General features: G+C 59.6%; 45 protein-coding genes and 7 pseudogenes (1 of these 52 running past the window's edge). 29 read left to right on the top strand and 23 right to left on the bottom strand.

What is annotated here, in order from left to right:
- Window positions 1-517 (bottom strand): annotated as a pseudogene (locus F8N96_RS35965) (molybdopterin-dependent oxidoreductase); it reaches 1,297 nt to the left of the window's first position.
- 416 nt (window positions 518-933) lie between these two features.
- Between F8N96_RS35965 and moaA the strand changes: the two are divergent.
- The 4 genes and pseudogenes from moaA (at window position 934) to F8N96_RS32750 (ending at window position 4,718) form a co-directional block, all read left to right on the top strand.
- Window positions 934-1,932 (top strand): GTP 3',8-cyclase MoaA, encoded by a 999-nt coding sequence (moaA, locus tag F8N96_RS32765; RefSeq protein WP_150801303.1) that lies wholly within the window; start codon window positions 934-936, stop codon window positions 1,930-1,932.
- Window positions 1,933-2,021: 89 nt separating this feature from the next.
- Window positions 2,022-2,578 (top strand): annotated as a pseudogene (locus F8N96_RS35960) (LysR family transcriptional regulator).
- A gap of 162 nt (window positions 2,579-2,740) precedes the next feature.
- Window positions 2,741-3,508: pseudogene (locus F8N96_RS32755) on the top strand (Hsp70 family protein); the annotation flags it as partial.
- Between the two features lie 7 nt (window positions 3,509-3,515).
- Window positions 3,516-4,718, top strand: a complete 1,203-nt coding sequence (locus F8N96_RS32750; protein WP_150801302.1) for a hypothetical protein — start codon at window positions 3,516-3,518, stop codon at window positions 4,716-4,718.
- Between the two features lie 51 nt (window positions 4,719-4,769).
- Here F8N96_RS32750 and F8N96_RS32745 read toward each other — a convergent pair whose 3' ends face one another.
- The 7 genes from F8N96_RS32745 to F8N96_RS32715 all read right to left on the bottom strand — a co-directional run bounded on the left by F8N96_RS32745 (window position 4,770) and on the right by F8N96_RS32715 (window position 13,966).
- Complete coding sequence (locus F8N96_RS32745) at window positions 4,770-5,339, bottom strand: hypothetical protein (protein WP_150801301.1); 570 nt, start codon at window positions 5,337-5,339, stop codon at window positions 4,770-4,772.
- A 282-nt stretch (window positions 5,340-5,621) separates the two neighbouring features.
- A complete protein-coding gene (locus F8N96_RS32740; protein ID WP_150801300.1) occupies window positions 5,622-6,965 on the bottom strand; it encodes an OprD family outer membrane porin in 1,344 nt (447 codons plus the stop codon).
- Window positions 6,966-7,159: 194 nt separating this feature from the next.
- Window positions 7,160-9,004 (bottom strand): dipeptide ABC transporter ATP-binding protein, encoded by a 1,845-nt coding sequence (locus tag F8N96_RS32735; RefSeq protein ID WP_150801299.1) that lies wholly within the window; start codon window positions 9,002-9,004, stop codon window positions 7,160-7,162.
- 11 nt (window positions 9,005-9,015) lie between these two features.
- Complete coding sequence (argH, locus tag F8N96_RS32730; protein ID WP_150801298.1) at window positions 9,016-10,527, bottom strand: argininosuccinate lyase; 1,512 nt, start codon at window positions 10,525-10,527, stop codon at window positions 9,016-9,018.
- A gap of 6 nt (window positions 10,528-10,533) precedes the next feature.
- Entirely contained in the window at window positions 10,534-12,114 is a 1,581-nt protein-coding gene (locus F8N96_RS32725; RefSeq protein WP_150801297.1) for an ABC transporter substrate-binding protein, read from the bottom strand.
- 60 nt (window positions 12,115-12,174) lie between these two features.
- Complete coding sequence (locus tag F8N96_RS32720; protein ID WP_150801296.1) at window positions 12,175-13,038, bottom strand: ABC transporter permease; 864 nt, start codon at window positions 13,036-13,038, stop codon at window positions 12,175-12,177.
- Window positions 13,039-13,045: 7 nt separating this feature from the next.
- A complete protein-coding gene (locus tag F8N96_RS32715; RefSeq protein ID WP_150801295.1) occupies window positions 13,046-13,966 on the bottom strand; it encodes an ABC transporter permease in 921 nt (306 codons plus the stop codon).
- Window positions 13,967-14,158: 192 nt separating this feature from the next.
- Between F8N96_RS32715 and F8N96_RS32710 the strand changes: the two genes are divergently transcribed.
- Entirely contained in the window at window positions 14,159-15,082 is a 924-nt protein-coding gene (locus tag F8N96_RS32710) for a LysR substrate-binding domain-containing protein (RefSeq protein ID WP_150801294.1), read from the top strand.
- Between the two features lie 143 nt (window positions 15,083-15,225).
- Here F8N96_RS32710 and F8N96_RS32705 read toward each other — a convergent pair whose 3' ends face one another.
- From F8N96_RS32705 to F8N96_RS32695, 3 genes and pseudogenes are all read right to left on the bottom strand, one after another.
- On the bottom strand, window positions 15,226-15,969 hold the full coding sequence (locus F8N96_RS32705; RefSeq protein ID WP_224794161.1) for a hypothetical protein: 744 nt from the start codon (window positions 15,967-15,969) through the stop codon (window positions 15,226-15,228).
- 2 nt (window positions 15,970-15,971) lie between these two features.
- Window positions 15,972-16,172, bottom strand: a pseudogene (locus tag F8N96_RS32700) (transposase); the annotation flags it as partial.
- Window positions 16,151-16,282 (bottom strand): annotated as a pseudogene (locus F8N96_RS32695) (metallophosphoesterase family protein); the annotation flags it as partial. The pseudogenes F8N96_RS32695 and F8N96_RS32700, both read right to left, overlap by 22 nt.
- Window positions 16,283-16,384: 102 nt before the next feature.
- Here F8N96_RS32695 and F8N96_RS32690 point away from each other — a divergent pair.
- Complete coding sequence (locus F8N96_RS32690) at window positions 16,385-16,741, top strand: hypothetical protein (RefSeq protein WP_150801293.1); 357 nt, start codon at window positions 16,385-16,387, stop codon at window positions 16,739-16,741.
- Window positions 16,742-16,832: 91 nt separating this feature from the next.
- Here F8N96_RS32690 and F8N96_RS32685 read toward each other — a convergent pair whose 3' ends face one another.
- A complete protein-coding gene (locus F8N96_RS32685; protein WP_150801292.1) occupies window positions 16,833-17,864 on the bottom strand; it encodes a TRAP transporter substrate-binding protein in 1,032 nt (343 codons plus the stop codon).
- 100 nt (window positions 17,865-17,964) lie between these two features.
- Between F8N96_RS32685 and F8N96_RS32680 the strand changes: the two genes are divergently transcribed.
- The 4 genes from F8N96_RS32680 to F8N96_RS32665 all read left to right on the top strand — a co-directional run bounded on the left by F8N96_RS32680 (window position 17,965) and on the right by F8N96_RS32665 (window position 21,348).
- On the top strand, window positions 17,965-18,663 hold the full coding sequence (locus tag F8N96_RS32680; protein ID WP_150801291.1) for a GntR family transcriptional regulator: 699 nt from the start codon (window positions 17,965-17,967) through the stop codon (window positions 18,661-18,663).
- Window positions 18,664-18,690: 27 nt separating this feature from the next.
- Window positions 18,691-19,479 (top strand): phytanoyl-CoA dioxygenase family protein, encoded by a 789-nt coding sequence (locus tag F8N96_RS32675; protein ID WP_150801290.1) that lies wholly within the window; start codon window positions 18,691-18,693, stop codon window positions 19,477-19,479.
- 61 nt (window positions 19,480-19,540) lie between these two features.
- Entirely contained in the window at window positions 19,541-20,338 is a 798-nt protein-coding gene (locus F8N96_RS32670) for an SDR family NAD(P)-dependent oxidoreductase (RefSeq protein WP_150801289.1), read from the top strand.
- A gap of 71 nt (window positions 20,339-20,409) precedes the next feature.
- Entirely contained in the window at window positions 20,410-21,348 is a 939-nt protein-coding gene (locus tag F8N96_RS32665; RefSeq protein ID WP_150801288.1) for an AEC family transporter, read from the top strand.
- A 63-nt stretch (window positions 21,349-21,411) separates the two neighbouring features.
- Here F8N96_RS32665 and F8N96_RS32660 read toward each other — a convergent pair whose 3' ends face one another.
- A complete protein-coding gene (locus tag F8N96_RS32660) occupies window positions 21,412-22,194 on the bottom strand; it encodes an SDR family NAD(P)-dependent oxidoreductase (RefSeq protein WP_150801287.1) in 783 nt (260 codons plus the stop codon).
- 90 nt (window positions 22,195-22,284) lie between these two features.
- The gene (locus F8N96_RS32655; protein ID WP_150801286.1) at window positions 22,285-23,355 is read right to left on the bottom strand and encodes a sigma-54-dependent Fis family transcriptional regulator; all 1,071 of its coding nucleotides are present in this window, start codon (window positions 23,353-23,355) and stop codon (window positions 22,285-22,287) included.
- Between the two features lie 152 nt (window positions 23,356-23,507).
- Here F8N96_RS32655 and F8N96_RS32650 point away from each other — a divergent pair, with 152 nt between their 5' ends.
- The 9 genes from F8N96_RS32650 (at window position 23,508) to F8N96_RS32610 (ending at window position 33,871) form a co-directional block, all read left to right on the top strand.
- Entirely contained in the window at window positions 23,508-24,416 is a 909-nt protein-coding gene (locus F8N96_RS32650; protein ID WP_150801285.1) for a LysR family transcriptional regulator, read from the top strand.
- A gap of 246 nt (window positions 24,417-24,662) precedes the next feature.
- Window positions 24,663-25,832, top strand: a complete 1,170-nt coding sequence (locus F8N96_RS32645; RefSeq protein WP_150801284.1) for an acetyl-CoA acetyltransferase — start codon at window positions 24,663-24,665, stop codon at window positions 25,830-25,832.
- Window positions 25,829-27,406 (top strand): acyl-CoA synthetase, encoded by a 1,578-nt coding sequence (locus F8N96_RS32640; RefSeq protein WP_150801283.1) that lies wholly within the window; start codon window positions 25,829-25,831, stop codon window positions 27,404-27,406. Before F8N96_RS32645 ends, F8N96_RS32640 begins: the two co-directional genes overlap by 4 nt.
- Window positions 27,406-27,957 (top strand): hypothetical protein, encoded by a 552-nt coding sequence (locus F8N96_RS32635; protein ID WP_150801282.1) that lies wholly within the window; start codon window positions 27,406-27,408, stop codon window positions 27,955-27,957. Before F8N96_RS32640 ends, F8N96_RS32635 begins: the two co-directional genes overlap by 1 nt.
- Window positions 27,954-28,349 carry a PPC domain-containing DNA-binding protein gene (locus F8N96_RS32630; protein ID WP_150801281.1) on the top strand — a complete coding sequence of 132 codons (396 nt, stop codon included), beginning with the start codon at window positions 27,954-27,956 and terminating at the stop codon, window positions 28,347-28,349. The genes F8N96_RS32635 and F8N96_RS32630 overlap by 4 nt, the downstream gene beginning before the upstream one ends.
- Before the next feature lie 117 nt (window positions 28,350-28,466).
- Complete coding sequence (locus F8N96_RS32625) at window positions 28,467-29,795, top strand: OprD family porin (protein WP_150801280.1); 1,329 nt, start codon at window positions 28,467-28,469, stop codon at window positions 29,793-29,795.
- Between the two features lie 356 nt (window positions 29,796-30,151).
- Window positions 30,152-31,183, top strand: a complete 1,032-nt coding sequence (locus tag F8N96_RS32620) for a TRAP transporter substrate-binding protein (RefSeq protein WP_150801279.1) — start codon at window positions 30,152-30,154, stop codon at window positions 31,181-31,183.
- Complete coding sequence (locus tag F8N96_RS32615; RefSeq protein ID WP_150801278.1) at window positions 31,180-33,063, top strand: TRAP transporter large permease subunit; 1,884 nt, start codon at window positions 31,180-31,182, stop codon at window positions 33,061-33,063. The genes F8N96_RS32620 and F8N96_RS32615 overlap by 4 nt, the downstream gene beginning before the upstream one ends.
- A 13-nt stretch (window positions 33,064-33,076) precedes the next feature.
- Window positions 33,077-33,871, top strand: a complete 795-nt coding sequence (locus F8N96_RS32610; RefSeq protein ID WP_150801277.1) for an SDR family NAD(P)-dependent oxidoreductase — start codon at window positions 33,077-33,079, stop codon at window positions 33,869-33,871.
- Window positions 33,872-33,943: 72 nt separating this feature from the next.
- On the opposite strand, the pseudogene F8N96_RS32605 reads toward F8N96_RS32610, so the two are convergent.
- The 5 genes and pseudogenes from F8N96_RS32605 to F8N96_RS32585 all read right to left on the bottom strand — a co-directional run.
- Window positions 33,944-34,042, bottom strand: a pseudogene (locus F8N96_RS32605) (metallophosphoesterase); the annotation flags it as partial.
- On the bottom strand, window positions 34,009-35,274 hold the full coding sequence (locus tag F8N96_RS32600; RefSeq protein ID WP_150801276.1) for an OprD family porin: 1,266 nt from the start codon (window positions 35,272-35,274) through the stop codon (window positions 34,009-34,011). The pseudogene F8N96_RS32605 and the gene F8N96_RS32600, both read right to left, overlap by 34 nt.
- Window positions 35,275-35,368: 94 nt before the next feature.
- Window positions 35,369-36,673: a CitMHS family transporter gene (locus F8N96_RS32595; RefSeq protein ID WP_150801275.1), complete on the bottom strand. Its 1,305-nt coding sequence runs from the start codon at window positions 36,671-36,673 to the stop codon at window positions 35,369-35,371.
- Between the two features lie 112 nt (window positions 36,674-36,785).
- Complete coding sequence (locus F8N96_RS32590; protein ID WP_150801274.1) at window positions 36,786-38,120, bottom strand: dicarboxylate/amino acid:cation symporter; 1,335 nt, start codon at window positions 38,118-38,120, stop codon at window positions 36,786-36,788.
- A gap of 46 nt (window positions 38,121-38,166) precedes the next feature.
- A complete protein-coding gene (locus F8N96_RS32585; RefSeq protein ID WP_150801273.1) occupies window positions 38,167-39,249 on the bottom strand; it encodes a 4-oxalomesaconate tautomerase in 1,083 nt (360 codons plus the stop codon).
- A gap of 167 nt (window positions 39,250-39,416) precedes the next feature.
- Between F8N96_RS32585 and F8N96_RS32580 the strand changes: the two genes are divergently transcribed.
- A complete protein-coding gene (locus F8N96_RS32580; protein ID WP_128871177.1) occupies window positions 39,417-40,307 on the top strand; it encodes a LysR family transcriptional regulator in 891 nt (296 codons plus the stop codon).
- 108 nt (window positions 40,308-40,415) lie between these two features.
- Here F8N96_RS32580 and yiaY read toward each other — a convergent pair whose 3' ends face one another.
- Window positions 40,416-41,564 (bottom strand): L-threonine dehydrogenase, encoded by a 1,149-nt coding sequence (yiaY, locus tag F8N96_RS32575; RefSeq protein WP_150801272.1) that lies wholly within the window; start codon window positions 41,562-41,564, stop codon window positions 40,416-40,418.
- 671 nt (window positions 41,565-42,235) lie between these two features.
- On the opposite strand from yiaY, the gene F8N96_RS32570 reads away from it, so the two are divergent.
- The 5 genes from F8N96_RS32570 to F8N96_RS35825 are packed head-to-tail and all read left to right on the top strand — an operon-like array spanning window position 42,236 to window position 50,896.
- A complete protein-coding gene (locus F8N96_RS32570) occupies window positions 42,236-44,770 on the top strand; it encodes a hypothetical protein (protein ID WP_224789573.1) in 2,535 nt (844 codons plus the stop codon).
- Between the two features lie 17 nt (window positions 44,771-44,787).
- On the top strand, window positions 44,788-45,681 hold the full coding sequence (locus tag F8N96_RS32565) for a hypothetical protein (RefSeq protein WP_150801271.1): 894 nt from the start codon (window positions 44,788-44,790) through the stop codon (window positions 45,679-45,681).
- Window positions 45,682-45,694: 13 nt separating this feature from the next.
- Window positions 45,695-47,848 carry a hypothetical protein gene (locus F8N96_RS32560; RefSeq protein ID WP_150801270.1) on the top strand — a complete coding sequence of 718 codons (2,154 nt, stop codon included), beginning with the start codon at window positions 45,695-45,697 and terminating at the stop codon, window positions 47,846-47,848.
- Entirely contained in the window at window positions 47,845-49,368 is a 1,524-nt protein-coding gene (locus F8N96_RS32555) for a c-type cytochrome (protein ID WP_150801269.1), read from the top strand. The genes F8N96_RS32560 and F8N96_RS32555 overlap by 4 nt, the downstream gene beginning before the upstream one ends.
- Before the next feature lie 19 nt (window positions 49,369-49,387).
- Window positions 49,388-50,896 (top strand): c-type cytochrome, encoded by a 1,509-nt coding sequence (locus tag F8N96_RS35825; protein WP_150801268.1) that lies wholly within the window; start codon window positions 49,388-49,390, stop codon window positions 50,894-50,896.
- A gap of 132 nt (window positions 50,897-51,028) precedes the next feature.
- Here the strand turns inward: F8N96_RS35825 and F8N96_RS32545 are convergent, their stop codons facing one another.
- A complete protein-coding gene (locus F8N96_RS32545) occupies window positions 51,029-52,042 on the bottom strand; it encodes a GlxA family transcriptional regulator (RefSeq protein ID WP_191635401.1) in 1,014 nt (337 codons plus the stop codon).
- A gap of 198 nt (window positions 52,043-52,240) precedes the next feature.
- Here F8N96_RS32545 and F8N96_RS32540 point away from each other — a divergent pair, with 198 nt between their 5' ends.
- From F8N96_RS32540 to F8N96_RS32525, 3 genes and pseudogenes are all read left to right on the top strand, one after another.
- Window positions 52,241-52,813, top strand: coding sequence for a chorismate mutase (locus tag F8N96_RS32540; RefSeq protein ID WP_150801266.1), 573 nt, complete (start codon window positions 52,241-52,243; stop codon window positions 52,811-52,813).
- 123 nt (window positions 52,814-52,936) lie between these two features.
- Window positions 52,937-53,140: pseudogene (locus F8N96_RS32535) on the top strand (hypothetical protein); the annotation flags it as partial.
- A gap of 627 nt (window positions 53,141-53,767) precedes the next feature.
- Window positions 53,768-54,190 (top strand): nuclear transport factor 2 family protein, encoded by a 423-nt coding sequence (locus F8N96_RS32525; RefSeq protein WP_150801265.1) that lies wholly within the window; start codon window positions 53,768-53,770, stop codon window positions 54,188-54,190.
- A gap of 110 nt (window positions 54,191-54,300) precedes the next feature.
- Here the strand turns inward: F8N96_RS32525 and F8N96_RS32520 are convergent, their stop codons facing one another.
- Window positions 54,301-54,690: a c-type cytochrome gene (locus F8N96_RS32520; protein WP_150801264.1), complete on the bottom strand. Its 390-nt coding sequence runs from the start codon at window positions 54,688-54,690 to the stop codon at window positions 54,301-54,303.
- A gap of 241 nt (window positions 54,691-54,931) precedes the next feature.
- Window positions 54,932-56,263 carry a PLP-dependent aminotransferase family protein gene (locus tag F8N96_RS32515; protein ID WP_150801263.1) on the bottom strand — a complete coding sequence of 444 codons (1,332 nt, stop codon included), beginning with the start codon at window positions 56,261-56,263 and terminating at the stop codon, window positions 54,932-54,934.
- 86 nt (window positions 56,264-56,349) lie between these two features.
- Between F8N96_RS32515 and F8N96_RS32510 the strand changes: the two genes are divergently transcribed.
- Window positions 56,350-57,246, top strand: a complete 897-nt coding sequence (locus F8N96_RS32510; protein WP_150801262.1) for a DMT family transporter — start codon at window positions 56,350-56,352, stop codon at window positions 57,244-57,246.
- Window positions 57,247-57,671 lie beyond the last annotated feature (425 nt).

The following is a 57,671-nucleotide window of genomic DNA, read 5'->3' as shown; positions in this document are numbered from 1 at the left end:
CGTAGGCCCGCACGAACAGCTGATAAAGGTAAGCCGCTTCGTTGCTGGCCCGGCCCGACGTGTAAAACTCGGCCTGATCAGGCGAAGTCAACCCGTTCAGATGCTTGGCGATCAAGGCAAAGGCATCGTCCCAGCTGGTTTCGACATAACGATCAACCGAGGCGTCATAACGCATCGGGTGGGTCAGGCGCCCTTGGTATTCGAGCCAATAGTCACTTTGCGCCGCCAGCGACGACACCGTGTATTTGTTGAAGAACGCAGGGTTGACCAAACGCCCGGTGGCTTCCCAGTTGACCGCTTTGGCACCGTTCTCGCAGAACTTGACCATGCCACTTTCCGGCGACTCGCCCCAGGCACAGCCCGGGCAGTCGAAGCCACCATTCTGGTTGGTCTTGAGCATCGTTCGAATGTTCTTCAACGCGTTTTCACTGCCCAGCCAGTTCCTGGTCACCGCAATCAGCGCGCCCCAGCCAGCGGCTGCCCCTTTATAGGGTTTATAACGTTCAACTTCGCTCATGGTTCTTCTCCAAGACTTCGCACGCAGGCGGCGGCCTGACTTAAAGTCATTGTTAATGGCTGTTTTCATGCACTGATAAAACGCGACTTCATTAATGTCAGCGACAACTCAATTAGTGCCGACCCGATTCAGGTCTCAAATGGGTGGATTACGAATCAAGCCTATTGTGCGCCTGACATATCTGTCCAATCACAAATAGTGACTACCCCATCGAAACAATCTATCAAGGAATAAATCGTTAGAAATCAGATAAATATAGATATAGGACACCCACTAAACAAACCGGTTTATTCCTGATAGACCCCATCGATCAGCCGGTTGTTAATACTGATTGGACGATAACTGAAAACAACTTTAGCCTAGGCTCAATAAGGCCCTTATATAACAGGCGCCCTCGACCGCTGCTGGAGGTTGTGATGACCGATCGAATACTGATGGACAGTTTTTCTCGCCGGGTCGACTACCTCAGAATGTCAGTCACCGATCGCTGCGATTTCCGTTGTGTCTATTGCATGGCCGAGGACATGGAGTTCCTGCCGCGACAACGGATTTTGACCCTGGAAGAGCTCTATCAATTGGCTGAAAGCTTTGTGGCGCTGGGCACTCGAAAAATCCGCCTGACCGGTGGCGAACCGTTGATTCGCCCCGGCGTAACAGACCTGTGCAATCGCATTGCGGCGCTGCCGGGTTTACGCGAGTTGTGCATGACCACCAATGGCTCACAGCTCGGCAAACTGGCGGCACCGCTGTTCGACGCGGGGCTCAAGCGCCTGAACATCAGCCTCGACAGCCTCGACGCCGATCGCTTCCGTGAACTGACGCGCACTGGTGATCTGGCGCAAGTCATCGCCGGTATCGACGCCGCGAATGCGGCAGGTTTTCAACACACCAAACTCAACTGCGTGGTCATGAAAGGACGCAACGATCACGAGATCAACGATCTTGTGGCCTTCGCCATCGATCGTGGGCTCGACATTTCTTTCATCGAAGAGATGCCACTGGGCGTTATCAGCGAGCACAGCCGCGCCGAAGCCTTCTATTCCAGTGCACAAGTGCGCGAGCGGATTGCCGAACGCTACACCCTCATCGACTCTGCGGAATCGACCCAAGGCCCTTCCCGTTACTGGCGCCTGGCCGAGGCGCCGCATATACGCCTGGGGTTCATCTCGCCCCACAGTCACAACTTCTGCGCGACGTGCAATCGCGTTCGGCTGACCGTGGAAGGCCGGCTCCTGCTGTGCCTGGGCAATGAGCATTGCGTCGACTTGAAGGAAGTGCTTCGCCGCTACCCGGGCGAGCCGCAGCGCCTGGAGAAGGCGATTATCGAGGCGATGAAAATCAAGCCGTACCGGCACAATTTCGAGCTCAATGACAACGTGCAAATTGTCCGTTTCATGAACATGACGGGCGGATAGCCCGTGTCCCGCAGGCTTGCACCGACTTGAGGTGGGGGACGAAATTGCACGGCCTGTGGCGCGCATCCAACTGCTCGGCAGGTGCCATCGTGGACATCAAGCAACTCAAATTCCTGATCGCGCTGGAGCAGACTCGACACTTCGGGCAAGCTGCCGCGCGCTGCCACATTACTCAGCCGACGCTGTCCATGCGCTTGCGCAATCTTGAGGATGAACTGGGACTGGAACTCGTCACCCGAGGCCAGCGCTTTGAAGGGTTCACGCAAGCGCCCATTTCGAAGGCACCGAACTGAGTTGGGAAGATGCCGCCGAGCTACCCTTGGGGATGATCAGTAATGGCATGCACTATCGCAAATCCATCGACCTGAGTTTCCGCAGCCGCGGGCTCGATCCGCAGCCGATTCTCGAAAGCGATTCGACCTACCAATTGTTCCAGGCGATTCACGAAGGTTTTTGCTGCTCGATCATGCCGCTGGACAGTGGCCTGGAAAACCCCATCGAGAATCTGACCTTTATCAACCTGCCGGATGCCAGCGTGCTCGCCCCGCTGGGTCTGGTCATGCGCAAAACCGAACCGCGCTCGGCCATCGCCGAAAAATGTTTTGCCGAAGCCCGAAAACTATTTGCCGTGAAGAACTCGATCTAGAGTGTCGAAGGTTTGGTCATGCACCGCGGTCCGGTTCGTTCATCAAACGTGCGGGCATTGAACCTTCATTGCAAACCGTGATCGCACAATGACCCCGATCTGTCTCTGCGGTTCAAGGAAGAACAGGTTCATGAAGTCAAGCCAGGGAAAAGGAACGCATAGATGATTGTCGGAATCGACCTGGGTACCACCAACAGCCTGGTGGCTGTCTGGCATAACGACGTTAGCGTTCTGGTGCCTAACGCACTGGGTCAGGTGCTGACCCCTTCGGTGGTGGGGCTGGACGATGAAGGCCGGATTCTGGTCGGCCAGGCTGCCCGCGAGCGCTTGCACACCCATTCCACCCTGACCGCCGCCTTGTTCAAGCGTCATATGGGCAGTGCGCACACCGTGCAATTGGGTACGAAGTCGTTGCGCCCTGAAGAACTGTCGGCGCTGGTGCTCAGGAGCCTCAAGGAAGACGTCGAGCGTACCTACGGCGAACCGGTGACCGAGGCGGTCATCAGCGTCCCGGCGTATTTCAGTGATGCGCAGCGCAAGGCAACCCGTATCGCTGGCGAACTGGCCGGGCTGAAAGTCGACAAGCTCATCAACGAACCGACCGCTGCCGCACTGGCCTACGGCTTGCCTCAGCACGGCAAGGAAACCTCGTTCCTGGTCTTCGACCTGGGCGGCGGCACCTTCGACGTGTCAGTCCTGGAACTGTTCGAGGGGGTCATGGAGGTACGGGCCAGCGCTGGCGACAACTATCTGGGCGGCGAGGATTTCGACCAGGTGCTGGCCGAGCGCTTTATCCAGACCCAGCGCGACCAGCCAGGATTTGCGCCGGCACAATCCATTGCCCACGCGCTGCGCCGCGAAGCCGAGCGAGTCCGCCAGGCACTGGGGCAGGAAACGGCGAGCGAGTTTGTGTTGCGGGTGAACGGGCAAACGCTGCGTGAACGATCCCGAAGCGCATCGGCACCTTCTGACATGGGGCATTGAACAGCGCCAGTGGTTGACGCCCTGGCAGCGGATCCCCGCCAGTGAATTTGAGCAGCATTGTCTTGCCCGCGCCCTTACGGCAGCGCTTTACCGCAAGCTCGACCAGCAGTTGGCAACCGGTCAGGAACAGCAGTTCTTCGACTGCCTGGAACACCACAGCCAACAAGCCTGGCTGGGTGATTTCGCACGCCGCCAGGCGCTGCAGGTGCATCTCCTGAATCTGTTCCTGAATACCGAGGACTGGTCACCGCCCCTGTTTCAACGGGTGTGTCGATTGTTCGCCTGGGACGTTGAATCGGCGGTGGTGCCCATTGCCCAAGAGCAGTGGCAAGCGCTGCACCGACGCTGCGAGCAGCAAGCCTGGCTTGGCGAGCTGCGTTACTTGATGCAGCAACGCCTGCCACACCCCAGTGCGCGCGCCAACGCCGCCACGCTGTTCCTGCTGGCGACCCAACCGGGGCAGCAGGCGGAGCTGGCCGCAGGTATCGTCGAGGCGGACTGGCAGGCCTGCGAACAACTGGCAGCGACCTTTGCCACGCGTTTCCCCGACCTGCTGGGGATGTTCCCCAACCATGATCCCTGGTTCTGGAAGGCACTCATCGGGCACAAGGACCCGCCCCATGGCGTGAAACGTGCGGCCTGCGTCTTGACCCTGACCCTTGCACTGAACAGCCTGCCCGGTTCCGGACTCATGGTGACGCTGTTCATGCTGCCACTCTATGCACTGGGTGGCGTGTTGGCGGCACAAGTCGGCAAATGGCTGCTCAGCCATTGGACCTCCTTGACGCAATCCCTGCAGGACCTCGACCAGCGCGCCAGCGAATGGTGTGTACGCCACAAACTGACCGCGGATCGTCGTTACCTGGTGATCCGTAATGGCGGCCCGTTACTGGCGCTTGCCGTTGTCATCTGGCACTGGCTTGGGGTACTGGGGTTGGCGACTTATCTGATCAACGGGGCGATCGGCCTGCTGCAGCCCGCCAGTGCAGTCCCGGCGGACCGCCAGTACCGCTGGCGAAAGCCATTGCAGGCGATCTATCGGATTGCCGGGCTCAGTTGGCTGCAATGGGTGTTCTGCGTGTCGATGGTGGTTGTGATTGGCTACGTGCAACTACATATGCCCGGCACCCTGCTCACTCAAGGTCGATTGCGTTAAATATCGTGCGGTCGATTCATCAAATCTGGAGACATGGAATGTTCGAAAACATCAATGTAATTGGCGAACAAAGGGTGCTGTCGACAGACGCCGAAGTCGATCAAGCCCAACATGCGCTGGGTAGTCGATTCCCCGGATTTCCCTGCCGACTCGGACGAACACCTGCCACCACAGGTGCACAATGAAGGCTGGGTGGAGACTCTGGAAACGGCCATGATCGAGGATGTTATTTCCAACACGAACCAACAACGGGTCCAGCCTTTCCCTTTCGATACCCTCAAGTGCTGACATCAAGTCAGCCGTGGGCTGAGCCATACTGGGATTGGTTATTTCCGGAATTTGTTTCTGAACAAGCTCTCGACATTCGGCGATGGAAGAAAACATCGCCTCATGATCCAATTGTTGATGAGTCCTAGTAAATACGGCCCGTCGGTAGCACCCCTTCAAAACCACTTTAACGGCAATGACAGATTGCTTCTCCACTTCGCCGGGGGTTGTCCAGATGACGGTAAGGAACAGGGCAGTAGCCCCAGCGATTACTAAAGATACTAATATTTTGGGGATTAGAGGCAACTCCGCCGCCCAAGGGACAATTTTTTGTAATTGATCTACTAGATCCACAATAGATAGTCTCCTTGGTATTTCGTATGACGATGCCAAGTGCTCTGATTTCAGGAGAGTACCCGCAATAGTAGTACATATGATTTCTTTTTCAATATTAGAGTGACCAAGGGGCACTCTGAACTGTACTTCGACACCTGCCCCCCCGCATCCGGCGGGTCATGCAACATTTTTTGAACCATAACGTTGAAATAGAGTTAGGCCATCCGTGGCCCCGCACGGTGGTCCTTTCGGCAATTCCGTTGTGACCGATCACATCAGCCCAGCCGGAACAGCTAACGGTTACCAAAGCGAATAGCTGTAGTTGACGTACAAACGGGTCTGGTCCTGATCCTGGGCCGTCGTCGTGGGCAGCTCGGTGCGATAGTTTGCGCGACGCAGAGAAACGCCCAAGCCTTTGAGTGAACCGCTCTGGATGGCGTAGTCCAACCGATAGTCGCTCTCCCATTCGCTATATCGTCCGGTCGTTGCATTGCCGATGCCACGGATATCCTGACCTTTGGCGTAGGTCCATTGAGCTTTAAGCCCAGGCACACCAAGACCGGCAAAGTCATACCTATAGAGACCAAAAGTGGAGTTTTCACCCGCACGGGTAAAGTTGTTGATCATGATATCCGTGTAAAGGTAGACGCTGGCGCCTCCTTCGCCTTCCGGGCGCCCGCGACCATCCACCAGGCTGCCGTTGGTGACATAGGGCATGCCCCCGCTATCACTGACGCGCTGATGACCGAGGGTCAGTGAATGGCCCCCCAGCGAATAAGTAAAAGCCGCCGACCACGTGTTGTTATTGACCTCACCCAGTCCGCCAGCGTTATAACCATTTTTGTACTGGTAGTTGGTGTTACTACCGTTTTCCCCATCTGAATGGCTGTTGAAGTAGCGCAGATCAGTTTTCAAGGATTGTTCCGGTGAGATCTGGAAGTCATGGAGCAATCCCAGAAAAGTCTGGCCGTAGTAATCTTCCAGTTGCGCATAATAATACTGAAGCGTCAGGTCCTTCGTGGCTTTCCAGTCAGCCCCCACGAAACGGAATGCGTCGGCCCCCTTGCGCCCACCTGCAGAAATGCCGGCCCAATTACTTGAGGCTCGACCAATGGCGCGGTTCAGTTGACCTGCCGTGTAAGTGACGCTTTCAAACTCTTTGGAAGTCAGTACTGCACCTTGGAAGGATTGTGGAAGCAGGCGCGAATCGTTTGCTACCAGGATTGGCAGGTTTGGCGCTAACGCATTGCCCGCCTTCAATTCGGTTTTGGATAGCTTGATTTTGGCATTGGCACCCAGGCGGCTCCAGTTATCAACCGGTGTGCCATCTGTATCAATGGGGGTGATGGTATTGCTGGTCGATGCGCTGTGAGGAGAAATCCCACCGCCCAGGTTCACACCCAGCAACCCTTGAGCGTCAAGCCCGAACCCAATCAAACCTTGTGTGTAACCAGAGGTAAAATCAAACTTAAGGCCTGTTGCCGACTGCCGTTGATCCACCCCGTTTGGCCCGCGTTGATCTCCTTCAAAATATAATGTGCGTGAACTGACCGAGGCTTTGCTGCCGTCTAAAAAACTGGAGGAATAGGCCTGCTGGTAGAGTGCGGCCAAGGCCAGGCCGAGCGCCAATTTGCTCTTGTTCATCTATGCTCTTCCAATGTTGAAGTTAAGCAGCCGTGCAAGTCCGCGGAACTCGCTGACGCCCGCCCAACTTAAGTAACAGGGACACTTCGCACAGGGCGCAGTGAGATTTTTGTTTTTATAGTGTTGCCCATGAGCGGCTCAGGACAGTTGAGCAAGCTCTTTCGATAGATGATTGCCGATCTTATTATGCTTGATTACATAATGGCCGACGTCGCAACAAAATGGCCAGGCGCCACTTCCAGATAACTCATCTGCGGCGCTTGATAGTCGATATCATAAATTCGGCTAGGCACGGTTTCCTCCATCAGACTGAATGGCTTTCTGGGCACGTCCAGATCAGCCGAGGGAACGGCGCTCAATAACTTTTGCGTGTAGCTATGGTGAGGATTTTCGAATACCGACCGACGCGGACCGATTTCAACGATGCGACCATGGTACATCACACCCACCCGGTGGCTGACTCGCTCGACCACTGCCAGGTCATGGGAGATAAAAAGGAATGAGATGCCCATATCCCGCTGCAAATCCTGCAGCAGATTGATCACTTGCGCCTGAATGGAAACATCCAGCGCAGAGACCGCTTCATCCGCAATGATAAGTTTTGGGGAGAGTGTCAGCGCACGTGCTATACAGATTCGTTGCCGCTGTCCTCCTGAAAACTCGTGTGGATACCGTTGTGCATGTTCAGAAGAAAGCCCCACTCGCTCCAACAGGTTACGAACTTGCTTGCGCGCTTCGGCTCCCCGGGCGATGTCATGCACATACAGCGGTTCTAACAGGCTGTCTTCAATAGTGAGGCGCGGGTTCAGAGACGCATAGGGGTCTTGAAAGACCATTTGGATGTCTCGGCGCAAGCGCTTCAAGCCGCTCTTGTTCAACGCTCCCAGGTTCTTGCCGCCAAAGACGATATCCCCTCCCTGGATTGGCATGAGGCCGGCAATCGCACGAGCGCTGGTTGATTTACCACAACCTGACTCACCGACCAGAGCCAGTGTTTCACCTGGGTAGATGTCAAAGTCGATGGCTTCGACGGCATGCACACGACGCCTGACTTTGCCGAAGATACCGCCCTTGAGGTCGTACCGGATGGATAACGACTTGACGCTGAGAATAGGCGGATTGTCGTAGTCGGGAGCAACGCTGCGGGCGAGTCCGGATTGCGCAGAAGTCTCATCGGCCTTATCGTCGATAAGCGGAAATTTTGCTGGCAAATACGTGCCGCGCATCGAGCCGATTTTAGGCACCGCGGCAAGCAGTGCCCGGGTATAGGGTTGTTGAGGCGTCTGTAGAACAGCCTTCGCAGTACCCTGCTCGACGGTCTCGCCTTTTTTCATCACCATCACCTGGTCTGCCACCTCGGCCACGACCCCCATATCGTGGGTGATGAAAATAACGCCCATGGCCAGGCTGCTTTGCAACTCTTTGATGATGCGCAGGATCTGCGCCTGGACCGTTACGTCCAGCGCGGTGGTTGGCTCGTCGGCGATGAGCAATGTAGGCTCACAGACCAGCGACATGGCAATCATGATGCGTTGGCGCATCCCACCGGAAAGCTCGTGGGGGTATCTGTTCATGATCTGCTTCGCATCGGGAATGCGCACCAGGTCCAGCATGCGCAACGCCTGGGCTTGCGCGGCGGCACGATTGCACCGCTTATGCAGGATAATGGCCTCGGTGAGTTGAGAGCTGATCTTGAACACCGGATTCAGCGAGGTCATGGGTTCCTGGAAGATCATCGACATTGACGACCCTCTGAGATTACGCATGACAGATTCGGGTGCTGCTACCAGATCGACAATGTCGTTGCTTCTGGTTTGCAGCTGCATCGACCCGGAGACAATTCTTCCGCCGGCCCGCTTGATCAGGCCCATCATGGCCATCGAGGTCACGGATTTTCCAGAGCCGGACTCGCCAACGATCGCCAGCGTCTGACCGCGCATGACCTCGAAGGAAACATCCCGCACCACGGTCGATTCGCTCGCTCTGGCGCCGAACGCCACACTCAGGTTTTGAACGCGGGCTACCAAATTCTTGTTCATGGGAGGCTCCCTCAGTCGACGATCTTGGAGACGGCGGCGTCGAGGTCAGTCCGGGACTTGGCGACCTTCAGCCTGTTTTGGGTCACCCACTCGCAGTCCTGCTGCAGTTCATTGCGGGCAATCGACAACAACCGCTGGACTTCGTCCGGGCCTACCCCACCCGCAGAGATACGGGTTTCAACAAACCGACGCGGGTTCAACGCGTCGCGGACCTGCGCATCCGTATACCCGAGCGGTGAACCTATGGTTTCCATCGCGGCTTGATCCAGCGCCGCACCGGTCACCATTCCCGGCGATACGCCGGCGAGCATGCAGTTACGAACCAGGCGCGCCACGGCGTGATGGACCTGGCGGAAAGAGATGCCACGATCCCGAACGACAACGTCGGCGAGGTTGCTGGCTGTACACCAGCTCCCCGACAGCAGGGCCGCCATCCGATCTTCATGCACCACCAGCGTTTCGATGATGCCGGTAAAGAGGTCCAGCATCCCCTCTGTGATCTCGAGAGCCTCATGAATCAACGGCAGGTCGCGCATGGCCTGATCGCCGGTCCCTTCGGACCTGAACGTCGCCAGGGCCGTGCTGAGCCAGGTAACGGAGCCCCCCGCGGCCTTTTTAATGGTCTCCAGGCCACTGGGGTTTTTCTTCTGCGGGAAGATGCTGCTGGTACCGCAATAGCCATCGTGGCTTTCCACGGTCGCGAACTCGACACTCGACCAGATGTGCAGGTCGGTAGCGAGATCGTTCAAGTCAGCCATAACGAATGACAACGCACCGATAGTCTCCGCTGCATACCACGCTTCCCGGCCCAGCTTGGAGTTTTCCACCAGACTGTCGAACCCCAGCAAGTGCGCCGTACGACCGCGGTCCAGAGGCCAGGACGTACCCGCCAGGCCTACTGCTCCAAGAGGATTACGATTGACCCTGCCGTAGGCATGCGTCAGGCGGCTGAAGCTATCGTGCAGCCTTGAGGTAAAGCTCAGCAGGTAGTGGCCAAAGACCCAGGGCTGAGCATGCTGCATATGGGTATAGCCCGGCATGATGGTGCCCGAATGCTGCGCGGCCTTCTGGATCAGCGCTACCTGGAATTCATTGATGCGATCCAGGACGGCCAGGATGCGCTTGCGGTCGTACAGGCGACGCACCGTTGCACCCTGATCGATACGACTACGGCCGGTGTGCATTTGTCCTGCTGAATCTTCACCGATTCTAGAGAACAGGTACGATTCGACTTGCAGCAGAAAGCTGCCTTTCTTCACATCAAATGGAAAGTCTGAAGGAGACATATCCCGTATCCGTCGCAGTTCCGCCAAGATGGCTTGGCCGACTGACTCAGATAGAATCTGCTGCTCGACCAGCATCACCGTATGCGCTAAATCAACTTCCACGAATTCATGAAACTGGCGCTTCTCGGTTTCAAGCGCCGGAATATCATGATATCTGACCATGCGCTCAGCAGCCGGTGCACTCAGGCGGGCATCGGTCAATAGGGTTTCGTTGGCATGTGCATGTGCATTCGACATTTTAAATCACCGCTCAATAAGTTCTACATTCTTGAAATCGATGGTCCCTTCGTAATCAACATCCAGGCCATTCAAATCTTTGCGCACGCCGATAATTTGCTCTTGGTCAAACAGCGGCAGATTGTCTGGATCCTGTTCCCACAGAATCTGTTGTATCTGACCGTAATAAGACATGCGTTGTTTTTGATCCAGTTCACGAGAAGCAAGCTGCAGAAGTTTGTCCACATCGGGGTTGCTATACCCCGTCAGATTCTGCGGATCACCCGTCGACAATTTGCGTCGCAGGCGAATATCGGCATCCGAGATGCCCGTACCCAGCAACCACATGTTTGCATCATTGGTACCTTTACCCGTGCCCTTCCCCGGGTCGGGGCGATACAAACTTTTTTGATAGGTGGCCCACTCCCATACCTTGAATTCGGTTTTCAATCCAACGGCATTGAGATAGCCCTGAACAACCTCGGCAACTTGGCGATCCTTGGTATAACGACCCGCCGGGGTCCACATGACGACGGTTCCCGGGTAGCCACCGGGATAGACTTCGTCGATGATTTTCTTCGCGGCATCAGGGTCGTACTTCACCGGAGTAAACGCACGTCGCGCTTGCGTTCCTTCTGGAAACGGACCCGTAGGAACTTTGCCGTAACCCAGCAGTACCTTGTTGACCAAGGCTTGGCGATCAATGGCCATGCTGACCGCCCGGCGTATACGCGCATCATCGAATGGCGGCCTGGTCAGGTTCATTTCGAAGAACACCTGGAATGTACTGGGCACCCGGAGCAATGTTGACTTGTTAAGTTCCTTCAACTCGATAGCGGCTTCCGGCGACAAGTTAGCGGCGACATCGGCATTTTTGGTCCGTAGCTCAATGACTCGAGAAGAATCCTCCCTGACCGGACGGAACACTATTTTTGATGGCTTGCCACTGACGCCATGAAACAATTTGTTTTTTTCAATAATGGCCTGGTCATTGGGTATCCAGCTATCAAAAATGTATGGCCCCGTGCCGACTGGATGATGCCCATAGGCCCGCCCGTATTTTGCAACGGCTGCCGGGCTATTGATGGACGAGGATTCTTTCGCCAGCAGTTCCAGCATGGTGGGGGAAGGATTTTTTGTCGTGACCCGTACCTGATACGGCGATAAAACATCCACCGATAAGATATCCGCATAATAGGAACGATGCGGAGAACCCAGCTTGGGGTCACGAATCCTGTCTAGATTAAACTTCACCGCCTCGGCATTGAAATCCGTACCGTCATGGAACTTTATTCCCTGCCTCAGCACAAACGTCCATTGTTTGCCATCTTCCGATCTGGACCATGACTCTGCCAGATCAGCTACAAAGTTAGAGCGGTCGCGACCGTCCCAGGCGATCAATCTGTTGAACAGGTGATCGATCACATTGTAGGACGGTACGCTACGCGAAATGGCTGGATCCAACGTATCAATATCAGATCCCTGAACGAAGGTCAGTTGTTCCATCTCTTTAGCGCTGGCGACAGACAACAAATCTGCCGACAACCCGATGATGCCTGGAACAGCAAAACAACGTATGAGCACTGCCAGGATGTTTACGCGCCTCATAATCTTCTCGCTCGATAACTCTCGTGGAAACTCATGGCGGCTATGCCACACCAATCTCAATTAAGCGTTGCGCGATTTCGGATCGATGTAGTCCCGCAGTGCATCGCCAACAATGTTGAAGCTCAATATGGTCAAGACGAGGGCGCATCCAGGCGCGATCAAGACATAGGGGTGTGTGGTCAACAAAGGCCGCGACTCGGAGATCATCGAACCCCACTCCGGTGTCGGTGGAGGTGGACCAAGACCCAGGAAGCTAAGCCCGGAACCAATGAGTATTGCTTCGGCCAGCGATACGGTGGCCTGAATGATGACCAACGAACCAATGTTGGGCAGGATATGCACCAGCAGCAGCCGTAGATCGCCGACACCGATGGATTTCGAGGCCAGTACAAACTCCCTGTTTCTCAAGGCCATGACAGGCCCGGCAAAGAAACGGACATAGATAGGAATGCTCGAAATGGCAATGGCCAGCGTCAGACTGAATATGCTGTTGCCCGCAACGGTAATGACCAGGATAGCGACCAGTGTCCTGGGGAATGCGATCATGGAGTCCATGACTCGCATCACCAGACTGGCGATAGCACCGTTGTAATACCCGCACGCCGCACCCACCGAGACGCCGACAAGCATCGCAATGCCGACACTGGAGACCGCGACAGTGAGCGTAATGCGCGCCCCCCACAAGACGCGTCCTAACAAGTCTCGGCCCAGTTGGTCAGTCCCGAGCAAGGATTCAGTTCCAGGCCCGATAAGCGACTTGGACAAGTTGATTTTGGTCACCGAATCCCAGTCAAACAGGAAGGGGGCGCAGAGTGCAGCCGCGACCATGACCAAGATAACCACAAAGGCACTAAGCGCGAACCAGCGTTTATTGGATATAAGGAAGCTGATAAAGCCCAGCCGACGTTTTTTCGGCAGTAGCATGTCAGCCTCAGTTGTAACTGATGCGAGGGTCGAGGATGCCATATACGAGGTCCACCATTAAATTGATAATAACGACTAAGGCCGCAAACACAAGGACGGTGCCTTGGACTACATAAATGTCTCGAGCCATAATTGCATCAATCAGGAAGCGCCCCATACCAGGCCAGGCAAATACGGTTTCGACAATAACGGCGCCGCCCAGCAGTCGACCAAAGTCCATCCCAAAGACTGTAACCAGCGGGATCGAGGCGTTGGAAAGCGCATGTTTAAGGACGACTTTATAACCGGGTACACCTTTCGCGTACGCCGTACGGATGTAATCTTCTTTCAGCACGTCCATCATTGTGGATCGAGCCAGCCTCGAAAAGGTTGCAACGTAAGGCAGGCCAAGTGTCAAGGCAGGCAATATCAAGTGCTGCAACCCGCCTCTACCGGTGGGCGGGAGCCACCCCAGGTTCGCCGAAAATATCGACATCAATATGAGCCCGAGCAGGAAGCCGGGCATTGATATACCGAGTACTGCAACCGTTGTCAGCGAACTGTCAAGAAACCCCCTGGGTCTTAGCGCGGCGACAATACCGAGTGGAACGCCAATGATAACAGCGAGCAACATTCCCGCTGCAGTGAGTTCAATTGTGGCTGGAAGCGTTCGAGCAATGCCTTCGAGCACTGGCGTAAATGTCTGGAACGATTCTCCAAAATCACCCGTGGCAATTTTCTTTATATAAATTATATATTGGGTTACGAGGGGTTGATCCAACCCGTAGTTTTGCCGTATTTGCGCAACATCCTCTTCAGTTGCATCAGGTCCAGCCGCTAATTGAGCCGGATCGCCCGGAATGAAATGCATGACCAGGAATACCACAATGGATACTCCCAATAGCATCGGTAGCAGGAGTAATAACCTGCGGATGGTATAATTCAGCACGAGCTGTCCTCTTTTTATTTTACATCAGCGGTACCCGGCATTTATTGCGGGGCCAGGCTGTTTGCTAAAACTACGCGAGTAAAATCATCGCTCGGCGTCCTCCCCATATCAAACCGGTAACGTGTTGGACGCACATAACAAAATGTTATACCTTCAGCGGCTGGTACCCCCAACGACCGGCCGAGCGCTACGATGAAGCTGAATCCCCGCCAACTGGAAGCCTTTCGAACAGTCATGCTCACGGGTAGCATGACCGTCGCCGCTGAAGCGCTACAGATAACCCAACCTGCGGTCAGCAGGCTCATACGCGACCTCGAAACCGTACTGTCTCTTCGGCTGTTTCGCCGCGAGGGTAATCGCCTCATTCCTGGCGCTGAAGCTCAGTTCTTATATGCAGAAGTCGATAAGTTCTATCAGGGCATCGAGCGGATCGAGCGCATTGCAGAGGACCTGGTAACGCTCCGTACAGGCACATTGCGGATAGGTTCGATGAGCACACTGGGTCTCAGTGTCGTGGCTGAAGGTGTATGTCGCTTCGCGCGAAAACACCCCGAGGTCAGAACGTCTCTGGACGTGCGCAACTCTCTGGGCATCCTGGAGCTGACATCGGCGAACCAGATAGATATCGGTTTTGTCCAGATCCCCTCGGGAGATTATCCCGGGATTCAAGCGATACCCCTGCCCCCGATAAGTGCAGTGTGCGTGATGCAGGTTGACGATGTACTGGCCTCTAAAGAGGTCGTTTCACTGGACGACTTACATGAACGTCGATTGATTTCACTGAATACGAATAACCCGCTGCAGCGGCGAATTACGTCTGCAATGGAGGCTCGCGGTGTTGTAGGTATTTCTTCCGTGGAAACCACTGCAGCCCACTCCGCCTGCGGCATGGTGTCCGGCGGGCTCGGAGTCGCAGTATGCGATCCCTTTACGGCTTCCTACTCGAAATACCCGGGGATTACGTTTAGAAAAATTGATCAAGACATTCCATTCGAAGTGTCCATGGTATTTCCCAGTCATCAGCAACGCTCCAAATTGGCGTCGGACTTCATGCGGGTAATGGAAGGTATCTTCAAATCGGAATTCATTTCCATGATTCCCCGTGAGGCGTATTAAGCCAAACCCTTCACGTGATCATCACGGCAGCGAGTCTTTCTTTCTAATTGGAAAAGTGTTCAGCGTGGCGGCTCACCGAGAGGGTGTCACTGCTCGACTCCCTAACATTCCTAAGGCGAATGTTAGAATTTTCGTTGCCGGTCTTACGCAGGTGACGGTGTGACCACGGCGGACGGGGCATCCCGCGTGGGTACCTCGGAACTGTCCCGCGGGATGACCTGAACCGGCTCCTCCAGGTCATAGGCCGCCATGTCCAGATAGCGTTTTACCCAAGCCCTCTCATAGGCCGGACTGTGAATGCCGTCCAAAATCAGCCCGGAAATGACCAGCAAGACGATACCCATCATCACAAATACCCAGCCCTTACCCAACGTAAAAAATGGCGTGGCTTTAATGACCTCGGTGCAAAGGGCGACCATAAAAGCGACGAGCGAGGCAAAGCCCAGGTTTTGCGACAATGCCGGCCTCGCCGGTTTACCGGTCAGGTCTGCATAGGCCGATAACTCCCGGAGCTTCGAGGCCGTGTAGCCCTCATCACGCAGCGCCTCCAGAAAGAAGGCATAGCAAAGGATGTTTTCCTTCCCTAACGAGGACTGACGGTCGATGGCATGTTCGGCGAACTGCCGCGGATAAACCATTTGAAGCGCTTTGAGGCGGGTGAGATAGAGCGCGAGCGCCCAGGGAAAGAGGACGATGTAGGCGTAGGGAATCAGCGCCGGGTTCTTTATGCCCAGGCCCGCGAACACAACAAGCGGTATTGTTGAAGCCGCAGCCGCCCACATGGGCCATAACCTCCGGGCATTTTCGCGCTTGAACAATAGTTTATTAGGTTGTTTGCGACTGCGTTTGTAGAGGACCTTGAGGTCAGCCCATTCCATGAGTTTCATGACTAATCCGTATATTCAAGGGAAAATCGTTCAGCGGGCGTTTCGTAGTTTAGTGTTTTTCGAGGGCGGCTATTTAGCTGCCTGGCTACTTCATTGAGCGTGGCTTGCGAGTGATCAGCAAGGTCAGTCCCTTTCGGGAAGTACTGTCTTAACAGCCCATTGGTGTTCTCATTCGATCCCCGCTGCCAAGGACGATGAGGATCTCGAGTTTTCCGATGTCGCCGGCGTGGATGATCCGTTCACAACCTTCCAGGGCAGCGACGGCTTCGGCGCGGAGCAAGCCATGGGTATCGGAGATCACGCCAACTTTCATTTTGGGCTCCAAAGCATGCTCAAGCCAATCGGATCTCATGCATGATCCTCGGTTTCGGGCACACTTGCAGGGTCATTCAGGGATTCGCTAAAAGGAATTACGATGCGATTGTCCAGCTGCAAGCTAGTCATGCTGAGTTTGGCGCTCTCGATTCAAGGCGTTGCAGGGGTCCAGGCTGCGACGGAACATGAGACCAGTACTCCCCAGAGGATTTCCGTGCTCGCGGGCAAACTGACTTACACATTGCCGCAAGGTTATGTCGAGCGCGAGTTGCCTGAGCTTGATGAGAAAGCCAGAGCTAAAGGCATGACGGGCACGTTGTATGTCAACGCCGCACAAAAACGCATGGTGGTGGTGACTGAGACCCCGGTGCCGGAAGGATCGATTGAGGGGGATAACGATGAGGAGTTTCTACTCGGATTGGCTAACGGCACACTGAACCAGGCAGGGCCAGGCTGAGCAGGCGGTAAACGCCTGCCAGCGGCTTGAAGCTGCACCCATCTCCCGAGCACATCCACTCCCTACAGCAGGCATTTCCCCCGATCGTCGATCAAACCAAAGATCCGCTTATCTTCTCCAACAACGCCCACGGCTTCTCGCCGAACGTCTCGCGCCACTGCGAGTAGTAACCCGCCTCACGCAGTTTCTGACGGAAAGCCTCGGGGGCAACGCTGCTCAAGATCAGTTTTTTGCTACCCAGCACCTCGATGACGTCCAGCTGCATCGTTCGCAGATCGGCGCGCATGTTCACCCCTGCCTCGTTGATGTGTTTCGTCACAAGTGCCTGCACCGGCGCGGGCAGTCCGGCAAACTTCGATTGATTGCCAAGAATCCAGAAGCCGTCCCACATGTGGTTGGTCATCGAACAATATTTTTGCACTTCATACAGCTTGGCGGACGCGATCAGCGTCAGAGGGTTTTCCTGACCTTCAACAATACGGGTCTGCAAAGCGGAATAAACCTCGGAAAAGTTGATGCTCGCCGGTGCGGCCTCGAAGCTGCGGAACATCGACATGATGATCGGACTTGGCGGGACTCGCAGTTTCATTCCCAACAGATCAGCGGGTGTCGCAATGGGCCTGCTGCTGGTGGTCGTGACCCGGAATCCGTTATCCCAGATTTTTTCGAACGCAAATAACACCTCGCTCCTGGCAATCTCGGTGCGGATATGCGCACCCAATTCGCCATCCATCGCCGCCCACACCTGATCGTAATCCTTGAACGCGAACCCCACTGCGCTGATCTGCGCGGCAGGTATCAGGGTGCCCAGAATGACCGGCGGGCCTGCATAGAAATCGATGGCCCCGGAACGTGCCTGGGCGAGCATGTCGGTGTCGCCGCCCAATTGGCTGCTGGGAAAGACTTGCAGCGCAACACTGCCCTGGGACTCCTCGGCGATACGCTTGGCGGCCTCGCGGGCGCGGACATTCATGGGGTGGTTCAGGGGCAGGTTGTTGGCGAACTTCAGTCGAAACTCTGCAGCACGACTGTTTGCGCTGTACAGGCCTGATCCTGTGGCCAGCAAGGCCGCTGAGGCGAGGGACAGGGTTTGGACAAATCGACGACGTGAGATGCCGGTCATGATGACTCTCCACTTGATTTTTTTATGGATGAAAGAGTGCGTTGACAGCATATCGATTGATTTGTAGTCTGTATACAGAACACGAAAACAGGACAGCATCATGCAAAAGCTCAACACTCCGGCGCATTTGATCGAACAAGTTTACGACGCCATCCTGGACGCCATTTGCGAGGGGAAGCTGCAGCCTAATGAGCGCGTGACGCAAGAAGGACTGGCTGCACAACTGGGCGTTTCACGCCAGCCGATCCTGCAGGCTTTCCAGATCCTCAAGCGCGAAGGTTTTATCGAAGATCACGGCCGCAAAGGGGTGATCGTCACGCCACTCGACCCACAGAAGCTGGTGCAGCTGTATCAAGTGCGCGCCGCCCTGGACGCACTCGCGGCACGCAATGCCGCACGGCTTATACGCCTAAACGGCGCGAAAAAACTGCAACCCGTCGCCGACAAGCTGGTCAGTCAGGGCCGAGCGGCTGCCGCCTCCAATGACACCAGCGCGCTGGTGCGTCTGGACATGGCATTCCACCAATTCATCTATGAAATATCCGGCAACCCAGTAATCACCCAGACCACCGCCCTGCACTGGCACCACATCCGCCGGACCATGAGCTCGATTCTGCAGAACGACGTACGCACGTTCGAAGGCGTATGGGATGAACACGAAGCGATCCTTGGCGCCATCTTCGATGGCAATGAAGAACTGGCGGCACGGCTTGCCCAACAGCACGCCGAAACTGCTGCCGAACACCTGGCGCGGATTCTGGAGGGCTCGGAACACGCGACAAAACTGAAGCAGGCCTGACCTGCGGACCCACCCCTGGAGACATTCATGAAGCTGACACAAGAACAAATCAAGGCTTATGACGAAGAAGGCTACATCCTGCTGCCAAGCCTGTTTTCACAACAGGAAGCCGCATTGATGAAATCCCGTCTTCCAGCGCTGTACCAGATGAACCGCGACGAAGTGGTCAAGGAAAAAAACGGTGTGGTGCGCACCGTGTTCGCCGCTCATACCTTCGATGAAGTATTCGCCCGAGTGGCCAGCCATCCACGCCTGATCGATCCGGCGCGGCAATTGCTGAACAGCGAGGTGTACATGCATCAGTTCAAGATCAACGCCAAGGCTGCGTTCAACGGCGATATCTGGCAATGGCACCAGGATTTTGGCACCTGGCACCAGGATGACGGCATGCCAGAAGCTCGGGCGATGAACGTGGCGATATTTCTCGATGACGTCAACGAGTTCAACGGCCCACTGATGTTCATTCCTCGCTCGCACAAAGAAGGCCGCCTGGACGCCAGTCACGACCTGACCACCACAAGTTATCCATTGTGGACGCTGGACAATGCCAAAGTCAGCGAGCTGGTCGAGCAAGGGGGGATTGTCGCGCCCAAGGGCGTCGCCGGTACGGTGCTGATTTTCCAGAGCACGCTGGTGCATGCGTCGTCGCCTAACCTGTCGCCATGGGACCGCAACACGCTGTACGTCACCACCAACTCGGTGGAGAACGCCATCCGCAAATTCCAGCGCCCGGACTACATCGCTCATCGCGACTTTACGCCGATCCAGACCCTCGACGACGCCTGCCTCGACGAGTTCCAACAAGCCGTAGCTTGAGCCTCACTGCCCGCCGAACCGCGTTTGGCGGGTAGACATCGCCATAAAAAGGACAACAACGATGAACGATTCCATGCGCGACAAAGTTGTAATCGTCACGGGCGCCGGCGCAATCGCCGAGGGTTGGAGCAATGGTCGGGCGGCGGCGGTGTTGTATGCACGCGAAGGTGCCAGGCTACTGGCGGTGGACCGGGATCCACACTCGGCCGAGGCCACTTGCGCCATCATTCGCGAAGAAGGCGGCACCTGCGAAGTGTTCACGGGCGACGTCTCCAACTCAGCCGACATGCGCCGCATGGTCGAGGCTGCGCAGGATCATTTCGGTCGTCTGGACGTGCTGCACAACAACGTCGGTATCGCCGAAACCGGCGGTCCGGTGGAGGCCAGCGAAGAAAGCTGGAACCGTTTGCTGGCCGTTAACCAGACCAGCCTGTTTCTGACTTGCAAGTACGCCCTGCCAGTGATGGAGGCACAGAAACGCGGCGCCATCGTCAACATCGCCTCGATTGCCGCAACCCATTGGCTGGGTTTCCCCTATGTCGGCTATTCAGCGACCAAGGCGGCGATGATTGCCTTTACCCAGAACATTGCGGTTCAGTACGCCCCGCTGGGTATCCGCGCCAACTGCGTGTCGCCCGGTTTCATGAACACGCCGATGGTCAGCGCGTCGCTGACCAAGACCTACGGCGGTGAGGTTCAAGCCATGCTCGACACCCGCCACGCGCAATGCCCCATGGGTTTTATGGGCGATGCCTGGGATGTGGCTCACGCGGCGCTGTTTTTGGCTTCCGATGCCGCGCGCTACATCACCGGCACCAATCTGGTGGTCGATGGCGGTCTGACCTTGCGCTGCGCCTGAATCCGCACGCGTCAGTTTTTTCTCTTTGCAATCTGCCGTGGTTCGCCGCGGCGGTAAGGACACGTGCGGCGATGCTCGCCATCTTTAATGTTGCCTTTCCAGTATTCAGTCTGATCTTTGTCGGCTTCTTCTGCCGCCGACGCGGCATCCTCGGGCCCAATGCGTCCACCGAGCTCAACCGCTTCGTCATTTATCTGGGGTTGCCGGCGCTGCTGTTTGAATCAATGTCCAGACTGGGCTCGGTGCAGGCGCTCGACCTGCATTTCGTTGCCGCTTTCGCCCTGGGCATGGCCGTGGTGTTCTTGATGACTTTGTGGCTGCGACTGCGCAAGCAGACGCACTTCATCGACGCCACGATCGATGCGTTGGGCGCCGCCTATCCCAATTCCGGGTTCCTGGGCATTCCGCTGTGTCTGCTGACTTTCGGTGAGGCGGGTATCGCGCCAGCCGTGATCGGTACGTTGATGACCGCCTGCCTGCTGTTTGCCCTGGCGATTGTGATGATCGAGATGTTTCGCCAGAGCGAAAAACATTTGGGTCGAACGTTGGCCAAGGTGGGTGGCTCGCTGCTGCGCAATCCGATCATGGTAGCACCGGTATTGGGTTGCCTGGTGGCGTGGAGCGGTGTGGTGCTGCCCACCGGCGTGCAGCAGTTGTTCCAGTTTCTCGGCGCAGCAGCGGGCCCCTGCGCACTGGTTTCCATTGGTTTATTCCTGGCCGCCACCCACTCACACAAGGTCAACGGCAAAACCCTGGGCATGCTGGTCACCATGAAGTTGTTGGTACAGCCGGCGGTGACCGGTGCCTTGGTGTTCTGGGTGTTCGAGTTGCCGCCAATGTGGGCCTGGTCAGCGCTGTTGCTGAGCGCATTACCGGTGGGCAACGGGCCCTTCATGCTGGCGGAATTATTTGGCCGGGAGGCGAACACCATGTCGCGCACGATCCTGATGTCGACGTTATGTTCGTTGCTGACGGTGTCGGTGATTCTGGCCTGGATTCCTCGTCAATAAAGGACCTCGCTACAGGGTTTCGATGATCCTGCAGCGAGCGCCCCTACCCTCCCCGGCGACCGCCTAATCGCGCATGTACCCACCGTCCACATCCATGATTTCCCCGGTCACGAAACTCGCCGCGTCCGATGCCAGGAAACAGACTGCGGCGGCGATATCTCGCGGTGTCCCGGCGCGTCCCAACGGCATGTCAACCAACACTCGAGCCCGCGCTTCGGCATTCAGGGTGCTGGTCATGTCGGTGTCGGTCAACGCCGGGGAAACCGCGTTGGCGGTAATGTTGAATGGCCCGGCCTCGCGTGCCAGCCCCTTGGTCAATGCAATCACGCCGCCTTTGGCAGCGGCATAACAACTGTTGCCCAACAGGCCGCCACCGCGTTTGCCAGCGACCGAAGCAATGTTGATGATCCGTCCCGAGCGGCGGGCCATCATGCCCGGTAATACGGCCTTCGCGCAGTAGAAAACGCTATTGAGGTCGATCGCCATGACGCGCTTCCATTCGGCCGCACTCACCTCCAGTAGTGGCAAGGTCGAAACGATACCGGCATTGTTGACCAGAATATCGATGCTCCCCAAAGCCTGTCCAACCTGGCTGACCATGGCATCCACCTGTTGTTCGTCGGCAACGTCCACCCCCAAGCCAATGGCATGAATGCCCAACTCGCCTAGCTGTGCGGCTGCGCGCTCTGCGGCGGCATGGTCGAGGTCGCAGATCGCGATCCGTGCTCCGCATTGACCCAGGGCGACGGCGATGGCATAGCCGATCCCGCGCGCGGCTCCGGTAACCAGTGCGTTACGGCCCTCGAGAGAAAAACTGATCGGCGCAAAATTGGCTGAGGCATTCATTATTATTATCCCTTGATCTGGACGCAGGTCGGCCTTCCCGAGAAACGGGAAACGGCCGGTTGTTCAATGAAAAATCAGGCGGTGAAACCGTCAGGAAGGGGCGTAGCTGCCCAGCGCCAACTGGTTCTTGAGCGGCGCAATGTTCAGCCGCCGCAGTACGCGATACAGCGATGGCCGACAGATGCCCAGCGCACGAGCAGCAGCAGTCATATTCCAGCGGCAATTGATGAGCACGCCGAGTACGTCCTCGCGCTCCCCCACGGGTGCCGCGGTGGGTCTGCTCTGGCGAATCGGCGTCACGTTCTGCACGTTTGCACGGACCGGTTGCGAAGGCTGACCGCCCGCTTGTGAAAGGAAATCAGCGGGCAGATCACACCGCTGGATGCGCGCGCCTTCCTTCACTGCACAGGCGTATCGGATGACCGCCCGCATCTGCCGCAGGTTGCCTGGCCACGAATGGCCGAGCAACAGGGGCCAGACGTCGGCAGCGATCACCTGGCGTGGATCGCAACCGGGTAATTCGGTGGCGACCATGCTGCTCACAAGTTCGGCACGGTCAGTGCGTTCACGTAGCGGCGGCAACTGCACCACGCCGGTGGCAATGCGATAGAACAGATCTTCGCGAAAGCTGCCGTTTTCCACCAGATGCGTGAGGGATTGGTGAGTGGCACAGATCAGCGCGAAATTCACCGGCACGCTGCGCTCGGCACCCAGCGGGGTGACCTCGCGCTCGGCGATCACGCGTAACAGGCGGGTCTGCTGCTCGAATGGCATGTCGCCAATTTCATCGAGAAACAAGGTGCCGCCGTCGGCCTGCGCCACTTTGCCCTTCTTGCCCCCCGGCAGGGCACCGGAAAAGGCACCGCGGGAGTAGCCGAACAGTTCGCTTTCGATCAGGGTTTCGGGGATGGACGCACAATTGAGGGCGACCAGTTGCGCGGCGTGGCGCTGACTGTGCTCGTGCAGCGCACGGGCCAGCACCTCTTTACCGGTACCCGTCTCACCCTGGATGAGTACAGCGATCCCGCGCTCCATCAGGCGCAATGCGCGGCGAAAAGCCTGGCGCACTTGCGGGTCAGTGTCGTGGGCAATATCGCATTCAGGGTAAGCGGCGGTTGTGTGGGCTCGGGTAAACGAAGGGTGTTCGTGTACGGAAGGCATCAGCGTCACCTTTTATTATTGTATAGCTCGTGACTATGTCGACTCGCCGCACTTGTGATGCAGCCGTCGATATGGCGTTGAATGACAATAACCACGCACACTTATATTTTCCAATCCATAATAAATCATCTATTGATACCTTTGAGAGCATCATGATCGAGCTCCGCCATTTGCAATATTTCCGCACACTGGCAGAAACGCTGCACTTTGGTCGCGCCGCTGAACGTCTGCATATCTCGCAGCCACCGCTGTCGCGACAGATCGCTTTGCTGGAAGACGAACTGGGGGTCAAGCTGTTTGATCGTTCACGCCGACGCGTAGAGCTGACCGAGGCCGGCCAGCGCTTTTACCTGGATACCGCCACGGTGTTTGCCGCGTTCGAGCAGGCCAAGCGCAACGCCTTGGCCGCAGCGCGGGGTGCGGCGGGTGAACTGTCGGTGGGTTTCATGATGTCGACCGCCTACAGCGTTACTCCGGCGATTACCCGGCGCTACGCCGCGCAGTTTCCGCAGGTGAGCCTGAAGCTGACCGAGACCTTGCCGCTGGACCTGGCTCAGGACATCAGCAGCGGCAACAAGGACGTGGCGATCATGTACCGTCCGCAGGACTGCTCCGGGCTCGAAACCGTGACCCTCTTTCGCGAAGAAATGACCCTGGTGCTGCCGCCGGGTCATCGACTGCTCGAACAGCCAATGATCGACCCACGCGAGTTGACCGGGGAAACCTTCATCATCGTGCCACGGCGGATCGCTCCGGCGCTGCACGACATGATTTTCAACTACTGCCTGCAGCACGGTGTCACCCCGCACATCGGACTGGAAATCAACATGCAGCAAACCATCGTCAACCTGGTGGGCGAAGGCTTGGGGATTGCGATCGTGCCGCGCTCGATGTGCAACATGCGCCTGGCCACCACCACGTTCAAACCGTTGCGCGATGCGCCGGTTATCGAGGTGGTGGCGGTGTGGAAGGCCGACAATCACAACCCCTGCATCGCAACGTTCATCGAGAGTGCGCAACAGGCCAGTGCGCAAGCGTCTCGCGAGTCAGAAGTTGGTTGAATGGGGGTCGAGGTGCAACGCCTTGCACCCGCTACTCGAATCGCCTGCCAAACCAGCTCCCCAGAAGCCCTGTCCGAGGCGACAGGTGTCTCCCATAGTGTCTCCCTCCAATGCCCAGGCGACATCTGCCTGGGCAGCGCGTGTTTCCCGCAAATGCCCATCCCACAGGGCCTGCGCCCGCCTCGCCAGCCCTTGGCACCGCTCTTGCTATCGCCCTTGCAACACCATTCACGCAAGGAACACCTTATGCGATCGCCCGTTATCACTGGCTGGTATCACTCCCCATTCGGCAAGTTCGACCAACTTGATCCCGAGCTGATGATGGCCGAGGCCGCCCTTGGCGCACTGGCGCACGCCGACATCGCGGCGGAGCAGATCGACTCCGTCCACGTGGGTCACTTCAACGCCGGCTTTCTGTATCAGGACTTTCCTTCGGCCCTGCTGGCCAACCACATCCCGCAATTGCGCTTCACCCCCTCGGTTCGCGTAGAAAATGCCTGTTCCACCGGCTCCGCGGCGATCCACTCGGCGCTGCAAGCAGTACTCAGCGGCCAAAGCAAACACGCGCTGGTGGTGGGCTTCGAGAAGATGAATACCTTGCCCACTGCCGAGGTCGGGAAGATCCTGCTCAAGTGCTGCTATGCCAAGGAAGAAGCCGACATCGAGGGGGGGTTTGCCGGTGTGTTTGGCAATATTGCGCAAAGTTATTTCGACCATTACGGCGACCAGTCCGATGCGCTGGCGATGATTGCCGCGAAGAACCACGCCAACGGCGCCTTGAACCCGTACGCCCACATGCGACGGGATTTCGGTTATGACTTCTGCCGTCATCCATCAGAAAAAAACCCCTTCGTGGCCGGGCCGCTGAAACGCACCGACTGCTCGCTGGTCACCGATGGATCGGCGGCCCTGGTGATCAGTCGCGACGACCTGGTGGGCGATCGCCGCCATGCCGTGCGTTTCCGCGCCGCCGTGCAAGTCAACGACTACATGCCCCTGTCCCGGCGCGATCCAACGTACTTCGAAGGTGCCGCCCGCGCCTGGCAACAGGCCCTGCAGACCGCCGGGCTGAGCCTGGCCGATCTGTCGCTGGTCGAGACCCACGACTGCTTCACCATCGCCGAATTACTGGAATACGAAGCCATGGGCCTGGCCGAACGTGGCCAAGGTGCACGGGTCATCGCCGAAGGTATCAGCCGCAAGGACGGCCGCCTGCCGATCAACCCGTCGGGCGGCCTCAAGTCCAAGGGCCACCCCATCGGTGCCACCGGCGTGTCGATGCACGTGATGGCAGCCATGCAGCTCTCCGGCCAGGCCGGCGACATGCAACTGCCCAAAGCCGATCGCGCCGGTGTGTTCAATATGGGTGGTGCGGCTGTGACCAACTACGTGAGCATTCTGGAGACCGTGCAATGATGGGCATCGACAATGTCATGAACCTGGGAGAAATGCTTAACCAGATCGCGCGCCGCTATCCGGATGCGCCGGGCTTCATTCGCAGCGGTCGTGAACATTCCTGGAAAGAAATTTCGATGCGGGTCGACAGCGTCGCCGCAGCCTTGCGTGACCGCGGCATCCGTAAAGGCGACAAACTGCTGGTGCATTCGCGCAACAATTTGCCGCTGTTCGAAAGTGCCTGGATCGCGTTTCGCCTCGGCGCCGTGTGGGTCCCGACCAACGTGCGGGTCACCCCGGCGGAAGCGGCCTACCTGGGCAGCTCCAGCGGCGCGGTGGCGATGCTGTATGACGAAGGTCTCGAGCATTACGTCGACGCCGTGCGAGCGGTATCGCCCAGCCTGCAACAAGTCATCGCCATCGGTCAGCCCCGCGATGGTGAACTGGGCTACGACCAATTGCTGGATGAGGGCCGTGCGCTGCACAGCGCCTTCCGCCCGGCCGAAGTGAAGTACCACGACCCGCTGTGGTTCTTCTACACCTCGGGTACCACCGGCTACCCCAAGGCCGGGGTGCTGACCCACGGCCAGATGGCGTTTGTCATCACCAACCATATCGCCGACCTGATGCCTGGTCTGAATCAGCATTCGCGTTCGCTGGTGCTCGCCCCGCTGTCCCACGGCGCCGGTATCCACGCTTTGGTCAACGTCGCCCGGGGCGCCGCCTGCATCCTGCCGGCCAGCGACAAACTGGACTGCGACGAAGCCTGGCGCCTGGTGCAGGAATACCGCGTGGACAACCTGTTCACCGTGCCGACCATCGTCAAGATGCTCACCGAAAGCGATGCCGTCGACCGCTACGATCACAGCAGTCTGCGTCACGTGATCTACGCTGGCGCGCCGATGTATCGCGCCGACCAGCGCCATGCCCTGAACAAGCTGGGCAAGGTCCTGGTGCAGTATTACGGCCTGGGCGAAGTGACCGGCAATATCACCGTGCTGCCCGCCGATTGCCACGAAAGCGAGGACTCGCCGAACGCCAAGACGGGCAGCTGCGGCTACCCTCGAACCGGCATGCAAGTGGCGATTCTCGATGACGCCGGCAACGAACTGGACACCGGTATGGACGGTGAAATCTGCGTGCGCGGGCCGGCGGTGTTCAGCGGTTACTACAACAACCCCAAGGCCAATGAAAGCTGTTTCAAGTTCGGTTGGTTCCACACCGGCGACCTCGGCCATCTGGATGAACACGGCTACCTGTTCATCACGGGCCGGGCTTCGGACATGTACATTTCCGGTGGCTCCAACGTGTACCCACGGGAGATCGAAGAAGCCCTGCTCAGCCATCCGGCGGTGACCGAAGCCGCCGTGCTGGGCATGCCCGACGCGAAATGGGGCGAGTCCGGTTATGCCGTGATCGTCACCACCGCCGAGGTCAGCGACGAACAACTGCTGGCGCATCTGGAGCCGCGTATCGCCCGCTACAAATGGCCCAAGCGTTTTGTGCGCTGGGACGAGATGCCAAAGTCGGGCTACGGCAAGATCGTCAAGAAACAGATCCGCGCGCTGCTCGAAGAACGCCAGGAGGTGGCTTGATGACGCCTCATTTCGCTGAGCGTGCCGGTGTGCGCACGTTTATTCACGAGGGCCCGCCCCTGTCACCGCGACTGCTGGATCTGGAAGTGCCTTACAGCCAAGAGCTGCGCATCGTCCTGCCACTGGCGAGTAACGTCGCGGCAGGCGTGCTCAAGGCGCTGGAAGGTCGACGTTACAGCAGCGCGGTGGGCCGCATTCTGTGTGGCGGCGCCGCCCACCTGAGCTATCACCGCATGATCGTCACCGACAAGCCCGAACGTCCTTACGACTACGGCCAGCCGGTGGTCCTGGACGGCTACATCACGTTTATCAGCGGCGCCATCACCGTGGGCCGCGATGCCCAGGGCGCGCCATTGTTGCACTGCCATGCCGGTTTTCTGGACCGCAATGGCGAGCAGCATGGCGGGCACCTGGTGCTGGACAAACTGATTGTCGGCAGCGAGCCACTGACGATCCGCCTGTGCCTGTTCGACCAGGTTGCCTATCAGGTCCAGCCTGACGCGGAAACCCACTTCAATCTGCTTCATCCCGTTCGCCAGGAGGTGTCATGAACGTCGCCGTACCCGAAGAGTCCCTGGTCCAGGGCGGCCGGCTGGGCCGCCTGGTGATCGCCCGCCTCAAGCCCAATGAAGACATCATCGACAGCGCGGAAGCCCTGTGCAAAGACCACGGCATCCATTTGGCCGTGGTTCGCGGGGGTTTGGGCAGCCTGATTGATGGCCAACTCAGCTACCTGGGTCGCCAGGGCATGATCCAGGTCCATGTCGAAGGCCCGGGGGTGGAAATCCTCAGCGTCAGCGGCGAAATTCTCAGCGGTGAAAGTCGCCTGCAGGCAGTGGTTGCCGATGCCGATGGCAAGCTCTACGCCGGCCGCCTGGAACGCGGTAAAAACCTCACCTTCATCACGGTCGAGCTGACGCTGCAGGAGTGGCTGCCCGACTGACCCCTTCACCCCGTCACCCCCCATAACAAAAAAATCGAAGCCACGTGCAAAGGGCTGTCTCGCAGCCCTACACCTGCGGCCTTTCGATCGTATGACCACGCTCATCGGAAAACAAAAATGAAAAAAATTCCTTTCGTTCGACTGTCTCTGCTCGCCACCACAGGGGTCGCCTTGTCACCTATGGCCCACGCTGACTTCGTCAAGGACAGCAAGGCCACCCTGGGTTTTCGCAACTACTACTTCAACAACGACTACCGCGATCGGGCCGGTCCCGCCGGGCAAAGCAAGACAGCAGAATGGGCGCAGGGCTTCTTCCTCGATTACAAATCCGGCTTCACCGATGGCACCGTCGGCTTTGGTGTGGACGCGCTCGGCTTGCTGGGGGTGCGTCTGGATGGCGGCAAAGGCAACCACCGCGGCAGTTCGATGATTCCTGATGACGGCGATGGCAGCGCCGTGGACGAATGGAGCCGTCTGGGCCTGACCGGCAAGATGCGCTTCTCCCAGACCGAGGCCCGCTACGGGACCCTCCAGCCGAAGTTGCCGATCCTGGTGGCCAACGATGGTCGTGTACTGCCGCAAACCTTCGAAGGCGGCATGATCACCTCCAAGGACGTGGACAACCTGACCCTGGTCGGTGGTCGCCTGGAACACACCACCGGCCGCGGTTCGACCAACCGTTCGGGGCTCGCGGTTGCCGGCGGCACTCGGCAAAGCAATGAATTCCTGTTTGCCGGCGCCGACTACAAGCTGACCAAACAGCTCACGCTGCAATACTACGCAGCCCAGCTGGAAGACTATTACGTGCAGCATTTCGGCGGCCTGGTGCATGTGCTGCCGTTGGGCGAAGGCCAGTCGCTGACCACCGACCTGCGTTACTTCAAGACCGACGCCGATGGCCGCAACGACTCCGCCTCAGGTCGCGACGCCGGCTACCGGGTCAGTGGTCTGGGTGACACCGCCGGCAAAATCGACAATGACACCTGGAGCGCGATGTTTACCTACGCCTTGGGGGGCAACACCTTCCTGCTCGGTTACCAGAGCGTGTCCGACAGCGGCAATTTCGTGCAGCTCAATCAGGGCAACACCAACGAGGGCGCGGCGGGCAGCAGTATTTACCTGTTCACTGACCGTCTGATCACCAGCTTCACCCGGGCTGGCGAGCGCACGGCATTCGGGCAATACGGCTACAACTTCGCCGCGCTGGGTGTGCCAGGGCTGGTGGCATCTGTCACCTACCTCAAAGGCACCAACATCCGCATGGCGACCGGTGGCGACGAGAAAGAATGGGAACGCGACCTCGCGCTGGATTACGTGGTGCAGAGCGGCACCTTCAAGGGCGTCGGGTTCAGCTGGCGTAACGGCACGATGCGCAGCGGCTTGCCCAGCGAATACTCCCAGGACCAGAACCGCGTAGCGGTCAGCTATACCCTGGCGTTGTTCTAAATACCGCCCAACACAACACCTCAAGATGTCATTCGCAGGGCCTGAACTTGCCTTGGCGATTTTGGTGAAATATATCTCTATTGGCTATTCAGGACAGGTGTCGCTTGCTGTGCCGGGTGGGGCGACAGTTGAAGGAGACACCTGTTACATCCCCCGCCACACCCGGTGCTCTGTAAGAAATGGACACATTCGTATGAGCGCTATTTTTTCTTTCAAAAACAGTCAGTTGAATAGGAGCTTCGCCTACCGCCACCCTAGCTGGGTCTTTCGTGGCACCTGAATTGCTATAGCTTCCGTATCCAGTCGCCGCCATCACGGCCATTGATCCATAAAAACAATAAAGTCAGGAGAACCAAATGAGCGACTTTACTCGCCGCAACTTTCTCAAAACGGCCACCCTCGCTTCTGCCGCCGTCGCAGCCGCCGGGCTCGGTCTTTACAGCGGCAAGAGTCAGGCCGCCGAGTTCAAGCTGAAGTTTGCCAACAATTTGCCCATCACCCACTCCATGAATGTGCGTGCACGGGAGATGGCCAAGGCGATTCGTGAAGAAACCAACGGTGCGGTACAGATCCAGATATTCCCCAGCAGCCAGCTCGGCAGTGATACCGATACCCTTGCGCAAGTGCGCTCGGGTGCCGTCGACATGTTTGCGCTGTCGCCGGTGATCCTCGGCACGATGGTGCCGTCAGTGCAGATCAGCGCCGTCGGATTCGCCTTCAAGGATTATGAGCAAGTGTGGAATGCCATGGACGGTGACCTGGGTGCTCATGTCCGGGCCGAGATCGCCAAGACCGAAACACTCTTTGCGTTCGACAAAATCTGGGACAACGGTTTTCGTGTGACCACCACCAGTACCCGGCCGATTGTCACGCCCGACGACCTCAAGAGCATGAAGCTGCGCGTGCCGCCTAGCCCCATCATCATGTCGATCTTCCGCGCCTTTGAAGCCGCGCCGACCAGCATCAATTTTTCCGAAGTGTATTCGGCGCTCCAGACCCGCATTGTGGAAGGTCAGGAAAACCCCCTCACCCTGGTGTCTTCGGCGAAATTGTACGAAGTGCAGAAATATTGCTCCCTGACCAACCATGTCTGGGACGGCTTCTGGATGCTGGGTAATAGCGCGTCCTTCAACCGCTTGCCAAAGAACTTGCAGGCAGTGGTCAGCAAACACATCAATGCTGCGGTGCTCGGCCAGCGCGATGACCTGGCCAAGTTGCAGGGCACCATCCGCGATACGCTCAAGCAGCAGGGCCTTGAACTGGTGGAGTCGCCACCCGAACCGTTCCGTCAGCGGCTGCAAAGCGCCAATTACTATGCCGACTGGCACGGCAAGTTCGGCGATGCCGCCTGGTCAATTCTCGAGAAATATGCCGGGAAACTGGCATGATGGCCGCGCCAGCAGCAGTGGCCCCCACGTCTTCCATGCGCCTGCCGGCCCGGGCGCTTGTCTGTCTGAACACATGGACCATGCGGGTGGTTGGATTGATCACCGTCGCGTTGATGGTGATCGAAACCGGCGTGCTGCTGGCGGGGGTCATTTCCCGCTACGTGCTGCACAGCCCGCTGATCTGGTCCGATGAGCTGGCATCTTCGCTGTTCATCTGGATGGCCATGTTTGGCGCGGTGCTGGCGCTGGACCGCGGGGAACACATGCGCATGTCGGCGCTGGTGAACAAATTGCCCCAAGCCTGGCGCGGTTTCTGCGAGACGCTGTCGGCGCTCGTGGTGTGCCTGTTTGTGGTGATGATCATCGCGCCGGCCATGCAACATTCCCATGAGCAGATGTGGATCACGACCCCGGCGCTGGGTATTCCCGACGGCCTGCGTGCAGCGGCCTTGCCGGTCGGCGCGGTGTTGATGCTGCTGGCTGCAGTGTCGCGCATGGCGCGGTTTTCCACGGTGCGTCAATTCATGGCCGGGATTGCCGTGGTGGCGGTCGTGGCCTCGGCGTTGTGGATCAGCCAGCCCCTGCTGGCGGAGTTGGGTAACTACAACCTGATTATCTTTTTCCTGGTGCTGCTGGGTGCCTGTGTCTTCGGCGGGATTCCCATCGCGTTCGCCTTCGGCACCGCGACCATGGCGTACCTGGCGCTGGCCACCCATGCACCGTTATCTATTGTGGTCAGCCGCATGGACGAAGGCATGTCGCACATGGTGCTCCTGGCGGTGCCATTGTTCGTGATGCTGGGCGTGGTGCTGCAACTGTCCGGCATGGCACGCACGCTGATCGACTTCATGGCTTCGTTGCTCGGTCATGTGCGCGGCGGCCTGCAGTACGTGTTGCTGGGGGCGATGTTCCTGGTGTCGGGGATCTCCGGTTCCAAGGTCGCCGACATGGCGGCGGTTGCACCGGCGCTGTTTCCTGAAATGAAAAAACGCGGTTCCGAACCTGAAGAACTGGCCGCGCTGCTGGCAGCGACCGGCGCAATGACCGAGACCATTCCGCCAAGCCTGGTGTTGATTACCATCGGCGCGGTGTGCAGCGTCTCCATTACCGCCCTGTTCATCGGTGGACTGATGCCGGCGGTAGTGGCCACCGTAGTGATCGCGCTGGTGTGCTGGTGGCGTTCACGCAAAGAAGCCCGGCCGAATGTCCAACGCGCGCCGCTGTCGGTGATCGCTCGCACGTTCATGATCGCCTTGCCGGCCCTGGCCCTGCCCGTACTTATTCGGGTGGCGGTGCTTGAAGGCGCGGCTACCGCCACCGAAGTCTCCACCATCGGTGTGGCGTACGTCGTGATGGTCGGGCTGGTGATGCACCTGTTCATGCGCCACATCGAGTTCAAACGGGTGTACCCGATGATGCTCGAAGCGGCCGCATTATCCGGCGCCATCCTGCTGATCATCGGCATGGCGTCGGCCATGGCCTGGGCGCTGACGCAGTCGGGCTTCTCGGCATCGTTGGTGGACTTGATCAGCGAAATCCCTGGCGGCGCCATCGGCTTCATGATCGTCACCATCGTCACCTTCGTGATTCTGGGCAGCGTGCTGGAAGGTATCCCGGCGATCGTGCTGTTCGGACCGTTGATGTTCCCGCTGGCTGAGATGCTCTCAATTCACCCGGTGCATTACGCCATGGTGGTGATCCTGGCCATGGGGATCGGTCTATTCGCACCGCCGCTGGGTGTAGGTTTCTACGCCGCATGCGCGATCAGCAAGGTCTCGTCCGACCATGTCATCCGTCGTGTCTGGGGCTACCTCGCTGCACTGATCGTGGCGCTGATTATCGTCGCCTGTTTCCCATGGATTTCCATCGGTTTCCTTTAAGAGAGCATTTGTCATGAATCAATCAGCGAAAAAACAAGCTCCAGTTGCCTCGGACCTGGGACGCGTAGCACTAGTGACAGGTGCCGCCATGGGGATCGGTGCCGCTATCGCCGAACGCCTTGGACATGACGGGCATATCGTGGTGGTGGCGGACATTAACCTGGCGGCGGCAGAAGAAATGGTCGCCGGGCTGAACGCCCAAGGCATTGAAGCGTTGGCGCTGGTCATCGATGTCGGCGATGCGCAATCCATCGCGGCGGCGTTTGCCTTCCTGCAAGAGCGCTTCGGCCGCTGTGATGTGCTGGTCAACAACGCCGGCATTGCCAAGACCCAGGCGTTTCTGGACTGCGACCTCAGCGACTGGCAACGGGTACTGAACATTAACCTGACCGGCTCGCTGCTCTGCGGTCAACATGCGGCGCGGCTGATGAGCGCCAATGGCTGGGGGCGGATCATTAACGTCGCATCCATCAGCGGTATGCGCGCGAGCCTGGGCCGCACGGCCTACGGCACTTCCAAGGCCGCGCTCATCGGGCTGACCCGGCAGATGGCGGTCGAGCTGGCCGAATACGGCATTACTGTCAACGGCATAGCGCCCGGCCCGGTGGATACACCTTTGACCCAGATGTTGCACTCGGCCACGACGCGGGATTCCTACGCCCGGGCCGTACCGATGCGACGTTATGGAACGCCGGCGGAGATGGCGGGGGCTGTGGCCTTTCTGGCGTCCGACGATTCGTCGTATATCAGCGGTCATGTGATTCCGGTGGACGGTGGTTTCATGGCGTCGGGCATTCTGGAAATCTGAAGCCGCGCAACGAGCCCGAGGATTACATCGTGCGCAAGGGCGGCGACTGCCTGGCGGTGGAGCAACGAATACTTACCCCAGTAGCTCCACCAGCCGCGGTTCAATCGAACCCTCAAGCACCTCAAGCAGCGCCAGCGTCACCGGCAGCTTGAATCTGCGCCGCCCCGCGCTGTGAAATAAATCCGATTACTATCGCGCCCACGTGCGAAGTCCGCGCGGTAGACGTAATTACGCACCTTCACACCCACGCCTTTAAATGCACCGCTCTGGACGACGTAAGCCAATTCGGTGTCACGTTCGGACTCTTTGATGTGAGTGTCGGACTTGCCATCGTTGCCCTTCAGGTAACGGGTCATGAACGTCAGACCGGGTACGCCCAAAGGCGCAAAGTCATATCCGTAGCTGAGCATCCAGGTTTTTTCGTCCTCTTCGATGAACTTGCCGATACCGACGTTGCTGAACGAGTACACCGTTGCGCCACTGATGTAAGGCAGTCCTGCGGTACCGCTGAGCTTTTGATAACCGCCACTGAAGTTGTGCCCTGCAACGGCGTAGGACAGTTGAGCGCTAAGCATGTCGTTATCGATTGTCGAGGCGTAGGCACGTCCGTCGTCATGGCTGCTGAAGTAGCGCAGGTCGCCCGTCAACATCCCGGGGCCCAATGGAAAATCGTGCTGGATGCCTGCAAAGTCCTGACGATAAAAGTTTTCCAGCTCGCCATGGAAGTAGCTCAAGCGCGTGTGCTTGCCGAGTGTGTAGTCGCCACCGGCGTAGGTGAAATCCCCGCCTTTGTCGCCGGTATAACCATCGGCAACGATCGACACGCTATCGGTGGAATCGCGCAGCTTGAAACGGTCCAGATGGCCCGCTGTCAGGGTCAGGTTATCGATGTCGGTGCTGATGATCTGTCCCCCCTGATAGGTCTGCGGTAGCAAGCGCGCATCGTTGTAGATCAAGACAGGCGTCTTGGGCAGCAGCGTGCCGTACTTGAGCGTGGTCTTGGCCAGTTTGACCTTGGCTGCGGCGCCGGCACTGGCAAATTCGTCCGCGGCCCGGCCGTCGTCATGCACCGGAAGAAGCCCGGTGCCGCTGCGGCCACGCCCGGAATCAAGCCTGACTCCCAGCAAACCCAATGCGTCGGCCCCGAAGCCCACGATGCCTGGGGTGAAGCCTGACTGAAAGTCCAGCAGCAAGCCCTGCGCCCACTCGGTGCGCTCACTTTTAGCCGTGCTGGCCGAACGGGCACTCAATCCGTGCTCATCACGAAAGTTTTCATTGAAGTAGACATTGCGCAGCTGCAACTTCAATTTGCTGTCTTCGATGAAATCGCTCGCATCGACACCTGCAATCGGCAACATCCCCAGAAGAGGTAAAAGCGCCCTGCGAGTCAAAAAATGGGTCATATCGAATTACTCTTATTTTTGTTTTTCAGGATGCAGATATCCGCGCGCCGACGGCCGGGCGCGTGAAATGATCGAGTGGTGAGTCAGGGGTGGATCAGGCGAACAGCGTCAAGGCCCCGGTCAGCAAGGCCAACGCAGTGATCACCAGGGAAGTGAGTACCGCCCATTTCACGGTGGCACGCTGGAAGTCGCCGATATCGCGATCGACCATGCCCACCAGCAGCAGGGTCGAAGCGACCAGCGGGCTCATCAGGTGGACCGGCTGGCCGAGGACCGACGCCCGGGCAATTTCCACGGGGTCAATGCCGTAGGCCGCAGCCGCGTTGGCAAGGATCGGCACCACGCCGAAGTAATAGGCGTCGTTGGACAGCACGAACGTCAGCGGCATGCTGGTAATCGCCACCACCAGCGGAAACAGGTGTCCCCAGGACGGTGGAATCCACTCCACCAGCGTCTGTGCCAAGGCATCGACCATTTTCGTGCCGGAGAAAATGCCGGCGAAGACACCGGCGGCGAACACCAGCAGCACCACGGTCATGGCATTGCCGGAATGGGCGAGGATGCGTTCCTTTTGAATGTCCAGTTGCGGGTAATTGATCATCAGCGCCAGGACGAAACCGATCAGGAACAATATCGCCGAATGGGCCAGGCCCATCACCAGCGCAATCATTACCCCGATCACTAGCAGCAGATTCACATAGGCCAGCTTCGGACGCTTGTGCGGAGTGTCTTCCAGAATGGCCTTGATGTAGCAGTCACCACCGCCACTCTGCAGCAGGGTATTGCCGATCCGCTTGCGCTCGGCGCGTCCCAGCATAAACGCCGTGAACACCACCCAGGCGGCGCCGCCGATCATGGTCGGCAACAACGGAATGAAATAGTCTCCGGCATCCACTCCCAGCGCGGCGATCGCCCGGGTCGCCGGGCCACCCCAAGGGCTCAAGCCGCTCATGATGCTCAGCGACAGCATGGCAATCGTTGCCAGGATCATCGGGTTCATGCCGATGCGCTTGTACAGCGGCAACATCGCCGCACAGGTGATCATGTAAGTGGTGGTGCCGTCCCCATCCAACGCCACGGTCAATGACAGCAGCGCGGTGCCGATGGCAATTTTCATCGGGTCGCCGTTGACCCGCTTGAGAATTTTGCGGATCAGCGGGTCGAACAGTCCCGAGTCGATCATCAATCCGAAAAACAGAATCGCGAACAGCAGCAGCGCGGCCGACGGTGCAACCATTTTCAGGCCGTCGAGCATCATTTTCCCGGTGGTCCCGCCAAAGCCGCCAATCAAGGCAAACACGATCGGCACAACGGTCAACGCAACGATCGGCGACAAACGCTTGGACATGATCAGGTAGGTGAACGCTACCACCATGGCCAGGCCGAGTAAGGCGAGCATAGGGCATCTCTCTTGTTGTTATTGATGGCGAGACCGACGCACAGATGAACGATCCCGAGACTACTAGACGCCACAGTCAGTGACGTCTGGTAGAGGGTAGTGACGAACGGGTTTATGGGTGGCGGTACTCACTGTGTCGGGCGATTTCGACAGGTTCCCAGGCCTGATCCTCTGCCAGTGGCGTCGGCGCTTTTCCGTCGAGCGTATCGAGCAGGACCTGACGGTCACAGGCGTTCTCGGAGATCGAGATCACCACGGTCGCCACGGCGTTGCTGGCCAGGCTGGTCAGCGCACGTGCTTCGGACATGAAGCGGTCGATGCCGATCAGCAAGGCCAGGCCTGCCAGCGGAATGTCATGGATCACCGTCAGCGTGGAGGCCAGTGCCACAAACCCGCTGCCAGTGACCCCTGCTGCGCCCTTGGAGGACAGCAGCATGATTGCCAGCATGGTGAGGGTCTGGGTGAAGGTCAGTTCGATATTGCAGGCCTGTGCAATAAAGATTGCCGCCAGCGACAGGTAGATCGCCGTGCCATCGAGGTTGAACGAATACCCCGTCGGCAACACCAACCCCACGACCCCTTTCTTGCAACCCAGCGCCTGGAGTTTTTCCAGCATGCGAGGCATCACCGGTTCGGTGGAGGATGTCCCCAGCACCACCAAAAACTCTTCACGCAGGTAGCGCAACAACTTCCACAGGCTGAAACCATGGGCGCGGCAAATGCTGCCAAGCACCACGAAGACAAAGAAACCGCAGGCGATGTACAACGTCATGATCAACTTCGCCAAGGAACCCAGCGAGGTGATGCCGTACTGCCCGACTGTGAACGCCAGCGCCCCGAAGGCACCGATCGGCGCAAAGCGCATCAGGTAGGAAAAGATCTTGAAGACCATCTGCGATGCAGCTTCGAGCACATCGAGCACAGGTTTGCCGCGCTCACCCAGGGATGACAGGGCAAAACCGCAGAGCACTGCGATAAACAACACCGGTAGCACTTCGCCTTTGCTGAACGCACCGATGAACGTCTCGGGAATGATGTGCATGAAAAACTCGACCACCCCAAGCTTGGCTGCCGACTCCGTGTATTGAGACAGCCCTGCGGTGCTCAGTTGGCTCGGATCGATATTCATGCCCGCGCCCGGCTTGAACAGGTAGACCGCCACCAGGCCGATGATCAGGCTGATCACCGTCAACCCGAGAAACAGCAGCATGGTCTTGCTCAGCAAGCGACCCAGGGAGCGTTTGTCACTCATCCCGGCGATGCCCGTGACGATAGTGCAAAACACGACGGGGGCGATCATCATCTTGATCAGCTTGATGAAGGCATCGCCCAACGGCTTGAGGGCAATGGCCTGTTGAGCCCAGAAATGGCCAACGACGACGCCCAGCAGTACGGCGCAGAGGATCTGGAAGTAGAGCGATTTTATGACTTTCATGGCATCACCCATTTTTGGAATTGTGTTGATGCGGGACAACAGTGACTACGCGGGACGACTACCCGGCGAGTCGTTGAGAAGCAGGGGCGTAGACAAAGCCGGAAAACAGCCTTCGCGCGGTACGAACCACCGAGGCACGGATCGTTTCACCCTTATTCCCGGTGTAGGACAGTACGACGTCGATGCCACCGCTCGGATGCTCGATTCGTACCTGTTGCAAACGCGGCTCACCGCTGGAACCCAGCATCTGCATGACCACACTGCCTTCGCTGACACAGGCCGTGGCCAGACCGATGGAACCGGTAATGGCCAACGCTCGATGGCAGTTGTGCGGCATGAAGTAGCGAACCTGCACCGTGCCGCCCGCCTTGGCCGGCGACACCAGTACAGGCTTGGGGATGACCTTGTCGCTGACATCACCCAGCCCCATGGCCTTGCCCGCCTGCAAACGCAGGGCTTCGAGGCGCTGCAGAAAGTCTTTGTCGGCGTCCAGTTCGGCCGGTGTCTCGTCACCGCGCTTGCCCAAATGGCGCGCCTCGATGATGAGCATCGGCATCGCCATGTCGATGCAGGTCACCGCAATGCCGTCGAAGCAATCCTGGGTATTGCCGGTAGGAAACAGCTTGCCGGTCTTGCTGCCCGCGGCATCGAGAAATGTCAGTTGCACCGGCGCTGCACTGCCCGGTACGCCATCGATGACGGTATCGCCTTCATAGCTGACTTTGCCGCCAGGGGTCTGCACATCAGAAGTGACGAAGGTGCCGGTGTTGAGATTGCGGATCCGCACGCGGGTGGAGTTGCCGCCCGCCTTGACCAGGCCTTGCTCGATGGCAAACGGCCCGACCGCACAGAGCATGTTGCCGCAATTGGGGGCAGTATCCACCCGGCGCTGGGAAACCATGACCTGCACGAACAGGTAATCCACATCGGCATCCGGGTGCAACGAAGGGCTGACGATGGCCACCTTGCTGGTCTGCGGGCTGCCGCCGCCAATGCCGTCGATCTCAAGTTCGTGACCGGAGCCCATTACCGAGAGCAACAGCTCATCGCGTTGTTCAATGGAAACCGGAAGATCCCATGCGAGAAAAACCGGCCCCTTTGAAGTACCGCCGCGCATTAGCACACAAGGAATTCGTTGCATGGTCACTCACTCTTGTTGATCAATCGGAGTAATTGATGTCTTGCAAACAAGAGTGACAGGGAAATAATGGTGTTTCCAATGCAAAGATCGAAGCGATTATTGCGTTTCACAAAAGAAAATCTTAAGGTCCAATCTCTCATTCAGCGGCCTACGAAGACGGGATGACGATGGAATATGAGCTTCAGGACATCAGGTCGTTCGTGAAAATCGCCGAACTCGGCAGCTTCCACGAAGCCGCCGATGCGCTTCACCTTTCTCAACCAGCGTTGAGTCGGCGGATTAAAAAGCTGGAAGAGGGATTGGGCACTGCCCTGCTCGATCGCACCACGCGCAAAGTCAGCCTGACCAGCGTCGGACGCGATTTCTTGCCCAAGGCGCGCAGGTTGCTGGACGATTTCGACGATTCCATTTTGAATATTCGCGAGCTGGCAGAACGCCAGATCGGCCGTGTAACCCTGGCCTGCATCCCCACCGCGGCGTTTTATTTCCTGCCTTCGGTCATTCGGATTTACAACGAACGCTACCCGAAAATCCGCATCCGCCTGCTCGACCTGAGCGCTAATGAAGGCCTGGAGTCGGTGCTGCGTGGTGAAGCCGACTTCGGTATCAACATGATGAGCGGCCAGCACCCCGACATCGAATTCGTTCCGCTGGTAAACGAACCGTTCGTATTGGCCTGTCGACGGGATCATGAACTGGCGAAACGCGCCTCGGTCAGCTGGTCCGAGCTGAGCGACTACCGACTGATCGGCGTCGGGCGTCTGAGCGGCAACCGTATGCTGCTGGACCATGCGCTATCTGGACTGAGCTGGCGTCCGCAGTGGTTCTACGAAGTGCAGCATCTGTCTACGTCGCTGGGATTGGTCGAAGCGGGTCTGGGGGTGTCGGCGATGCCGAGCCTGGCTATGCCCGCGGGCGATCATCCAACGCTGGTGAGCGTTCCGCTCATCGAACCTGTGGTCAATCGTTCGTTGGGGCTTGTCTATCGACGAGGTGCGTCACTCTCCCCGGCAGCAGAAAAATTCGTCTCGATACTGCTTGAGCAGTGGCCGCAGTAAGGTCCCCTTTGTAGGAGCGAGCTCGCCCCTACGTGAAGCCCCCAAAAAAAGCCCCGCACTTCAACCGAAGGCGGGGCTGTTGATCTGGCTGGCGTCACGTCACACCGGTTACATCGCGGTATGGAAAATCTGCTCGATCTCATCCTGACTGGCGGGACGGGGATTGGTAAAGCCGCAGGCATCCTTCATGGCATTGGTTGCCAGGATCGGGATGTCGTCGGCCTTGGCGCCCAGTTCGGCGAGGCCGCTCGGAATACCGACATCCGAAGACAGTTTACGGATGGCGGCGATGGCCGCGGCGGCGCCTTTTTCCGCATCCAGAGGCTGGGTGTCGACCCCCATTGCGTTGGCGATGTCTTTAAACCGGGCCGGGCATACGCTGGCGTTGAAGCTGGCGACATGGGGCAGCAGGATCGCATTGCACACGCCATGGGGCAGGTCGTAGAACCCACCCAATTGGTGCGCCATGGCGTGGACATAGCCCAGCGAAGCATTGTTGAAGGCCATGCCGGCAAGAAATTGCGCGTAGGCCATATTTTCCCGGGCGGTCATGTCGTCACCCTGGGCAACGGCGGTGCGCAGGTTGGCCGAGATCAATTCCACGGCCTTGAGCGCACAGGCATCGGTGATCGGCGTTGCCGCAGTCGACACGTAGGCTTCGATAGCGTGGGTCAGCGCGTCCATGCCGGTGGCGGCGGTCAGGCCTTTGGGCATGCCGGCCATCAGCGAAGGATCGTTGACCGACAACAGTGGGGTGACGTTACGGTCGACGATGGCCATTTTCACGTGCCGGACTTCGTCGGTAATGATGCAGAAGCGGGTCATTTCACTCGCCGTGCCGGCGGTGGTATTGATCGCGATCAACGGCATCTGTGGCTTGGCGGATTGATCCACGCCTTCGTAATCACTGATGTGCCCACCGTTGGCGGCGCACAGGGCAATGCCCTTGGCACAGTCATGGGGTGAACCGCCGCCCAGGGAAATGATGAAATCACAGTCGCTGCGACCAAGCAGCTCAAGGCCTTTCTCGACATTGCTGACCGTCGGATTCGGTTTGGCGCCGTCAAACAGGGTGGAGTTGATGTCCTGCTGGGCCAGAAGGCTGGCTACCTTGGCGGCCACGCCGGCTTTGGCCAGGCCAGCATCAGTGACGATCAGGGCTTTACGGAAACCGTATTTGCGGATGGCGAGCATGGCTTCGTCGAGACTGCCAATGCCCATCATGTTCACGGATGGAATGAAGAAGGTGCTGCTCATGATAAATCCTCTTTTATTCTGGAGACCCGGAATCAGGTGAGGTCTTCTATTCATATCGCAGGCTGTGAGGCTCGTCCCGATTGGCGTCATTGACGAAGTTCAGCGGGAGAGGTGCTGCATCAAGTGTTCAGGCGAACAGTGTTTTAAGATGCAGAGGTGGAGGGGCCATCGCAGCCGGTATCTTTTGATCGTGGGATTGAGCCTAAACCTATGACGCCAGACTGGAATGGTCCTTTGGCGTTCATTGGCACCTCCTTTAGTACTGGGAGGTCATGCGTGTCTTGGCTTTGCGAGACTGGGTAAATGAACAGGCCGGACGCACACGGATCACCCCAATCCAGGAACTGAACCTGGACTTAGTCGACCCCTCTACCGGCCGGGCGCCTCCCCCACTGCCCACGAGGTCGCTGGCGCAATACAGGCGTGCCTGCATGCCCGACAAATAGCAATGTAAAATTTCTTGCAAATGGGCCGCGGCCTGCTAAGCCTTAATTGGACATACTGAACGGCGGATCGCCCTTGGGTGCGATGCGCTTTGCAGATCGACAGTACGCCTTCCTGCATCTCTCCTCTCGCCGGGTGCAGTCAATGACCCAAACGTTGTCACCAGCAGTGCTTCGGGGGCTTCCCGTCGTGTCTTAATGTTGGTCCGACCGCAAGGAGGTCGCTCCATGAAGCGTGCGCTGCTCGTTGTCATTCCCTTCCTGGTGTCTCTCCTCATTGCCATCCCGCTGACCGCGGCCGCGCAGGCGACGGCCGAAACACGCAGTGTGCACGCGCAGGATGCGCCCTATTTTGAGGCTTGTTCACGCGAAGGGCTGAACGAGTCGGAATGCGCCGGCCGCCTGATCTGGTTCAAGGCCACGGCAGGCAACGACCGTTTCCATACCTCCGTCTTCCAGCAGCGCGTCGGCGTACTGATCGACTGGTACCGCGTACTGCGCAGCGACCAGCGCGGCGACCGCTTCCGCGCCTGGGGCATTATCAATGATCCGGCCTGCTGCACACCGGGCTCGCCGGACTGCCCGGCGAAGAGCCTGGATGAGACCTACGGCATGGACTGGTGCCCGGGCGACGAGGAGATGCTCGGCTACGTCGGACGCAGCGGCTATACCGATCCGGCATGCGACTTTCGCGACGCGCTCCTAAAGGAAGGCGACGTGCATGGGCCAGCCGACCAGCGCCAATCGGCCTGCGATCTGAAATTCGGCACTTCCACCGGCGCGCTCGGCATTCGCAAGTTTCCCAACCCGCGCTTCGACAAGGCGGCCTGGCAGCGGCTCAATGGCAACCCCGGCAGCTGGGAAGGCTACAACCGGCCGATTGCGGCCGCCGGCGCCGGCGAGGCGGCGCGCTCGCACCTGCAGGATGGCGCCATCGAGCCGCCCTTCCTGATAGGCACCGCCTGCGGCTCCTGCCACATCGCCTTCGATCCGCTCAACCCACCCGCTGACCCTGCGAATCCCAAGTGGGAAAACATCAAGGGCCTGGTCGGTAACCAGTACTCGCGCATCTCCGAAATCATGGTCTCGGGCATGCCCTCAAACACGCTGGAATGGCAGATGTTCGCCCATGCGCGACCCGGCGCCAGCGACACCTCGGCGATACCGACCGACCAGCTGAACAACCCGGGCACGATCAACGCTCTGATCAACATCGCCAAACGGCCGACCTTCGCCGACGAGCAGGTGCTGAAATGGCGCAAGGTTGACGCCTGCGGAGACGACCGCGACGAAACCCGTTGCTGGTGCGAACCGGGACGCGACGGCAAGTGCTGGAAGAAGTCCCTCGCTCCGGAAACCGTGCACCACATCCTGAAGGGTGGCGAAGACTCGATCGGCGCGCTCGAGGCGATCCAGCGCGTGTATTTCAACATCGGTTCATGCTCGGAACAGTGCTGGATGAACCACCTCTCCGACCTGCGCCAAATCGATCCGCAGCAGCGCGGCTTCGGCCAGACGCCGTTCAACATCGGCCAGTGCCGGCGCGACTGTCCCAACTTCCGCGCCATCGAGGACCGGCTGCCGAACATCCTCGATTTTTTCATGTCGGCCGAAGCACACGCCACCGATCTGCGTGCCGCGCGCGAAAACCAGCTGCGCGCCACGACACCGGACGCCCGCTATACCGAGCAGGACCTGATCGACACCCTTGAACGCGAATTCGGCAACAATGCGGTAGCGCGTGGCAGGGAGATTTTCGCCAACACCTGCGCACGCTGCCATTCCAGCCAGCCGGAAGCGGCGACTGGGCAGTTCGCCAGTCTCGACTTCCACAAAATCGACCTCGGCAGCGGCATGCGCGAGGATTGGCTGGGCAACGACCGCGGCACCCCGGTCTCCGAAGTCGGCACCTTCCGCTGCCGCGCCCTGCACTCCAACCACATGACCGGCCACATCTGGCAGGAATACGGCTCCGAGACCCTGCGTGCGCAGCCGCCCGACCCCAATGTCAAAGAGCCCGGAGACGGCGGGCGCGGCCACTATCGCAACATCTCACTGCTCAACCTGTGGGCACACGCACCCTTCCTGCACAACAACGCGCTCGGCCCCGAGCTATGCGGCAAGCCGCAGCACGCCGCGAACGACTTCTATGCGATGCGCCCGCGCTACGTGGACGGCAGCAGCGTGAAGCTGCTGCCCGCCGAGCAGCAACCGGCCTGCTTCGAATACGACCCCAGCGTCGAGGGCCGCTACCGGCTGTACAAGATGTCGATGCAGGAGTTGCTGAACCCGGCGCAGCGCATCCCGAAAGTTACCTTGCTGAGCGAGGATGTCACCCTGCGCATGGGCCCACGCCTGTGGGACGGCACCGCGAAGGAAATGCTGCTTGGCTTCGAGCTCACCATCCCGAGCGAAATCGACGGCCGCGGCGTCACCGCCGGCACCATTGGCAACTTCCAGCACAAGCGCTTCATCGTCGATCTGGTGCGCGCCAAGACCGCGCCACAGGAGCTCGAAGCGAGTCTGACCCAACGCTTCGGCAAGGACACCGGCGCCAAGGTGCTCGCCGACCTGAAGGTCATCACCGGCGAACTGGTCGGCAAGCCGAATGCGTTGGTGGCGGCACTGAAGGCACGCCCCTATCTGATCAAGCAGATCTACAGCAGCTGCACCGCCGAGATCGAAAACGACGGTCACCGCTTCGGCGAGGATCTGTCCGAAGCAGACAAGAAGGCGCTGATCGCCTTCCTTGCCACCTTCTAAGTGCAAGGGGAGCCGCCATGAGGATCGCCACCTTCGCCATCTGTACCGTCATCGCCCTAGGCGGATCCGGTTGCGGGTTCTTCGATTCCGACAAAAAGCCCCCGGACATCAGCTTCGCCCCCTATGGCGAAGGCTATTCCGAGAAACCGGATTTCGCCCAGCTGGAATACCAGTACCCGCTGTCGCCGAAGGATCTCTACAAGATCACACCGAAGAACCTGTCTTTGCTCGATCAGGAGCAGGTCGACCAGATCTATGCCCGGCTGCCAGCCGGGCCGATTCCGGACGGGCCTTTCGAAGGCGACCTGTTCTTTGCGCGCGGTGGTAGCGGCAAACTGCGCCTGTCGGAAATCGCCGGTGGCGGGTTGCGGGCGCTATTGGTGAATGTGGCCGGGCACAAGCTCGACCTGGTCGGTGAAACCCTGTGGAAGGGCAAGGTGTTCTATCGCGACGAGCGCCTGCTGCGCAATCGCATCGAGGATCTCGGTACGCTGAAGAAGCTGGGACTGGTCGAGGAAAGCGCCGACCAACCGCTGCAGTCCATCAAGGTTGACGGCAAGGATCAATGGCTGCTGTTCCCGGCCAAGCTGTACTGCGGGCAAAGCCTGCTCGACAGCCGGCGCGAGTCGATCATCATCGACTACGCCTTCACCGACGATCTGCCAGGTTACCGTCGTCTGCCAGACATGATAGCCGGGCGCGACGGCTTCGCGGTCCGCGACGAGATCCGCATGGTGCATCCCGGTTTCTATCTCGGCCGCGCCTACATGGACCGCAGCTTCGTGGTGAATTTTGTGCTGTACAACAAGGAGATCGCTGAGCGCGCCCGCGATGCGTTCATGGAAAGTGGCCAGGTACAGGAAGACTGCTGGACCGGCACGCAGGTCGCTCGCGCTCCCGGCGGCCAGTAACCCGCAGCGGATGATGGCCCAGACAGCATGGCAGATGACGACGCTGGCGCTGCTCGGCTGGCTGGCGACGCTGTCTGTCATGGCCGGTGAAACGCCGGCCTCCACGCCGCTGGAGGCGGCCGAAACGCCGGGCGAGCGCCTGCCGTCGGCCGGACGCTCGTTGTTCGATATCCTGCTCGGTCCGCCTGGGCCGACGGGGGAGGCAGTGGTGCCCTTTCCGTTCGCGGCCCTGCTCGGGCGCATCCGTGCCGAGCTGGATGCGAACCAGGCTTCGGGAGGATTGACCGTGGTGCTGATTCCGCTTGGCCGATCGTTGCAGCGCCCCGCCGTGGCGGACATACAGGCGTTTCGCCAGCCGCGCGTAGTCGCCGCCGTCACGGGCGAACCACCCGCCGCTGCAGCGGCCGGTCACCTCTACCTGAAGGACCGCCTGTATATCGGCTACCACGAAGGCGCCGCTGCGCTAGAGGTGATCAGCTACAATGAAACCGCTGGCCGCTTCGAGTTCCAGGTCGTGCACAACTACCGCGCGGACAATCGTCCCACGCTGCGCTATGCCAACCGTGCGCTGTGCCTGGCCTGTCATCAGAATGCCGCGCCGATCTTCTCGCGCCCCTCCTGGGACGAAACCTCCGCCAGTCCGGCCGTGGCTGCGCGCCTGGCAGCCACCGGCCAACCCTATTACGGCATCGCCTGGCGCCACGGTGTGGACTTGCCGGATGCGATCGACGCCGCGACTGCCCGCTCCAACCAGTTCACCCTCGCCCAGCGTCTGTGGCGCGAGGGCTGTGCCGCGACGACGCGCGCGAAGGCCATCGCCTGCCGCGCCGAGGCTCTACGCGTCGCGCTGCGCTACCGACTCGGCGGCGGCCGCACGATGACGCTCGACACGCCGACCGCCCGGCGCGATCTGCTCGAACCCCTACTGACCCATTGGCGTGCGCGCTGGCCGTCCGGCCTGCCCTTACCCGACCCTCAACTGCCCAACCGTCAGCCGTTCTCCGCCATCGACCTTTCCGACACAATCACTGCTGCTCTACCGAACGGCCTGGCCGCCCGCCGCATCGCCGACATCGGCGCCGCGTTCGACCCGTTGGCGCTGCGCCCGCCATTGGCGATCTGGCGCGGGCAAGATAGCGCCGACGTTGCCCGCTTCGTCCACGCTCTGTCACTGTTCTTCTCGCAAACCGATATCGGCCTGCTGGGCCGGCAACTCGCCGCCGCACCCGATGCGCCGCTACACAGTGTCACCTTGATCTGTCGCGAGCGCGTGGGCACTGCCCGGCTCGATCTCGACTGCGACGGTGCCGAGGGCAGCCGCCTGCTGGCACGGCTCAGCCTGCAGGGTGGACTCATTGCCGCGGGCAGCATCGACCGCCTGAGCCTGCCAGGTGCTGACCATAGTGGCCCTATCACACTCGGCCATGGCACGCCGCGCGCAGACGCCGCGGAGATCGGCTTCACCCTCGCAGAGCACGCCGATGGTGTGCGCAGTGCCCGTGGCGAAGGCATCCGCAGGCTGTGGCTGACGCGCGCGCGCGGCGATACCCCGGCGACCGCCAGGCTCGAGCTCGTGGCGGATCTCGCCCCGCTGGACGCCGCTATCGACGCGCTGGCGCAGACCACCCTGGCGGGTGACAGCGATGCCTTCGATGCGCAAGCGCTACGCCGAGACGCGCTGCTGACACCCCTGTTTGCCCGGCTCGGCGTTCCTTTACCGGTAGGCCAACGGTCCCCGATGCCGCCGGCGCGGCTGGCCGATGTCGCGTCCGGTCGCGACATGACGATGGCAGCGGACCTGCTGCCTTTCGTTCGGCAGTGCGGTTTATGCCACAGCGCAGCGAGCAGATTTCCGCCAGGATTCCTGCACGGCGACGACAGCCACGTGCGCGCCAACCTGGCCGACTGCGCTGAACGCATCCTGTACCGCCTGCAGATGAACCACCTGACGGCCGCCGCGCAGCTGAAAACGCCGATGCCGCCACCGGCCGCCGCCCACGCTCCCGGCTTCGCCCAGTCCGCCGATCTGGCGGCGATGCTGAGCGCACTGGAAACCCTGACGCGCGTGCGCGGGGGCCTGGGCGGCGACGCTGTACTCGAGCGCGTCTACCCAAGCCTGGCACCTTGCGTCCCACCCATTGACCCGGATCAAGGAGAACTCAGGTGACCGACCGATCCCGCCACCCAGCCCTGCTGCGCTGGTCTGGCCGAGCGCTCCTGCTGTTGCCCTGGATTCTACTGGTGCTCGGCGGCCTCTACGCCGCAGTGCGCTTCCTGCCTGATGTTGCGGTGCAGTACAGCGACCCGGTAGAGCACTTCAAATACGGTTCCACGGGCGGCGAGCGCGAATCCGGCTTTCCCTATTGGATCTGGCAGGCCCTGCCTCAGGTCTGCGCTGACGATCTGCCTGGCGGCTACGCCTCGCTCGGTCTGATCTACGAACCCGGCCGCGACCTGCCGGTCGGCGTGTCAAAGCGACGCAATCTCGGGCTGGACCGCGTATTCCTGAACTGCGCGGCGTGCCACACCAGCACGGTGCGCGATGCAGTCGACGGCGAACCGCGACTGATCGTCGGCATGCCGGCTCACCGCTTCGACATCCGCGCCTTCGAAATCTTCTTCTTCAACTGCGCCGCCGGGCCGACGTTCACCAGGGAATTCATCGTGCCGGAGATCGACCGCCTCGCCGGCGGCCTCAATCCTCTCGACCGCTACGTGGTCTATCCGGTGGCAATCGCGCTGATGCGCGAGCGCCTGCTGATGCTGCGCGGGCGCTTCGAGTTCGTCTTCGACCAACCCGAATGGGGCCCGGGCCGGGTCGATACCTTCAACTCAGCGAAGGTGCTGTTCAACTTCCCAATGATGCAGTTGCCACCGCAGGAACGGCTCGGCGCGTCCGACTTTCCGTCAATCTGGAACCAGCGCATGCGCATGACGCGCGACGACGGCGGGCGTATGGAGCTGCACTGGGACGGCAACAACGCCCATACCGAGGAACGCAACAAGAGCGCTGCCTTCGGCACAGGCACCACGCCGCCGACGATCGACCTCGCCGCCATCGGGCGGGTGGAAGACTGGCTGTTGGATCTGGCGCCACCGCCCTACCCCTACCCCATCGACCGCGCGCTGGCGGCACGCGGTGCGCCGCTCTATGCGCAGTACTGCGCCGGCTGCCACGGAGCCAGCGGGCAGGACTTCAAGGGCGCGAAGGTCGGCCACGTGACTGCGCTCGCACAGATCGGCACCGACCGCGCGCGGCTCGACTCCTACACCCGTGATCTGGCCGTCAACCAGGCCACGCTGTACGCCGGCTATCCGCACCGCTTCCGTCATTTCCGCAAGACCTGGGGCTACGCCAACATGCCTCTGGACGGCATCTGGCTGCGCGCGCCCTACCTGCACAATGGTTCCGTGCCGACCCTGCGCGACCTGCTCGAGCCGTCTGCCGCGCGGCCGATCACCTTCATCCGCGGCAACGATGTGTACGAGCCGCGGCGGGTGGGCTTCGTCGCCGACCTTCCGGCATCCGCGCCGTCGGCACCCGCATTGGCCGATGGCCCGCGCCTGCTCCTGTTCGACACCCGTCAACCGGGTAACAGCAATGCCGGTCATGAGGGACACGATTACGGCACCGAACTGCCGGCGACCGACAAGGACGCCCTGATCGAGCACCTGAAGACCTTCTGAGCGCCATAGGAGACTGATCATGCAACCTACCTTCCGTACGCGTGGCCCGGGCCGACATGGCAGTCCCGGCTTCGCGCGCAACCTCGGCCGCAGCCTGCTCGCGGTGCTCGTCGTGCTGCTGGTACTGGGTGCCGGCGGTGGGGTCTTCACCTGGTACAAGTTCTTCCGCGAGGAGCCGCAACCCGAATGGGTTACCAAAGATCCGGACATGCGCTTCAAGTACGGCTCGATCGGCGCGGAGCGCGACGCCGGCATCCCCTACTGGATCTTCTACGTGCTGCCGCGCATCTTCCCCGACAAGCTGCCTGGCCCCGGCGGCTATGCTTCACTCGGCGTGGCGTGGGAGGAAGGCCAGGAGTTGCCGGTGGGCTTCTCGAAGAAGGTGGTCGGTTTTGCGCGTGTCGCCAACAACTGCGCCGCCTGCCACACCGCCAGCTATCGCACTGATGCCGATTCCGCGCCGGTCTTCGTGCCAACCGGGCCGAACCATACGCTCAACCTGTGGGCTTTCTTCCGCTTCCTGGTCGACTGCGCGAAGGACCCGCGCTTCAACGCCGACAACCTGATGGCCGAGATCCGACTGGTCACCGACCTGTCCTTCATCGACAGCGTGATCTACCGTTTCCTGCTCATCCCGATCACGAAAAAGACCCTGCTTGAGCGTGAAGAGCAGTTCGCCTGGCTCTACCGCGAAGACTTTCCGCCCTGGGGGCGCGGGCGCGACGACGCCATGAACCTGACCAAATACTTCATGATCCGCTGGCCAATGGACAACAGTTTCGGTCCCACCGACATGCCCTCGCTGTGGAACCTGAAGAAGTATCGGCCGGAACAGGGCATGCGCATGAACTTCGCCGGAGACAGCCACGATCCGTATTCGGTGATCATCGACTCGGCGCTGGGGCTGCTCGGCGCCGCACCCAAGGACAACGACGCATTTCTCGCCCAGGTGCGCTGGCTGCAGGACTACGTCTCGAACAAGCCGGCACCGGAATATCCTTTCCCGGTGGATGCAGCGAAGGCCGGGCGCGGCAAGGCGGTATTCGACAGCACCTGCGCCGCCTGCCACGCCTCGGCCCGTACTGGCACCATAGTGTCACTGGCAGAGGTCGGCACCAACCGCGACCGCCTCGATACCTGGAGCGAGAAGGCTGCCATCGAAGCCAACAAGGTGGTGAGGGACATGGGCATCGAGCGCCCCGGCCTGGTCGAGGAGCCGCTGCGCGGTTACATCGCCGCCTTCCTGGACGGCATCTGGCTGCGCGCGCCCTACCTGCACAACGGCTCCGTGCCGACGCTGCGCGACCTGCTCGAGCCGCCGGAGCAACGCCCCGCCGTGTTCTGGCGCGGCTATGACGTCTACGATCCGATCCGCGCAGGCTTCGAAACCCAGAGCCCGGAGGCCCAGCGCATCGGCACCCGCCACGAGGTCAGTGCGAAGGGCGGCGGCAACCAGGGCCACACGTTCGGCACCGGGCTGCCGGCGCAAGACAAGGACGCCCTGGTGGAATACCTGAAAACGTTGTAAGGCAAACGGGAGCAGCAGCAGGACGAACGCCTTGCGCAATATCATCGACGGCCTGCTGATCGCTGGCTTATGCGAATGGCCGGTAATCGCCAGTTTTATCCCGGCTCAGGTCGCCTTGCTAAACCCTGGCCGTCACTTGACCAGGCGCTTTTCCTTGGAAGGCCTGTACCCAAAATACGAGCTGTAGCACTTGCTGAAGTGGCTGGGCGAAACAAAGCCACAGGCCACCAGCACGTCGACCTGGGACAACTCCGTGTGCTGCAGCAGTCGACGGGCTTCGGTGATCCGCAGTTCCATGTAATAGCGCTGCGGCGTGGTGCCCAGTTGCTCCTTGAACAGGCGCTCGAGTTGGCGACGTGAGCGGCCGGCGTAGACGGCCAGTTGCTCCAGCTCCAGCGGCTCTTCGAGGTTGGCGTCCATCAGCTTCACCACTTCGCGCAAGGGCGCGCTGACGCAGATGTTTTCAGTGGGCTTGATGCGCCGGTAGCGAGATTCCTCGAACGCCAGGATGTCTTCGATGCCCTCGACCAGGGCTTTGTCGTGCAGGCCCTTGATCCAGTCCAGCGCCATATGGAATGCGCCGGAGGGGCTGGACGCCGTGAGCCGGTCGCGATCGATGACATAGGGTTCGCTGCTGACCTGGGTCGTCTTGGCGATTTCGGCGAGTGCGGGGCGATGTTCGGGGTGGATTGCACAGCGATAGCCGTCGAGCAGGCCTGCCCTGCCGAGGAACCATGCACCGTTCCACAGTCCGGCCAGCGTGACGCCCTGGTCTGTCGCCGATCGCAACAGGTGGATGAACTCTTCGGTGGCCTTCAGTTCTGTCCTGTAGCCGCCGCAGATGACCAGCAGATCCAGGTCATGGATGGCGGCAGAATCGAGGCGTGCATCCGGGCGGATGACCAGTCCCAGATCGCTGACGACTTCCGCGTCACTCAAGCCGAACGTGCGCGATGAGAACAGCCCGGGGCGCAGCAGATTGGCGGTGACAATGGTGTCCAGTGCCTGGGTGAACGCAGGCAGGGAGAAGTGCTCGAGCAGCAAAAAGCCTGCTCGAGTCATCTGCGCAGGCTGGCCAGGGTTTTCATTCAGGTAGCGGAGGTTTTTACCCTTCATGCCTCCGCTGAATTGACGTCGTTCGATCAATGTTCGACCCACTCGTTTACGTTAACCAGCCTGTCGCTTGGCGCGCCGGTAAAGCGTTCATGCTACCTGCACAAGCGTGGAAAGCCCTAGCGCCATTATGCAACGGACTGCGCAAATGAATCAGCCACCTTAACGGCCCTGCCACACCTGTGTTACACATCCCCTGCCTGTGAATCCCGCGTCCAATGAGGTTTGCCAATGCTCCATTCCCCACGCCTACCGCAGCTGCTGACCTGCGCCCTGCTCGCCTTGTTCGCTGGCGGCGCACAGGCCGCCACGTCCGCACCGGCGCCCGATAGCCTGCAACCGCTGCTGGCGACGATGAACGAGCGCCTGAACATTGCCGATCTGGTGGCGCTGACCAAGTGGGACAGCGGCAAGCCGATCCAGGACAGTGCCCGGGAAGCGCAGGTCATCGCCAGCGCGAGGAAGCTGGCCGTTGCGCGCAAACTGGACCCGAATGACGTCGCCGAATTGGTCGGTGCACAGATAGAGGCCAACAAGCTGGTGCAGTACGGCCTGATCGCTCAATGGCATGCGGCGGGCAAAGCGCCTGATACGCCACGGCCAGACCTCGCCAAGCAGATCAGGCCTCAGCTGGATGAACTGCAGAACCGCCTGTTGCAGCACTACGCCAGGTTCGTGCCTTATCGCACCGACCCCAACTGCCAGGACTGGCTGGCCACGGCGCGATCCGGCCTGCTCAAGGACGGTTTGCATGGCCAGGCACTGATACGCGCCACCGGCGAGCTGTGTATCGGTGATCGGTAAATCCTGGCTGATGCAGCCATTGACGGCATCAATAGTCACCATTAACTCAATGAAGTTCTCTTAAAAACTCCGGGGCGTAACATCGCCTCCATACCAGACACCTGCACCCCGGAGCACACAATCATGAAACGCCAAGTCCTTCTCAGCATCGCTTTCTCGGTTTTTGCAGTGAACGCTTTTGCCGCCACGTCCACTCACCCGGTTGTCGCTGAAGGCGGCTCGGACCGTTTGATTGAAAGCCGTGTGGCTGAGGGTGGCTCGGATCGGTTGATTGAAAACCGTGTGGCTGCCGATGGTTCGGATCGTTTGATCGAAAGCCGTGCGGCATGAATGAATGGTTTTACCGCTACACTCAACGAAAAACCCGGCCTCGTCTGCCGGGTTTTTTTATACCTGCAATAACCCGCAATTCATGGGATGCCCGGTCAATCGCCAAGATCGCCAAACCTGTAGGAGCCGGCTTGCTGGCGAAGGCGTCTGCATGGGCACTGCATGGCTCGAGGTCGCCTTCGCTGGCAAGCCAGCTCCTACAGGGATCACCGGTGTACAGATGAAGGGTGGTCAACGCCAAACCCCTGTAGGCGCCGGCTTGCTGGCGAAGGCGTCTGCATGGGCGCTGCATGGCTCGAGGCCGCCTTCGCTGGCAAGCCAGCTCCTACAGGGATCACCGGTGTACAGATGAAGGGTGGTCAACGCCAAACCCCTGTAGGAGCCGGCTTGCCGGCGAAGGCGTCTGCATGGGCGCTGCATGGCTCGAGGCCGCCTTCGCTGGCAAGCCAGCTCCTACACAAGCCAGCGCCACAAAAGCCGGGTATATCCGCCAATTCGTGGTCGTACGCGCATTCCGCAGGCTGCGATCTTTTGGCCCCCTTGCCGCCCACGCAGGGCTTCTTATACTCGACGGGCAATGCCAATGCCGCCGGACGGCCAACAATAAAAATACAGGAGTTGAAGATGTCTGGACTGAAACTGCATCCCGAAGCCGCAGCCTCCCTGAACCAGTGGCACGACATGATCCGCAAGGGTGACTTGAGCGCCTTGCCCGAACTGTTGGACCCTCAGGCAATATTCCGCTCGCCGATGGCGCACAAACCTTACCTGGGAGCGGTCGTGGTCTCGAAGATTCTCAACACCGTCATCGAGGTGTTCGAGGATTTTGTCTATCACCGGGAACTGGCGACGGCAGGCGGGTTGAGCGTCGTGCTGGAATTCAGCGCCAACGTTGACGGAAAGGCGTTAAAGGGCATCGACATGATCCGCTTCAACGAACAGGGGAAAATCGTCGAGTTCGAGGTGATGGTCCGCCCCTTCAGTGCCTTGCAAGCCTTGGGCGAGCAAATGGGACAACGCCTCGGCGCCTACCTCGCGGCCCTGTAGGAGCTGGCTCGCCAGCGAAGGACGTCAACGATAACGCATTGCTAGTTGGCTAAACGCGTCGCCCGTCTGTCAGCGGTTGAACCACCACACGCGCCGAGTGTTCAGCCAGCTCACTCCGGTTGAAAGGTCTGAAGATAAGCCAGCACGTCGTCGACCTTTTCCGGATCACTGAGCCCCCAGAAAATCATCCGGGTCCCGGGGACCACTTCCTTCGGGGCTTCGAGGTAGGCGGTCAGTGTTTCGCGAGTCCAGACGATGCCGGCCGCTTTCATCGCGTCGGAGTACAGGTAGTCCGTGGTGCTGCCTGAAGGGCGACCGAAAATCCCGTTGAGCTGCGGACCAAAAGAGCCCCGCGCCGACTCCCCGACCTGATGGCAGCCACCGCAGATCCGCTTGAACAGTTTACCGCCTGCCTCCGCATCGCCGGCCGCTTCGGCCTGGGCGCTGCAGAGTCCTGCACTGAGCAGCAGGGTGAAGGTCAGTAAAGCGGCGTTCTTCATGTCGGTTCCAGGTGTCGTTCACGGCGAAAGCGGGCGGCTATTTCATCATGACCGGCTCCGGCACCAAAACTTAAATGCAAAAACGCCCTCCCCGGTCTCGGCGGCGAAGGCCAGTTGATCGCCTTGGGGTTGCGCCTCCACGGCGAGGTGTCTGAATGATCGCGGTCTCGGGTTTGGGGCCGCTGCGCGACCCAGCGGGAGCAAGCTCCCTCGCCACAGGGGTGCTATCCTGGCTTTCCGGCTACGTATAAGCCCCCACCACCCTCTTCACCTTCAGCAACGCCTGGCGCAGCGTGTCCAGATCCACCGACCCCAACGCCAAACGGATCGCATGAGGCACATGCGCGGAGATCGCAAAAGGCCCGGCGATCGAGACCGCCACCTGTTCGCGCATCAGCTCCATGGCGATCTGGTCGGCCCGTGCGTCCTCCGGCAAGGGCAGCCAAAGAAAATAGGACGATGGATGACTGATGTAGCGAAGGCCCGCCAGCACTTGCGCGGCGATCGCTTGCCTGGCCTGCGCGTCCCGGCGTTTTTCCGCTTCCAGCTGCATGACGGTTCCATCGTCGAGCCAGGTGCTCGCAATCGCTGTCAGCACGCCCGGGGTATTCCAGGTGGTGGCCCGGATCGTTCGCTCCAGGGCGGGCACCTTATCGAGGGGCGCAGCGATGAAACCCACGCGCAAACCGGTGGCGACACTTTTGGATAACCCGGACACGTAAACCGTACACTCAGGGGCGAGATCGGCTATCGGTGGCGGCGGGTTTTCAGCCAGGAAGGCGTACGCGGCGTCTTCGATGATGAGCAACTCATGGCGGCGCGCAATCGTCACCAGGTGCGCGCGTTGCTCGGCACTCATCACCCATCCCAGCGGATTGTGCAGCGTCGGCATGGCGTACACCGCCTTTACACGCCGGCTCCGGCAGAGCTTTTCCAGGGCCTCGAGATCCGGCCCCTGTCCGGTCACGGGAATGGGCACGACTTCCAGGTGCAGGGCTTCGGCGAGCACCTTGAAACCTGAATAGGTCAGCGCATCGGCGGCAATCACATCGCCGGGCTTGAGCAGCGCCATCATCGTCACGGCCAGCCCCTGCTGGGCGCCATTGACGATCAACACGTGCCCGGCTTCCACCGTCAATCCGCGAGCCCGCAGATGACGTGCCACCGACGCCCGCTCATGCTGTCTCCCGGCGTGTGGCTGATAGCGCAGCAGCGCTTCCAGGTCACCACCCGACGCCAGCTGGCGCAGGGCACTGCGCAACAGCTCTGCCTGCCCGGGCAGCGACGGATAGTTGAAGTTGAGATCGATCATGCCGACGGCCACGTCTTTCTGGTCGATGCCCGAACCCGGCGCCAACGCGGTTTCCCTGACAAAGGTACCGCGCCCGGTTTCCCCGCTGACCAGGCCCATGGCCTCGAGTTCTGCATAGACCCGGCTGGCCGTCACCAGTGCCAGGCCTTCGGTCGTCGCCAGTTGGCGGTGGGTCGGCAAACGTGTGCCCGGCAGCAGGCGTCCGGCGCGGATGTCCGCGGCAAAGCTATCAACCAGTGACTTGTATCGAGAGCGAGGCATGGGCCGATGTATCCATGACAATATTTTGATTGTATTGATATTCGATCATAGGATGGATCTCTGCAAACTTTTTGAGTGCAAGCGCAATGGAACGGGCATCGAAGCTGCAAAATCTGGCGATGGAAAAGACCGCGAGCGGCTGGCTCAACGGGTTCATCGGCGTCCTGATCTTCAGCGGCTCGCTGCCTGCCACGCGGCTGGCCGTGCTGGAGTTCGACCCGGTGTTCCTGACGGTCGCCCGCGCCACCATCGCGGGACTGCTGGCGCTGTGCATGTTGCTGCTGTTCAAGGAAAAACGTCCTGCCCGAGGTTATCTTCTGCCCTTGGCGATCGTGGCGCTGGGGGTTGTGGTGGGGTTTCCGCTGTTGACGGCGCTGGCGCTGCAGTACGTGACGTCGGCGCACTCCATCGTCTTCGTCGGCCTGCTGCCACTCGCCACCGCAGCGTTCGGGGTGTTGCGCGGTGGCGAGCGGCCGCGGCCGGTGTTCTGGTTTTTCTCGGTGCTGGGCAGTGCGCTGGTGGTGGGGTTTGCGTTCTCCCAGGGCCTGACCGCGTCGCCGACGGGGGACATTCTGATGTTGCTGGCGATCCTCGCCTGCGGCCTGGGGTATGCCGAAGGTGCGAAGCTGTCGAGAACCCTGGGCGACTGGCAGGTGATCTCCTGGGCTTTGGTGCTGTCGCTTCCCGTCATGATCCCGTTGACCTGGTACCTCGCCCCGCCTTCGTTCTCGGGCATTACGACATCGGCATGGGTCTGCCTGGCTTATGTGTCGGTCTTCAGCATGCTGGTCGGCTTCGTGTTCTGGTATCGCGGGCTGGCCCAGGGCGGGATTGCCGCCGTCGGCCAGTTGCAGTTGCTGCAACCGTTTTTCGGGCTGGCGCTGGCGGCGACGCTGCTGCATGAGCAGGTGAGCATCGGGATGTTGGGCGTGACGGTGGCGGTGATTCTTTGTGTGGCGGGGGCGAGGCGGTTTTCGAAATAGTGGGGGCGCATGCCATCCAGACTGTAGGAGCGAGCCTGCTCCGGGCGGCGTTCCGACGATGGATTCAAGAGCAACGCGTTCATTCAGACAGCACGCGTCATCGTTGACGTCCATCGCTGGCAAGCCAGCTCCTACATCGGATCTGTGCCGGTCACATGATTTGTGCACACCCCGATCACCTGTAGGAGCCGGCTTGCCGGCGAAGGCGGCGGGTCAGCCGACATCGATGCCGGATGTGAGACCGCTTTCGCTGGCAAGCCAGCTCCTACATTGTGATCTTTTCCGGACTCAGGATTTGTGCGCGCCCCTCTTGGGAGTCTTTCAAAAAGGACGACAAAACTTCTTTTCGTTCGTCAGAAAAATGTAACTACAAAACAACGACAAACGCTTATTATTTGAAATTATCAACCTTTATCTAATAATAT

Source organism: Pseudomonas fluorescens, assembly GCF_902497855.1.
In the GTDB taxonomy this organism is placed as follows: Bacteria; Pseudomonadota; Gammaproteobacteria; order Pseudomonadales; family Pseudomonadaceae; genus Aquipseudomonas; species Aquipseudomonas fluorescens_BI.
The sequence above is the reverse complement of the archived record's forward strand: the minus strand, read 5'-3'. Positions and strand labels throughout refer to the sequence as shown.

Bases quoted from the DNA above. Each gene is read 5' to 3' on its own strand.
- F8N96_RS32635 (WP_150801282.1), top strand. From the start codon at position 27,406: ATGACGCCTCATTTCGCTGAGCGTGCCGGTGTGCGCACGTTTATTCAC.
- F8N96_RS32640 (WP_150801283.1), top strand. From the start codon at position 25,829: ATGATGGGCATCGACAATGTCATGAACCTGGGAGAAATGCTTAACCAG.
- F8N96_RS32650 (WP_150801285.1), top strand. From the start codon at position 23,508: ATGATCGAGCTCCGCCATTTGCAATATTTCCGCACACTGGCAGAAACG.
- F8N96_RS32565 (WP_150801271.1), top strand. From the start codon at position 44,788: ATGAGGATCGCCACCTTCGCCATCTGTACCGTCATCGCCCTAGGCGGA.
- F8N96_RS35825 (WP_150801268.1), top strand. From the start codon at position 49,388: ATGCAACCTACCTTCCGTACGCGTGGCCCGGGCCGACATGGCAGTCCC.
- F8N96_RS32645 (WP_150801284.1), top strand. From the start codon at position 24,663: ATGCGATCGCCCGTTATCACTGGCTGGTATCACTCCCCATTCGGCAAG.
- F8N96_RS32625 (WP_150801280.1), top strand. From the start codon at position 28,467: ATGAAAAAAATTCCTTTCGTTCGACTGTCTCTGCTCGCCACCACAGGG.
- F8N96_RS32720 (WP_150801296.1), bottom strand. From the start codon at position 13,038: ATGCTACTGCCGAAAAAACGTCGGCTGGGCTTTATCAGCTTCCTTATA.
- F8N96_RS32520 (WP_150801264.1), bottom strand. From the start codon at position 54,690: ATGAAGAACGCCGCTTTACTGACCTTCACCCTGCTGCTCAGTGCAGGA.
- F8N96_RS32600 (WP_150801276.1), bottom strand. From the start codon at position 35,274: ATGACCCATTTTTTGACTCGCAGGGCGCTTTTACCTCTTCTGGGGATG.
- F8N96_RS32690 (WP_150801293.1), top strand. From the start codon at position 16,385: ATGCGATTGTCCAGCTGCAAGCTAGTCATGCTGAGTTTGGCGCTCTCG.
- F8N96_RS32515 (WP_150801263.1), bottom strand. From the start codon at position 56,263: ATGCCTCGCTCTCGATACAAGTCACTGGTTGATAGCTTTGCCGCGGAC.
- F8N96_RS32675 (WP_150801290.1), top strand. From the start codon at position 18,691: ATGAAGCTGACACAAGAACAAATCAAGGCTTATGACGAAGAAGGCTAC.
- F8N96_RS32685 (WP_150801292.1), bottom strand. From the start codon at position 17,864: ATGACCGGCATCTCACGTCGTCGATTTGTCCAAACCCTGTCCCTCGCC.
- F8N96_RS32735 (WP_150801299.1), bottom strand. From the start codon at position 9,004: ATGAACAAGAATTTGGTAGCCCGCGTTCAAAACCTGAGTGTGGCGTTC.
- F8N96_RS32560 (WP_150801270.1), top strand. From the start codon at position 45,695: ATGGCCCAGACAGCATGGCAGATGACGACGCTGGCGCTGCTCGGCTGG.
- F8N96_RS32655 (WP_150801286.1), bottom strand. From the start codon at position 23,355: ATGCCTTCCGTACACGAACACCCTTCGTTTACCCGAGCCCACACAACC.
- F8N96_RS32590 (WP_150801274.1), bottom strand. From the start codon at position 38,120: ATGGGTGATGCCATGAAAGTCATAAAATCGCTCTACTTCCAGATCCTC.
- F8N96_RS32665 (WP_150801288.1), top strand. From the start codon at position 20,410: ATGCTCGCCATCTTTAATGTTGCCTTTCCAGTATTCAGTCTGATCTTT.
- F8N96_RS32615 (WP_150801278.1), top strand. From the start codon at position 31,180: ATGATGGCCGCGCCAGCAGCAGTGGCCCCCACGTCTTCCATGCGCCTG.
- argH (WP_150801298.1), bottom strand. From the start codon at position 10,527: ATGTCGAATGCACATGCACATGCCAACGAAACCCTATTGACCGATGCC.
- F8N96_RS32580 (WP_128871177.1), top strand. From the start codon at position 39,417: ATGGAATATGAGCTTCAGGACATCAGGTCGTTCGTGAAAATCGCCGAA.
- F8N96_RS32510 (WP_150801262.1), top strand. From the start codon at position 56,350: ATGGAACGGGCATCGAAGCTGCAAAATCTGGCGATGGAAAAGACCGCG.
- F8N96_RS32710 (WP_150801294.1), top strand. From the start codon at position 14,159: ATGAAGCTGAATCCCCGCCAACTGGAAGCCTTTCGAACAGTCATGCTC.
- F8N96_RS32660 (WP_150801287.1), bottom strand. From the start codon at position 22,194: ATGAATGCCTCAGCCAATTTTGCGCCGATCAGTTTTTCTCTCGAGGGC.
- F8N96_RS32620 (WP_150801279.1), top strand. From the start codon at position 30,152: ATGAGCGACTTTACTCGCCGCAACTTTCTCAAAACGGCCACCCTCGCT.
- moaA (WP_150801303.1), top strand. From the start codon at position 934: ATGACCGATCGAATACTGATGGACAGTTTTTCTCGCCGGGTCGACTAC.
- F8N96_RS32725 (WP_150801297.1), bottom strand. From the start codon at position 12,114: ATGAGGCGCGTAAACATCCTGGCAGTGCTCATACGTTGTTTTGCTGTT.
- F8N96_RS32705 (WP_224794161.1), bottom strand. From the start codon at position 15,969: ATGAAACTCATGGAATGGGCTGACCTCAAGGTCCTCTACAAACGCAGT.
- F8N96_RS32680 (WP_150801291.1), top strand. From the start codon at position 17,965: ATGCAAAAGCTCAACACTCCGGCGCATTTGATCGAACAAGTTTACGAC.
- F8N96_RS32670 (WP_150801289.1), top strand. From the start codon at position 19,541: ATGAACGATTCCATGCGCGACAAAGTTGTAATCGTCACGGGCGCCGGC.
- F8N96_RS32740 (WP_150801300.1), bottom strand. From the start codon at position 6,965: ATGAACAAGAGCAAATTGGCGCTCGGCCTGGCCTTGGCCGCACTCTAC.
- F8N96_RS32610 (WP_150801277.1), top strand. From the start codon at position 33,077: ATGAATCAATCAGCGAAAAAACAAGCTCCAGTTGCCTCGGACCTGGGA.
- F8N96_RS32585 (WP_150801273.1), bottom strand. From the start codon at position 39,249: ATGCAACGAATTCCTTGTGTGCTAATGCGCGGCGGTACTTCAAAGGGG.
- yiaY (WP_150801272.1), bottom strand. From the start codon at position 41,564: ATGAGCAGCACCTTCTTCATTCCATCCGTGAACATGATGGGCATTGGC.
- F8N96_RS32540 (WP_150801266.1), top strand. From the start codon at position 52,241: ATGCTCCATTCCCCACGCCTACCGCAGCTGCTGACCTGCGCCCTGCTC.
- F8N96_RS32525 (WP_150801265.1), top strand. From the start codon at position 53,768: ATGTCTGGACTGAAACTGCATCCCGAAGCCGCAGCCTCCCTGAACCAG.
- F8N96_RS32570 (WP_224789573.1), top strand. From the start codon at position 42,236: ATGAAGCGTGCGCTGCTCGTTGTCATTCCCTTCCTGGTGTCTCTCCTC.
- F8N96_RS32595 (WP_150801275.1), bottom strand. From the start codon at position 36,673: ATGCTCGCCTTACTCGGCCTGGCCATGGTGGTAGCGTTCACCTACCTG.
- F8N96_RS32630 (WP_150801281.1), top strand. From the start codon at position 27,954: ATGAACGTCGCCGTACCCGAAGAGTCCCTGGTCCAGGGCGGCCGGCTG.